This window comes from Halomonas salsilacus, from assembly GCF_051216275.1.
Taxonomy (GTDB): domain Bacteria; phylum Pseudomonadota; class Gammaproteobacteria; order Pseudomonadales; family Halomonadaceae; genus Halomonas.
Map to the genome: position 1 here is coordinate 111,387 of NZ_JBPKAQ010000005.1, position 53,176 is coordinate 164,562.

At 68.2% G+C, this 53,176-nt stretch carries 60 protein-coding genes (2 of these 60 only partly in view); 30 read left to right on the forward strand and 30 right to left on the reverse strand.

What is annotated here, in order from left to right; all coding sequences use genetic code 11:
- Window positions 1-56, forward strand: partial view of a UbiH/UbiF/VisC/COQ6 family ubiquinone biosynthesis hydroxylase gene (locus tag ACR80S_RS09240; protein ID WP_435403059.1) — the 3' portion only. The gene continues 1,246 nt to the left of window position 1, outside the view; only the last 56 of its 1,302 coding nucleotides appear in the window; the start codon falls outside the window, past its left edge; its stop codon occupies window positions 54-56.
- Here ACR80S_RS09240 and ACR80S_RS09245 read toward each other — a convergent pair.
- The 3 genes from ACR80S_RS09245 to gpmI form a co-directional block, all read right to left on the reverse strand.
- A complete protein-coding gene (locus tag ACR80S_RS09245; RefSeq protein WP_435403060.1) occupies window positions 53-1,348 on the reverse strand; it encodes a S41 family peptidase in 1,296 nt (431 codons plus the stop codon). The genes ACR80S_RS09240 and ACR80S_RS09245 overlap by 4 nt on opposite strands.
- 74 nt (window positions 1,349-1,422) lie before the next feature.
- On the reverse strand, window positions 1,423-2,583 hold the full coding sequence (locus tag ACR80S_RS09250) for a murein hydrolase activator EnvC family protein (protein WP_435401027.1): 1,161 nt from the start codon (window positions 2,581-2,583) through the stop codon (window positions 1,423-1,425).
- Between the two features lie 17 nt (window positions 2,584-2,600).
- Window positions 2,601-4,199, reverse strand: coding sequence for a 2,3-bisphosphoglycerate-independent phosphoglycerate mutase (gpmI, locus tag ACR80S_RS09255; RefSeq protein WP_435403061.1), 1,599 nt, complete (start codon window positions 4,197-4,199; stop codon window positions 2,601-2,603).
- A 272-nt stretch (window positions 4,200-4,471) separates the two neighbouring features.
- Between gpmI and ACR80S_RS09260 the strand changes: the two genes are divergently transcribed.
- The 8 genes from ACR80S_RS09260 to ruvX all read left to right on the forward strand — a co-directional run bounded on the left by ACR80S_RS09260 (window position 4,472) and on the right by ruvX (window position 10,064).
- Window positions 4,472-4,894: a rhodanese-like domain-containing protein gene (locus tag ACR80S_RS09260; protein ID WP_435401025.1), complete on the forward strand. Its 423-nt coding sequence runs from the start codon at window positions 4,472-4,474 to the stop codon at window positions 4,892-4,894.
- 46 nt (window positions 4,895-4,940) lie between these two features.
- The gene (gene secB, locus ACR80S_RS09265) at window positions 4,941-5,465 is read left to right on the forward strand and encodes a protein-export chaperone SecB (protein WP_435401024.1); all 525 of its coding nucleotides are present in this window, start codon (window positions 4,941-4,943) and stop codon (window positions 5,463-5,465) included.
- Window positions 5,466-5,507: 42 nt separating this feature from the next.
- Window positions 5,508-6,251, forward strand: coding sequence for a 16S rRNA (uracil(1498)-N(3))-methyltransferase (locus ACR80S_RS09270; RefSeq protein WP_435401023.1), 744 nt, complete (start codon window positions 5,508-5,510; stop codon window positions 6,249-6,251).
- Between the two features lie 30 nt (window positions 6,252-6,281).
- Entirely contained in the window at window positions 6,282-7,010 is a 729-nt protein-coding gene (locus tag ACR80S_RS09275) for a CvfB family protein (RefSeq protein WP_435403062.1), read from the forward strand.
- 70 nt (window positions 7,011-7,080) lie between these two features.
- Entirely contained in the window at window positions 7,081-8,049 is a 969-nt protein-coding gene (gene gshB, locus ACR80S_RS09280) for a glutathione synthase (protein ID WP_435403063.1), read from the forward strand.
- Window positions 8,050-8,067: 18 nt separating this feature from the next.
- The gene (locus ACR80S_RS09285; RefSeq protein WP_435401020.1) at window positions 8,068-8,988 is read left to right on the forward strand and encodes an energy transducer TonB; all 921 of its coding nucleotides are present in this window, start codon (window positions 8,068-8,070) and stop codon (window positions 8,986-8,988) included.
- Between the two features lie 18 nt (window positions 8,989-9,006).
- Complete coding sequence (locus ACR80S_RS09290; RefSeq protein WP_435401019.1) at window positions 9,007-9,570, forward strand: YqgE/AlgH family protein; 564 nt, start codon at window positions 9,007-9,009, stop codon at window positions 9,568-9,570.
- A 50-nt stretch (window positions 9,571-9,620) separates the two neighbouring features.
- Window positions 9,621-10,064: a Holliday junction resolvase RuvX gene (gene ruvX / locus ACR80S_RS09295; RefSeq protein WP_435401018.1), complete on the forward strand. Its 444-nt coding sequence runs from the start codon at window positions 9,621-9,623 to the stop codon at window positions 10,062-10,064.
- A 9-nt stretch (window positions 10,065-10,073) separates the two neighbouring features.
- Here the strand turns inward: ruvX and ACR80S_RS09300 are convergent, their stop codons facing one another.
- The 5 genes from ACR80S_RS09300 to serA form a co-directional block, all read right to left on the reverse strand.
- Window positions 10,074-10,703: a hypothetical protein gene (locus ACR80S_RS09300; protein ID WP_435401017.1), complete on the reverse strand. Its 630-nt coding sequence runs from the start codon at window positions 10,701-10,703 to the stop codon at window positions 10,074-10,076.
- Between the two features lie 66 nt (window positions 10,704-10,769).
- Window positions 10,770-11,798 (reverse strand): aspartate carbamoyltransferase, encoded by a 1,029-nt coding sequence (gene pyrB / locus ACR80S_RS09305; protein WP_435401016.1) that lies wholly within the window; start codon window positions 11,796-11,798, stop codon window positions 10,770-10,772.
- Window positions 11,799-11,876: 78 nt separating this feature from the next.
- A complete protein-coding gene (locus tag ACR80S_RS09310; RefSeq protein WP_435401015.1) occupies window positions 11,877-12,704 on the reverse strand; it encodes an IclR family transcriptional regulator domain-containing protein in 828 nt (275 codons plus the stop codon).
- Between the two features lie 114 nt (window positions 12,705-12,818).
- Window positions 12,819-13,604, reverse strand: coding sequence for an enoyl-CoA hydratase (locus ACR80S_RS09315; protein ID WP_435401014.1), 786 nt, complete (start codon window positions 13,602-13,604; stop codon window positions 12,819-12,821).
- Window positions 13,605-13,788: 184 nt separating this feature from the next.
- Complete coding sequence (gene serA, locus ACR80S_RS09320; protein WP_435401013.1) at window positions 13,789-15,039, reverse strand: phosphoglycerate dehydrogenase; 1,251 nt, start codon at window positions 15,037-15,039, stop codon at window positions 13,789-13,791.
- Window positions 15,040-15,268: 229 nt separating this feature from the next.
- Between serA and ACR80S_RS09325 the strand changes: the two genes are divergently transcribed.
- The 3 genes from ACR80S_RS09325 to dxs are packed head-to-tail and all read left to right on the forward strand — an operon-like array spanning window position 15,269 to window position 18,372.
- Window positions 15,269-15,559 carry an exodeoxyribonuclease VII small subunit gene (locus ACR80S_RS09325; RefSeq protein ID WP_435401012.1) on the forward strand — a complete coding sequence of 97 codons (291 nt, stop codon included), beginning with the start codon at window positions 15,269-15,271 and terminating at the stop codon, window positions 15,557-15,559.
- Window positions 15,549-16,433 (forward strand): (2E,6E)-farnesyl diphosphate synthase, encoded by an 885-nt coding sequence (gene ispA, locus ACR80S_RS09330; protein ID WP_435401011.1) that lies wholly within the window; start codon window positions 15,549-15,551, stop codon window positions 16,431-16,433. Before ACR80S_RS09325 ends, ispA begins: the two co-directional genes overlap by 11 nt.
- A 16-nt stretch (window positions 16,434-16,449) precedes the next feature.
- Window positions 16,450-18,372 (forward strand): 1-deoxy-D-xylulose-5-phosphate synthase, encoded by a 1,923-nt coding sequence (dxs, locus tag ACR80S_RS09335; protein ID WP_435403064.1) that lies wholly within the window; start codon window positions 16,450-16,452, stop codon window positions 18,370-18,372.
- A gap of 81 nt (window positions 18,373-18,453) precedes the next feature.
- Here dxs and trhA read toward each other — a convergent pair whose 3' ends face one another.
- Both trhA and ribA read right to left on the reverse strand, forming a co-directional pair.
- Window positions 18,454-19,125 carry a PAQR family membrane homeostasis protein TrhA gene (gene trhA / locus ACR80S_RS09340; RefSeq protein ID WP_435403065.1) on the reverse strand — a complete coding sequence of 224 codons (672 nt, stop codon included), beginning with the start codon at window positions 19,123-19,125 and terminating at the stop codon, window positions 18,454-18,456.
- A 52-nt stretch (window positions 19,126-19,177) separates the two neighbouring features.
- The gene (gene ribA, locus ACR80S_RS09345) at window positions 19,178-19,813 is read right to left on the reverse strand and encodes a GTP cyclohydrolase II (RefSeq protein WP_435401008.1); all 636 of its coding nucleotides are present in this window, start codon (window positions 19,811-19,813) and stop codon (window positions 19,178-19,180) included.
- 158 nt (window positions 19,814-19,971) lie between these two features.
- Between ribA and hemE the strand changes: the two genes are divergently transcribed.
- From hemE to ACR80S_RS09375, 6 genes are all read left to right on the forward strand, one after another.
- The gene (gene hemE, locus ACR80S_RS09350) at window positions 19,972-21,048 is read left to right on the forward strand and encodes a uroporphyrinogen decarboxylase (RefSeq protein ID WP_435401007.1); all 1,077 of its coding nucleotides are present in this window, start codon (window positions 19,972-19,974) and stop codon (window positions 21,046-21,048) included.
- Complete coding sequence (locus ACR80S_RS09355) at window positions 21,041-21,427, forward strand: VanZ family protein (RefSeq protein WP_435401006.1); 387 nt, start codon at window positions 21,041-21,043, stop codon at window positions 21,425-21,427. The genes hemE and ACR80S_RS09355 overlap by 8 nt, the downstream gene beginning before the upstream one ends.
- Before the next feature lie 270 nt (window positions 21,428-21,697).
- Window positions 21,698-22,723, forward strand: a complete 1,026-nt coding sequence (locus tag ACR80S_RS09360; protein ID WP_435401005.1) for an amino acid ABC transporter substrate-binding protein — start codon at window positions 21,698-21,700, stop codon at window positions 22,721-22,723.
- Window positions 22,724-22,836: 113 nt separating this feature from the next.
- Window positions 22,837-24,027 carry an amino acid ABC transporter permease gene (locus tag ACR80S_RS09365; protein WP_435401004.1) on the forward strand — a complete coding sequence of 397 codons (1,191 nt, stop codon included), beginning with the start codon at window positions 22,837-22,839 and terminating at the stop codon, window positions 24,025-24,027.
- 10 nt (window positions 24,028-24,037) lie between these two features.
- Window positions 24,038-25,138 carry an amino acid ABC transporter permease gene (locus ACR80S_RS09370; RefSeq protein ID WP_435401003.1) on the forward strand — a complete coding sequence of 367 codons (1,101 nt, stop codon included), beginning with the start codon at window positions 24,038-24,040 and terminating at the stop codon, window positions 25,136-25,138.
- A gap of 79 nt (window positions 25,139-25,217) precedes the next feature.
- Complete coding sequence (locus ACR80S_RS09375; protein WP_435401130.1) at window positions 25,218-25,946, forward strand: amino acid ABC transporter ATP-binding protein; 729 nt, start codon at window positions 25,218-25,220, stop codon at window positions 25,944-25,946.
- Window positions 25,947-25,985: 39 nt separating this feature from the next.
- Here ACR80S_RS09375 and ACR80S_RS09380 read toward each other — a convergent pair whose 3' ends face one another.
- Both ACR80S_RS09380 and ACR80S_RS09385 read right to left on the reverse strand, forming a co-directional pair.
- Entirely contained in the window at window positions 25,986-26,447 is a 462-nt protein-coding gene (locus ACR80S_RS09380; RefSeq protein ID WP_435401002.1) for a hypothetical protein, read from the reverse strand.
- A gap of 140 nt (window positions 26,448-26,587) precedes the next feature.
- On the reverse strand, window positions 26,588-27,178 hold the full coding sequence (locus ACR80S_RS09385) for a histidine phosphatase family protein (RefSeq protein WP_435401001.1): 591 nt from the start codon (window positions 27,176-27,178) through the stop codon (window positions 26,588-26,590).
- Window positions 27,179-27,374: 196 nt separating this feature from the next.
- Here ACR80S_RS09385 and ACR80S_RS09390 point away from each other — a divergent pair, with 196 nt between their 5' ends.
- Entirely contained in the window at window positions 27,375-27,803 is a 429-nt protein-coding gene (locus ACR80S_RS09390; protein ID WP_435401000.1) for a host attachment protein, read from the forward strand.
- A gap of 91 nt (window positions 27,804-27,894) precedes the next feature.
- On the opposite strand, the gene ACR80S_RS09395 is transcribed toward ACR80S_RS09390, so the two are convergent.
- On the reverse strand, window positions 27,895-28,821 hold the full coding sequence (locus ACR80S_RS09395; protein WP_435400999.1) for a LysR family transcriptional regulator: 927 nt from the start codon (window positions 28,819-28,821) through the stop codon (window positions 27,895-27,897).
- A 160-nt stretch (window positions 28,822-28,981) separates the two neighbouring features.
- Here ACR80S_RS09395 and ACR80S_RS09400 point away from each other — a divergent pair, with 160 nt between their 5' ends.
- Window positions 28,982-29,758, forward strand: coding sequence for a ferredoxin--NADP reductase (locus ACR80S_RS09400; RefSeq protein ID WP_435400998.1), 777 nt, complete (start codon window positions 28,982-28,984; stop codon window positions 29,756-29,758).
- Window positions 29,759-30,013: 255 nt separating this feature from the next.
- On the opposite strand, the gene glnK is transcribed toward ACR80S_RS09400, so the two are convergent.
- The 3 genes from glnK to ACR80S_RS09415 form a co-directional block, all read right to left on the reverse strand.
- Window positions 30,014-30,352, reverse strand: coding sequence for a P-II family nitrogen regulator (glnK, locus tag ACR80S_RS09405; RefSeq protein WP_416138742.1), 339 nt, complete (start codon window positions 30,350-30,352; stop codon window positions 30,014-30,016).
- Between the two features lie 147 nt (window positions 30,353-30,499).
- Window positions 30,500-31,750 carry an ammonium transporter gene (locus ACR80S_RS09410; protein ID WP_435400997.1) on the reverse strand — a complete coding sequence of 417 codons (1,251 nt, stop codon included), beginning with the start codon at window positions 31,748-31,750 and terminating at the stop codon, window positions 30,500-30,502.
- A gap of 25 nt (window positions 31,751-31,775) precedes the next feature.
- Entirely contained in the window at window positions 31,776-32,114 is a 339-nt protein-coding gene (locus tag ACR80S_RS09415) for a P-II family nitrogen regulator (protein ID WP_106231078.1), read from the reverse strand.
- Window positions 32,115-32,396: 282 nt separating this feature from the next.
- On the opposite strand from ACR80S_RS09415, the gene ACR80S_RS09420 reads away from it, so the two are divergent.
- Together ACR80S_RS09420 and ACR80S_RS09425 are read left to right on the forward strand one after the other, a co-directional pair.
- Entirely contained in the window at window positions 32,397-32,729 is a 333-nt protein-coding gene (locus tag ACR80S_RS09420) for an accessory factor UbiK family protein (protein ID WP_435400996.1), read from the forward strand.
- Window positions 32,730-32,795: 66 nt separating this feature from the next.
- Window positions 32,796-34,298, forward strand: coding sequence for a YifB family Mg chelatase-like AAA ATPase (locus ACR80S_RS09425; RefSeq protein WP_435403066.1), 1,503 nt, complete (start codon window positions 32,796-32,798; stop codon window positions 34,296-34,298).
- 19 nt (window positions 34,299-34,317) lie between these two features.
- On the opposite strand, the gene ACR80S_RS09430 is transcribed toward ACR80S_RS09425, so the two are convergent.
- Both ACR80S_RS09430 and ACR80S_RS09435 read right to left on the reverse strand, forming a co-directional pair.
- Window positions 34,318-34,803: a hypothetical protein gene (locus tag ACR80S_RS09430; RefSeq protein ID WP_435403067.1), complete on the reverse strand. Its 486-nt coding sequence runs from the start codon at window positions 34,801-34,803 to the stop codon at window positions 34,318-34,320.
- Complete coding sequence (locus tag ACR80S_RS09435) at window positions 34,800-35,786, reverse strand: alpha/beta hydrolase (protein WP_435403068.1); 987 nt, start codon at window positions 35,784-35,786, stop codon at window positions 34,800-34,802. Before ACR80S_RS09435 ends, ACR80S_RS09430 begins: the two co-directional genes overlap by 4 nt.
- A 234-nt stretch (window positions 35,787-36,020) precedes the next feature.
- Between ACR80S_RS09435 and ACR80S_RS09440 the strand changes: the two genes are divergently transcribed.
- Entirely contained in the window at window positions 36,021-38,195 is a 2,175-nt protein-coding gene (locus ACR80S_RS09440; protein WP_435403069.1) for a malate synthase G, read from the forward strand.
- 193 nt (window positions 38,196-38,388) lie between these two features.
- Complete coding sequence (locus tag ACR80S_RS09445; RefSeq protein ID WP_435400991.1) at window positions 38,389-38,802, forward strand: PaaI family thioesterase; 414 nt, start codon at window positions 38,389-38,391, stop codon at window positions 38,800-38,802.
- Window positions 38,803-38,808: 6 nt separating this feature from the next.
- Here ACR80S_RS09445 and ACR80S_RS09450 read toward each other — a convergent pair whose 3' ends face one another.
- Window positions 38,809-39,189 (reverse strand): DUF423 domain-containing protein, encoded by a 381-nt coding sequence (locus tag ACR80S_RS09450; RefSeq protein ID WP_435403070.1) that lies wholly within the window; start codon window positions 39,187-39,189, stop codon window positions 38,809-38,811.
- Between the two features lie 162 nt (window positions 39,190-39,351).
- Between ACR80S_RS09450 and thiS the strand changes: the two genes are divergently transcribed.
- The 3 genes from thiS to trmB all read left to right on the forward strand — a co-directional run bounded on the left by thiS (window position 39,352) and on the right by trmB (window position 41,221).
- Window positions 39,352-39,552 carry a sulfur carrier protein ThiS gene (thiS, locus tag ACR80S_RS09455; RefSeq protein WP_435400989.1) on the forward strand — a complete coding sequence of 67 codons (201 nt, stop codon included), beginning with the start codon at window positions 39,352-39,354 and terminating at the stop codon, window positions 39,550-39,552.
- Window positions 39,553-39,599: 47 nt separating this feature from the next.
- On the forward strand, window positions 39,600-40,397 hold the full coding sequence (locus ACR80S_RS09460) for a thiazole synthase (RefSeq protein WP_435400988.1): 798 nt from the start codon (window positions 39,600-39,602) through the stop codon (window positions 40,395-40,397).
- Window positions 40,398-40,477: 80 nt separating this feature from the next.
- Entirely contained in the window at window positions 40,478-41,221 is a 744-nt protein-coding gene (gene trmB, locus ACR80S_RS09465) for a tRNA (guanosine(46)-N7)-methyltransferase TrmB (RefSeq protein ID WP_435400987.1), read from the forward strand.
- 315 nt (window positions 41,222-41,536) lie between these two features.
- Here trmB and ACR80S_RS09470 read toward each other — a convergent pair whose 3' ends face one another.
- Window positions 41,537-42,451 (reverse strand): AEC family transporter, encoded by a 915-nt coding sequence (locus ACR80S_RS09470; protein WP_435400986.1) that lies wholly within the window; start codon window positions 42,449-42,451, stop codon window positions 41,537-41,539.
- An 89-nt stretch (window positions 42,452-42,540) separates the two neighbouring features.
- On the opposite strand from ACR80S_RS09470, the gene ACR80S_RS09475 reads away from it, so the two are divergent.
- The gene (locus tag ACR80S_RS09475; protein WP_435400985.1) at window positions 42,541-43,074 is read left to right on the forward strand and encodes a hypothetical protein; all 534 of its coding nucleotides are present in this window, start codon (window positions 42,541-42,543) and stop codon (window positions 43,072-43,074) included.
- On the forward strand, window positions 43,071-43,664 hold the full coding sequence (locus ACR80S_RS09480; protein ID WP_435400984.1) for an SCO family protein: 594 nt from the start codon (window positions 43,071-43,073) through the stop codon (window positions 43,662-43,664). Before ACR80S_RS09475 ends, ACR80S_RS09480 begins: the two co-directional genes overlap by 4 nt.
- A gap of 52 nt (window positions 43,665-43,716) precedes the next feature.
- Here the strand turns inward: ACR80S_RS09480 and ACR80S_RS09485 are convergent, their stop codons facing one another.
- The 7 genes from ACR80S_RS09485 to ACR80S_RS09515 form a co-directional block, all read right to left on the reverse strand.
- Window positions 43,717-44,781, reverse strand: a complete 1,065-nt coding sequence (locus ACR80S_RS09485; RefSeq protein WP_435403071.1) for a prolyl oligopeptidase family serine peptidase — start codon at window positions 44,779-44,781, stop codon at window positions 43,717-43,719.
- 5 nt (window positions 44,782-44,786) lie between these two features.
- Window positions 44,787-45,473: an FKBP-type peptidyl-prolyl cis-trans isomerase gene (locus ACR80S_RS09490; RefSeq protein ID WP_435403072.1), complete on the reverse strand. Its 687-nt coding sequence runs from the start codon at window positions 45,471-45,473 to the stop codon at window positions 44,787-44,789.
- A gap of 216 nt (window positions 45,474-45,689) precedes the next feature.
- Complete coding sequence (locus ACR80S_RS09495; RefSeq protein WP_435400981.1) at window positions 45,690-46,133, reverse strand: universal stress protein; 444 nt, start codon at window positions 46,131-46,133, stop codon at window positions 45,690-45,692.
- 18 nt (window positions 46,134-46,151) lie between these two features.
- Window positions 46,152-47,435 (reverse strand): TRAP transporter large permease, encoded by a 1,284-nt coding sequence (locus ACR80S_RS09500; RefSeq protein ID WP_435400980.1) that lies wholly within the window; start codon window positions 47,433-47,435, stop codon window positions 46,152-46,154.
- A 21-nt stretch (window positions 47,436-47,456) separates the two neighbouring features.
- The gene (locus ACR80S_RS09505) at window positions 47,457-48,044 is read right to left on the reverse strand and encodes a TRAP transporter small permease (RefSeq protein WP_435400979.1); all 588 of its coding nucleotides are present in this window, start codon (window positions 48,042-48,044) and stop codon (window positions 47,457-47,459) included.
- Window positions 48,045-48,252: 208 nt separating this feature from the next.
- On the reverse strand, window positions 48,253-49,269 hold the full coding sequence (locus ACR80S_RS09510; RefSeq protein WP_435400978.1) for a TRAP transporter substrate-binding protein: 1,017 nt from the start codon (window positions 49,267-49,269) through the stop codon (window positions 48,253-48,255).
- Window positions 49,270-49,359: 90 nt separating this feature from the next.
- Entirely contained in the window at window positions 49,360-49,875 is a 516-nt protein-coding gene (locus tag ACR80S_RS09515; protein WP_435400977.1) for a TIGR02444 family protein, read from the reverse strand.
- A gap of 77 nt (window positions 49,876-49,952) precedes the next feature.
- Here ACR80S_RS09515 and ACR80S_RS09520 point away from each other — a divergent pair, with 77 nt between their 5' ends.
- Window positions 49,953-51,908, forward strand: coding sequence for an ATP-binding cassette domain-containing protein (locus tag ACR80S_RS09520; protein ID WP_435403073.1), 1,956 nt, complete (start codon window positions 49,953-49,955; stop codon window positions 51,906-51,908).
- Here ACR80S_RS09520 and dtd read toward each other — a convergent pair.
- The 3 genes from dtd to ACR80S_RS09535 form a co-directional block, all read right to left on the reverse strand.
- On the reverse strand, window positions 51,905-52,342 hold the full coding sequence (dtd, locus tag ACR80S_RS09525) for a D-aminoacyl-tRNA deacylase (RefSeq protein WP_435400975.1): 438 nt from the start codon (window positions 52,340-52,342) through the stop codon (window positions 51,905-51,907). The genes ACR80S_RS09520 and dtd overlap by 4 nt on opposite strands.
- A 65-nt stretch (window positions 52,343-52,407) precedes the next feature.
- Window positions 52,408-53,016: a chalcone isomerase family protein gene (locus ACR80S_RS09530; RefSeq protein WP_435400974.1), complete on the reverse strand. Its 609-nt coding sequence runs from the start codon at window positions 53,014-53,016 to the stop codon at window positions 52,408-52,410.
- A gap of 75 nt (window positions 53,017-53,091) precedes the next feature.
- Window positions 53,092-53,176: the 3' portion of a universal stress protein gene (locus tag ACR80S_RS09535; protein ID WP_435400973.1), read on the reverse strand. The gene runs 761 nt beyond the window's last position; only the last 85 of its 846 coding nucleotides appear in the window; the start codon falls outside the window, past its right edge; the stop codon is at window positions 53,092-53,094.

Genomic DNA, 53,176 nt, shown 5'->3' on the forward strand with positions numbered 1-53,176 from the left:
TGATCATGCAGCAGGCCATCGGCCATCGGGGGCGACTGCCGGCTTCCTGTCGCTAGCGCCTGCTGAGCACGTTGAGCGCCTTGAGCAGATTGAGCGCCTCGCCGAGCTGATAGTCCTCGCGCAGGCGTTCGCTGAGCTCGGCGCGCTCTCGCGGGGTCTCCCGGGAGCGCAGGTGGCCCTCCAGGTCCGCCTCGCGTACTTCGCGGCCGCTCTCGGTCACCTCCACCCGGCCGCTTACTACCGCCACGTCGGGCTCGATGCCTTGGGCCTGGATGGAGCGGCCGTTGGGAGTGTAGTAGAGCGCCGTGGTCAGCTTGAGCCCCTCGCCGTTGCCCAGCGGCATGATCTGCTGCACTGAGCCCTTGCCGAAGCTCTCGGTGCCCATCACTACCGCGCGGTGCTGATCCTGCAGGGCGCCGGCGACGATCTCCGCCGCCGAGGCGCTGCCGCCGTTGATCAGCACCACCAGCGGCACGCTGGGGGCGGCGGTATCGGGGTTGGCGCTGAACTGCATCTCGGTGTCCGCCAGGCGCCCCTCGGTGTAGACGATCAGTCCATCGTCGAGGAAGGCGTCGGCCACGGCCACGGCGGCCTGCAGCACCCCGCCGGGGTTGTTGCGCAGGTCGAGTACCAGGCCGCTCAGCGGGGCGTCGCGCTCCAGGCGGCGGAGCTGCTCGCCGACCTGGTCGCCGGTGCGGGTCTGGAATTGGCTGATCCGCAGGTAGCCGTAGCCCGGCTCCAGCAGTTCGCTGCGCACGCTCTCGGTACGGATCACCTCGCGGGTGAGGGTGACGGTGCGCGGTGAGCTCTCGCCGCGGCGAAGGATGGTCAGCTCGATACGGGTGCCCGGTTCGCCGCGCATCAGGTTGACCGCCTCCTGCAGCGAGAGGCGCTCGGTGGGCGTGTCGTCGATGCGCAGGATCTGGTCACGGGCCTGCAGCCCGGCGCGGGAGGCCGGAGTGTCATCGATGGGGGTGATCACCGTCAGCTGGCCATCCTCAAGCCCCACCTCGATGCCGACCCCGCCGAACTCGCCCTGGGTCGACTCGCGCAGGCTCTGGAAGGCCTCGCGGTCCAGGAAGGCGGAGTGGGGGTCAAGCTCGCTGAGCATGCCGCGCATGGCGTTGCGCAGCAGGGTGGCGTCGTCCACCTCTTCCACATAGGCGCGCTTGATGCGCTCGAACACCTCGGCGAAGGTCTGGATCTCCTCGATCGGCAGGTCGTCGTTCACAGCGCCGATGCCGGGAAGGGGGAGCGCCAGGAGGGCGACGGGCAGCAGCGAGGCCAGCAGGCGTCGCGGCGAGAGGGCGAGGCCGGCCCTGCCAGGCATGGGAAGCGCTGGGGTCATGCGATCTCCGCTGTTCCGAGACGGTGAAGGCCCAGCATAGCCCGCCGGCCCCGGGCAGGGAAATAGCGTGCCCCTCAGCGCGCCGCGATCCACGCTTGCGGATCGATGGGATCGCCGCCGCGGCGTACCTCGAAGTAGAGCGCCGGGCGCTGGTGGCCGCCGCTGGTGCCCACCGCGCCCAGCACGTCATCCCGGGAGACCGCCTGGCCCACCTGCACGCCGAAGTGCTGCAGATGGGCGTGCAGGGTCATCACCTGGTCGCCGTGGTCGACGATCAGCAGGTTGCCGAAGCCGCGCATCCAGTCGGCGAAGACCACCCGGCCGGCGTGCACGGCCCGGATTGGCGTGCCCTCGGCGGCCTGGATCAGGATGCCGTTGCGGTGCACCCCATCGCCGGCCCGGAAGCGCGAGGCGACGCTGCCCTGCACGGGCCAGGGCAGGTCGCCCCGGGTCTGCTCGATGGCGGTGGAGGGGGGCGGGCGTTCGAGCCTGGCCAGCTCCTCCTGTACCTGGCGCAGCACTCGCTCGGCCTGGGCGCGGTCCTGCTCCAGCTCCTCCAGGCGGGCCTGCTCGCTGGCGTGACGGCCGTCGAGGTCGGCCACCAGCTCGGCGCGTTCGCGCATCTGGCCGGCCAGGTCGCTGGAGCGGGCGGCGAGCTCCGCGGCCAGGGCGTCCAGATGCTCGCCGCGGGCCTCGAGCTCGCGGCGGGTCTCGCTCAGGGCGGTATCGAGCCGGGACAGCTCATCCAGGCGGGCAGTGCGGGCCCGGGCCAGCTGGTTGAGGTAGTGCTGCAGGCGGTCGAGGCGCGCGGGGTCGTCCTGGTTGAGCAGCAGCTTGAGCTGGGGGCTCTGGCCCAGGCGGTAGAGGGCATCGAGCTGGAGGCTCAGGGCCTCGACCTGATCAGCACGCTCCGCCTCCAGCAGGTCGCGGTGCCGCTCCAGGGTGGCGACCTCGTCGCCGAGTTCGCTGCGCTCGCCCTGCAGGACGTCGAGGCGGCGATGGGTCTCGGCCAGGGCCGTCTCCACCCGGCGCAGCCCCTCGCTGGCCACCGCCTGGGCCTCTCGCATGGTGGAGAGGCGTCGCGCGGCGCCCTGGATCTCGCTGCCGATGGCGTCAAGGCGTTCCTGCGCCGCCCGCTCGCTGGGCTGGGCGGCCAGCGGCGCGGTCAGGCAGAGCGCCAGCAGCGCCAGAACGAGCCTGCCTGTCCGACGGCGCAGGCGGCTTGGGCTGGCCATGGGAGGGCCGGCGCTTGTCAGGAGGCCGCGTCGATGTCGATCAGCACCCGGCCGGTCATCTCCTCGGGCACCGACTGGTCCATCAGGGTCAGCAGGGTCGGGGCGATGTCGCACAGGCTGCCGTCGGCCTTCAGTCGCGCCGGGCGCGGACCCACGTAGATCAGCGGCACCTCGAAGGTGGTGTGGGCGGTCTGGGGGTTGCCGGTGTCGGGGTTGACCATCTGCTCGGCGTTGCCGTGGTCGGCGGTGACCAGGCAGGCGCCGCCCACGTTCTCGATCGCCTCCACCACGCGGCCCACGCAGGTATCGACGGCCTCGATGGCCTTCACTGCGGCGTCGAAATCGCCGGTGTGGCCCACCATGTCGCCGTTGGCGTAGTTGCAGACGATGAGGTCGTAGTCGCCGGACTCGATCGCCTCCACCAGGCGGTCGGTGACCTCGACGGCGCTCATCTCCGGCTTCTCGTCGTAGGTCCTGACCTCCTGGGGGGAGGGCACCAGAATCCGGGTCTCGCCCTGATACTCGGCCTCGCGGCCGCCGGAGAAGAAGAAGGTGACGTGGGCGTACTTCTCGGTCTCGGCGATGCGCAGTTGGGTCAGGCCGCGGGTCTCCATCACCTCGCCCAGAGTGTTGGTCAGCGCCGCCGGGGGGAAGGCCGAGGGGGCGGGAATATCGGCGGCATACTGGGTCAGCATCACCAGGCCGTCGCCGGCTAGCGCCGGGCAGGCGCGGCGCGCGAAGCCACCGAAGGCGTCCTCGACGAAGGCGCGGGTCAGCTCCCGGGCGCGGTCGGCGCGGAAGTTCATGAAGATGGCGGCGTCGCCGTCCTCCAGCACCACCGGGGTGCCGGCGGGGCGGAGGCTGGTGGCGCTGACGAACTCGTCGGTCTCGCCCCGCTCGTAGGCGGCGCGCAGGCCCTCCTCGGCGCTCACCGCCTCGAACTCGCCGACCCCCTCGGTGAGCAGGCGGTAGGCCTTCTCGACGCGATCCCAGCGGTTGTCGCGGTCCATGGCGTAGTAGCGGCCGATGATGGAGGCGACGAAACCGTTATCGGCGCCGACCAGCTCGGAGAGCCGCTGGTTGGCGCGCTCGATGGAGGCCAGGGCGCTCTTGGGCGCCATGTCGCGGCCGTCCAGGAAGCCGTGGATGTAGATGCGCCGGGCGCCGCGGCGAGCGGCCAGTTCCGCCATGGCGATGAAATGGTCGTCGTGGCTGTGCACGCCCCCCGGGGAGAGCAGCCCCAGCAGGTGCACCGCGCGGCCCGCCGCCACGGCGGCATCGATGGGCGCGGTCAGGGCGGCGATGGTGTCCAGGTCGCCGTCCTCGACCGCCTTGGTGATGCGGGTGAAGTCCTGATAGACGATGCGCCCGGCGCCGAGGTTCATGTGGCCCACCTCGGAGTTACCCATCTGGCCCTCCGGCAGACCCACGTGGCGCCCGTCGGTGTGGATCAGGGTCGCCGGATGTGACTGCTGCAGGCGATCCATCACCGGGGTGCGGGCGGCCAACACGGCATTGTGGGCGGCGTCGGGATTATGGCCGTAGCCGTCCAGGATGATCAGAGCGACAGGGCGCGGCGTGCCCTGATTTGCGGGCTGGCTTGCGGGGTTCGTCATGGGGCTGTCCTCGAGGCGTTGCTGGCGACACCTTCATGCCCTGGACGGCTCGCGGCGCAGGTACTGCACCGGGGCGCTGCCCGAATGGGCAGGCCGAGGAGGGCAGGGTCGCGGCAGATGGCGGATTGCGGCATGATATCGCATGGCGCCGCCGGGCGTCATCGCCGGCCGCAGCTCGCGGGACGTCGTGTATACTGTGTGGCGTTCATTCGGCGGGCCCGCATGGCCCCGGCCTTCCCCTTCGTGCACCGAGACAAGAGTTATCTGGACCCATGATCGATCAGCTGTTTGAATTCGTGCAGAACCACCCGCTGCTGGTGGGCGCCTTCCTGTTGGTGCTGACCGCCTGGATCCTCTATGAGGTACGCAACAGCAGCGCCAACGGCGTGACCGCGAGCGAGGCGACTCAGCTGATCAACCGCGAGGATGCCGTGGTGGTGGATACCCGCGATGCCGACGCCTTCAAGGCCGGCCATATCGCCGGGGCCCGCAACATCCCCCAGAGCCGCATCGACGAGCGCATGGGCGAGCTCCAGAAGGTCAAGGAGAAGCCGATCATCGTGGTTTGCAAGTCCGGCCAGACGGCGGGGATGACCGTGGCCAAGCTGGCCAAGGGCGGCTACCCTCGCGTGCTCAAGCTCAAGGGCGGCATGATGCAGTGGCAGGCCGACGGCCTGCCGGTCGTGCGCAAGTAACCGCATACATCGATTCATTCGTTCACCGAGTCAAAGGACATTTCCCATGGCGGAAGAGAACAACCAGAGCGCCGCTGCCGGCAACCCGGCGGCCGGCCAGCAGGACAAGCCCCAACTGCAGTTTTCCGTGCAGCGCATCTACGTCAAGGACATCTCCTTCGAGGCGCCCAACTCGCCGGCGGTCTTCCAGCAGCCCTTCAAGCCCAAGGTCGGCCTGGACCTCAACACCTCCAGCCAGCAGGTCGGCGAGGGTCTCTATGAGGTAGTGATCAAGGTCACCGCCCAGGTGACCCACAGCGAGGAGGGCACCACCTCCTTCCTGGCCGAGATCGAGCAGGCCGGCCTGTTCCGCATCGCCGGCATCGAGGGCGCCCAACTGGAGCACACCCTCGGCGCCTTCTGCCCCAACGTGCTGTTCCCCTACGCCCGCGAGTGCGTCGACAACCTGGTCAACCGCGGTGGCTTCCCGCCCCTGATGCTGGCGCCGGTCAACTTCGAGGCGATCTACGCCCAGAAGAAGAAGCGCGAGGCCGAGCAGGCCCAGCAGCAGGGCGCCCAGACCACCCAGTAACGGTTAGCCGCTGGCCCCGTGGTGATGAAAAAGCCCGTGGTAATGACAAAGAAAGCACCGCGCATCCACGTCGCCGCCGACTTCATCGTCGGCGGCGACGTCGTTCTTCCCGAGGGGCCGGCCCGCCACGTGGCGCGGGTGCTGCGCCTGGTCGAGGGCGCCCCGCTGTGCCTGTTCGACGGCAATGGGCTCGAAGCCACGGCCGTGCTGGTGGAGGCTTCCCGCAAGCGGGTGGTGGTGCGCATCGAGTCCCTCGAGCCGGGCGGCGGCGAGTCGCCGCTGGCCGTGCACCTGGGCCAGGCGATCTCCAAGGGGGATCGCATGGACTACGCCATCCAGAAGGCGGTCGAGCTGGGGGTGGCAGCCATCACGCCGCTCTACACCGAGCACGGCGACGTGCGCCTCAGGGGCGAGCGCGAGGCGAAGAAGCTCGCCCACTGGCAGGCGGTTGCGGCCAGCGCCTGCGAGCAGTGCGGCCGCGCCCGGGTGCCGTCGGTGCATCCGCCCGTGGCGCTGGCCGACTGGCTGGCCAAGCGCGACGAGGCGCTGCGCCTGGTGTTGCACCCGGCCACCGAGTCCGAGGCCCGGGCCCTGCTGGCGCGCGAGGCCGCCCCGTCCGGCGTGGCCCTGCTGATCGGCCCGGAGGGAGGGCTCGCCGAGGCCGAGGTGGCGTCCGCTCGTGCCGCCGGCTTCGCGCCGCTCTCACTGGGGCCGCGCATCTTGCGCACCGAGACCGCCCCGGTGGTGGCATTGAGCTTGCTGCAGTACCGCTTCGGCGACCTTTAAGCGTCGGCTACCCTCGAGAGGAACCTCGCCATGTCCGATTCCCGCGACCGCCCTGTGACACGACCCGACCCACGCTCTTCCCCACGTCCTGCGGCCGGCCGAACCTACCGTGCCCCGACGTGTGCGGTGGGCGAGGTGGCCTACCTGGAGGTGGTCACGGTCAACGAGACCGGCGCCTTCCTCGACTGGGGGCATCCCAAGGACCTGCTGCTGCCCTATGGGGAGCAGCGCTTCCGGCCCAGCGTGGGCAAGCGGGTGCTGGTGAGGATCTACGAGGACCAGCAGGGCCGCCCGGTCGCCTCCCAGAAGCTCGACCGCTTCGTTGCCGACGAGGCCGAGGGGCTGTCGGCGGGCGACGAGGTGACGCTGGTGATTGCCGAGCAGACCGACCTCGGCCTCAAGGCAGTGGTCGACCACCGCTGCTGGGGGCTGCTCTACCGCGACGACATCACCCGGCCGCTGCGCCGCGGCCAGCGCCTCACCGGCTACGTGAAGCGCCTGCGCGAGGATGGCCGCCTGGACCTCTCGCTGTTGCCGCCGGGCGCGGCGCGCCTGGACGTGGTGGGCGAGACGGTGCTCAAGGCGCTGCGCGAGAGCGGCGGCTACCTGCCGCTGTGCGACAGGAGCGACGCCGCCGAGATCAAGGCGCGGCTAGGGGTGAGCAAGAACGCCTTCAAGCAGGCCATCGGGCGGCTCTACAAGCAGCGCTTGATCACCCTGGAGGCGACCGGTATCCGGCTGGTGCCCCGCGGGGAGTAGCCTGTTGGTGCGCCTGCCGGCCCTGCGGCATACTGGCCTCATTCACTCCCCTGACCGGAAACAGGACGCCATGAGCGAACACGCGCTGAAGATCGGCGTGGTGATGGATCCCATCGCCGACATCGCCTACAAGAAGGACACCACCTTGGCCATGCTGTGGGTCGCCCAGGATCGCGGCGCCTCGCTGCACTACCTGGAGCAGGAGGACCTCTTCCTGCGCGACGGTCGCGCCTTCGGCCGGCTGCGCGACCTGACCGTGCGCCACGACCCCGCCCACTGGTACGACCTCGGTGAGCCCGAGCCGCGACCCCTGGCCGAGCTCGACGTGATCCTGATGCGCAAGGACCCGCCGGTGGACGCCCACTTCCTCAACGCCGTGCACCTGCTGGGCTTCGCCGAGCGTGAGGGTGTATTGGTAGTCAACCCCACCCGGGCGCTGCTGGAGTGCAACGAGAAGCTCTTCGCCCAGCAGTTTCCCCAGTGTTGCACGCCGACCCTGGTCTCCTGCAGCGAGCCCGAGCTGCGCGCCTTCCATGCCGAGCACCAGGACGTGATCTTCAAACCACTGGACGGAATGGGCGGCAGTGGGATCTTCCACGTGCGCCCCGATGGCCGCAATCTCGGCGCCATCATCGAGACCCTCACCGAACTCGGACGCCGGCAGATCATGGCCCAGCGCTACATCCCCGAGATCACCGAGGGCGATACCCGCATCCTGCTGGTGGACGGCGAGCCGGTGTCCTACGGCCTGGCCCGGGTGCCCATGGCCGGCGAGACGCGCGGCAACCTGGCCGCTGGCGGCACCGGGGTCAGTCGCGAGCTCACCGAACGTGACCAGTGGCTGATCGGCCAGGTGCAGCCGATGATCCGGGACAAGGGGCTGATGTTCGTCGGCCTCGACGTGATCGGCGACTACATCACCGAGATCAATGTCACGAGCCCCACCTGCGTGCGCGAGATCGACGACCAGCGCGGCACCGACATCGCTGGGCTGTTGCTCGACGCCATCGAGCGTCGGCTCGCCGGGCAGCGGGCATAAGGGGCCGGGAGACCGCTCATGAGCGCCTACGTCAGCGACCCGATCCAGTATGCGCCGGTCACCCGGCCCTACCGCCGCTGGCTGGCCTGGTCGCTGGCGCTGCTGCTGCATCTGGCGGTGATCGGGGTGGTGGCCAGCTGGCAGTTTGCCGCGCCCCCCGCCCCGCGCTCCAGCCTCGACGTGGTGCTGGTGACCCGCTCCAACGACGTGCCGGTAACGGCCGATGCCATTGCCGAGGACGACCAGCAGGCCGCCGGCGAACAGCAGGAGGAGGCGCCGGCGGAGTCCCGCGCGGTGCCCATGGAGGAGCTGCCGCCGGTGCAGGAGAGCGCGAGCGACGTGGACCCGGCGACCCCCGCCGAGCCGGAACAGGCACGCCTCGAGCCAGAGGCGCGCCCCGACGAGCAGGCGCCGCCCGCCGCCGACAGCGAACAAGAGCTCAAAACGCCCCCCGAGCCCCGCGAGAGCGCCCCCCAGGCGGCGGACGCCGCCGCCCCGCCCAGCGTCACCACGCCCTCGGCGTCGGGCCGCGACCTGCTGGCCCAGGCCACCCGCAGCATCCGCGAGCAGGGGCTCAGCCCGGAGGCGGCCGGCCCCGCCGGCGAGGGCCCGCAGCTGGCCGCCCAGCGCGCCGCCGAGGCCCGCTACATCGACGACTGGACCCGCCGGGTGGAGGACTACGGCAACCGCGTGCACCCGGCGCCGCGCCACCTCCAGGGGCAACTGCGGATCCGCGTGGTGATCGGCCGTGACGGCGGGCTTCGCCAGGCGGAGGTGGTACAATCCTCGGGACACGCCGAACTCGACCAGGCCGCGCTGGATACCGTGCGCGGGGCCTCACCCTACCGCCCCTTCGATGTGGGCATGGGCGACCTGGACAGTCTCTCCATCACGCGCGTCTGGCGGTTCGGCCAAGGCAATCACTACGGCGCGCGATAGGACCCGCCGGGGAGTCTCATGCAACATTTCGGTTTGAAGGACCACTTCCTGCTGGCGATGCCGCACCTGGAAGACCCCAACTTCGCCGGTAGCCTCAGCTACCTGTGCGACCACGACGAGAAGGGCACCATGGGGGTCATCGTCAACCGACCGCTGGAGCTGACCCTGGAGGCGCTCTTCGAGCAGCTGGAGCTCGGCGGCGAGGAGAGCCCCCACCGCAATGCGCCGGTCTACTACGGCGGACCGGTGCACAAGGATCGCGGCTTCATCCTGCATCGCGGCACCAGCACCCCCTGGGACTCCAGCATCCAGGTCACCGAGGAGCTGGCCCTGACCACCTCCATGGACATGCTCCAGGCGCTGGCCGTCGGCGAGGGCCCCGAGGAGTTCCTGATTTGTCTGGGCTGCGCCGGCTGGGAGGCCGGCCAGCTGGAGCAGGAGATCCTCGACAACGCCTGGCTCACCGTGGAGGGGCGCTCCGATATCCTCTTCGAGGTGGTCCCGGAGCAGCGCCTGGGGGCGGCCGCCGGTATCCTCGGCGTCGACCTCAACCTGATGACCCGCGAGGCGGGGCACTCCTGATGCCTGGGCATGGCTGATGGCGGGGCGCGAGTGATGGCAGGGCAAGACTGATGGCCAGGGCAGGCGAACGGCTGGTGCTGGGCTTCGATTTCGGCACCCGGCGCATCGGCGTGGCGGTGGGCAACGAGCTGCTGGCCAGCGCCCGCGAGCTCGACCCTCTGCCGGCCCGCGATGGCATCCCCGATTGGACCCGGGTGGCACGGCTGGTGGAGGAGTGGCAGCCCGACCTCTTCGTGGTGGGGCTGCCGCTGACCGCCGCCGGCGAGGAGCAGCCGATGAGTATCCGTGCCCGCAAGTTCGGCAAGCGCCTGTTCGGGCGCTTCGGCGTGCCCTGCGAGATGGTCGACGAGCGCGGCTCCACCGGCGAGGCCAAGGTGATCGCCAGGGAACTCGGGCATCGCGGCAACTACCGGGAGGAGAGCGTCGACGGCATCAGCGCGGTGCTGATCGTCGAGCGCTGGTTCGCCTCCCGGGAGGGACTGCCCGGCCGCTGAGCGGTGGCCTCAGGCCGGGTCGGCCCGGTTGAAGTCATCGACCGAGAGGTCGGTGAACTTCTCCAGGAAGTACACCAGGGTGGCCGGGTGGCGGAAGCGCTCCTCGAAGCTCTCTTGCTGTCCATTGCGGCGGCGCGTCACGCTGGCGCGATACTCGCTGCCCGCCTTCACCACCTGCGCGGTGTCCTCCCGGCCCTCCTCGCGCTTCTTCGCCGCGAGGCGCGGCTGCTCCTCCAGCAATGTCTCCAGCCGTCGACCGGCCGCGAGCTCGTCAGGCGTGGCCCAGTGTGCCTGGTCGCGGTCACCGTAGTGGTAGAGAAGCACCGCCATCAGGGCCGCGAAGACGGCGCTGGTCAGCATCCAGGTCAGGGTGATACCGTCCAGAGAGATCGACAGCAGCGCGACCAGCTGCACCACCGCCCCCACGGCGAGCGCCACGGCCAGCGGCCGCCACATCCGTGGCCCCATGAAGCCAAGCCCCAGGAAGTATCCCCACAGCCCCAGCACCCCCAGGCCCCCCACCACCAGGTGCACCATGGCCAGAGCAGTGCCGCCGCCGGCGAGCAGGGCAATCACCCCGATCAGCAGCAGCAGGGTATAGAACACCGCCAGAAGGCGGTAGGCGCGTTGCAGGTTCATGGGTCTCTCCTTCGGGGCTGATATCAAACATCAAGCATAGGCGAAGCGCGCCGAAGCGCATCCCCCTCATGGCGCGCGGTCGTCAACGCCCACGCGCGTTGGCACGAACCAGCGCACCGGTCTCAGGTCCTGCTCGATCAGGCCGTCCACCTCGAGCAGGGAGGCGAAGATCGCCATGCGCACGGGAATGCCGTTGTCGGTCTGGCGGAAGATCGCCAGGCGTGGATCACCGTTGAGGTCCACGTCCAGGTCGTTGGCATCCGGGCGGCTGTCCCGGGGTAGCGGGTGCATGACGAGGGTGTCGCGGCCGCACCGCTGGTCCAGGAAGGTGCGGTCCACGGTGAAGTCCCGCGACAGGCTGAAGCCCTCGCTCATCTCCTCGGTGAAGCGCTCCTTCTGGATGCGGGTGGTGTAGACCACGTCCACGTCGCTGAAGTCGTTGGCCAGGCTGTCACGCTGCTCCACGCGGTGGCCGCGGGAGGTCACCAGGTCGATCAGGTGGCTCGGCATCTCCAGCCCCGGCGGGGCCACCAGAGTGATGCGCAGGGGCTCGTAGAGGGAGAGCAACTTGATCAGCGAGTGCACGGTGCGGCCGAACTTCAGATCGCCGGTCATCAGCACATGGGCGCCTGCAAGCCGTCTGCCCATCCGGGTGAACTCCTTGTCGATGGTGTAGAAGTCGAGCAGCGCCTGGCTGGGGTGCTCGCCGGGGCCATCGCCGCCGTTGATCACCGGCACGTGGGTGGCGGCGGCGAACTCCGCCACCGAGCCCAGCTCGGGATGGCGCATCACGATGGCATCGCAGTAGCCGCTCATCACCCGGCTGGTGTCGTAGAGCGACTCGCCCTTGGCCATGGAGGAGAAGGTGAAGCCGGTGGTGTCGCAGACGCTGCCGCCCAGCCGGCAGAAGGCCGCGTTGAAACTGACCCGGGTGCGGGTGCTGGCCTCGAAGAAGAGGTTTCCGAGCACGGCGCCCTCCAGCACGCGGGTGAACTGGCGGCGCTGGGCGATGGGCTCCATGCGGGAGGCGACCCGCATCAGGTGGTCGACGTGGTCACGGTTCAGGGAATCGACGGAGAGCAGGTGGGAACTCATCGGCGCGGCCTCGGCTGGCGGGAGGGGGGACGGCCGCTAGTGTACTCCGCCGCGGCGCTGGCTTCACGGGGCCGTGCGTCACCAGGGCGCGGGTGCCTTGCCACCCAGCCGGGCGGTGATCTCGACGGCGGTGTCGCGCACCAGCGCGCCCAGCTCCAACAGGCGCTCCTCGGGGATGCGCGCCACCGGGCCCGAGACCGAGATGGCGGCCAGCGGAGTGCTGTGCTCGTCGTGGAGGCAGGCGGCCACGCACTGCAGGCCGATGGCGTGCTCCTCGCGGTCGCAGGCGAAGCCCTGGCGACGGATCTCGGCCAGGCCCGCGCGCAGTGCCTCGGGGGTGTGCAGGGTGTTAACGGTGACGCGGGTCAGCCCCTGTTCGGCGAGGATGCGCTCGAGTTCGTCGTCGGGCAGCCAGGCCATCAGTGCCTTGCCGACGCCGGAGGCGTGCAGCGGCGCTCGCGAGCCCAGCCGGGTGATCATGCGCATCATCTGCGACGACTCGCTCTGGGCCAGGAACACCGCGGTGCCGTCGTCGCGGATGCCGAGGTTGGCGGTCTCGCCGGTCAGGGCGGTGAGGCGGCGCAGGAAGGGGCGGCTGGTGGCCACGAAGTCCCGGGCCTCGAGGAAGCTGTTGCCGATCCGGAAGGTCTTGACGTCGATCTTCCACACCCCGAGCTCGCTGTCCTGGGCGACAAATCCCTGGCCTTGCAGGGCCTGCAGCAGGCGATGGGTGGTAGAGGGGGCGAGGTCGGCCAGTTCGGCCAGTTCCGAGAGCGCCAGACCCCCGGGGCTTGCCGAGAGACGCTCGAGCAGGTTGAGCCCGCGCACCAGCGACTGGCTGTGGCCGCCGCTGGCCTTCCCCGATCCGGCGGGGCGTCCCGCCGTCCTGCGTTTGACCTCGCTCACCCTCGACTCTCCTCGTGTCGTCGCGATGATAAAGCGCTCAGGATACCGTGTCGCCGGGGCCCTGTCTTCTTGCGGAAATGTCTTCCACAGCCGCCAGGCGATGACGCCACCGAATCAGCGATGCCGCCATTCGGGGGCTCGCTTCTCGATAAAGGCGTCGATGCCCTCGCCGGCGTCCTCGGCCATCATGTTGCAGGCCATCACCTCGCCGGCGAAGGCGTAGGCCTCGTCCAGGGGCATCTGCAGCTGGCGCTGGAACATCGCCTTGCCGGTGCGCACCGCCACCGCGCTCTTGGCGCAGATACTGGCGGTGAGCTCGGCCACGGCGTCGTCGAGGGCCTCGTCGTCGGCGACCCGGTTGACCAGCCCCCAGTCGCGGGCGGTCTCGGCGTCGATGAACTCGCCGGTGAGCAGCATCTCCATGGCGTGCTTGCGGGCGATGTTGCGCGACAGCGCCACCGCCGGGGTGGAGCAGAACAGCCCGGCATTGATGCCGGAGACGGCGAAGCGCGCCGAGCGCGCGGCCACGGCCAGGTCGCAGCTGGCCACCAGCTGGCAGCCGGCGGCGGTGGCGATGCCCTGGACCCGGGCGATCACCGGCACCGGCAGCTCGACGATGGCCTGCATCACCCGGCCGCAGCGGGCGAACAGCTCTTGGTAGTAGGCCTTGTGGGGCCTGGCGCGCATCTGCTTTAGGTCGTGGCCGGCGCAGAAGGCGCGCCCCTCGGCGGCGATCACCACGCAGCGCACGCGGTCGTCGTTGGCCAGCCGGCCGAGCTCCTCCTTGAGGGCCACCAGCATCTCCTCGGAGAGGGCGTTGAAGCTCGCTGGGCGGCTGAGGGTCAGGGTGGCCACGCCGCCGCTGTCGCGGCGCAGCAAGGGCGGGGTCGAGTCGCTCATGGGAGTCTCCCTTTTGTTATCACGAGCCGGTTATCACTGGCGTGGCCTGCCGCCAGGCTAGCGCGCTCGACAGGGGGCATGCACTTCGACCATGGATAGCGGGTGCTCTGCATGTATGGCCCACCAACGCAAACCGCCGCGTCGAGTGACGCGGCGGATGGGCAGACGAGAGAACGCGAGAGAGTCAGGCGTCCTGGCCGGCCTGTGAGTAGAGCACCCGCACCTTGAGGGTGTGCTCCACCTGGCGCAGGGCGTCCAGGGCCTGGGAGCCGTAGGCCTTGTCCACGTCGATTACCACGTAGCCGACCTTCTCGTTGGTCTGCAGGTACTGGCCGGCGATGTTGATACCGTTCTCGGAGAGCACCCGGTTGATCTCGGAGAGCACGCCCGGCACGTTGTCGTGGATGTGCAGCAGGCGGTGCTTGTCCGGGTGGGCCGGCAGCGCCACCTCGGGGAAGTTGACCGAGGTGACAGTGGTGCCGTTGTCGGAGTAGGTGACCAGCTTCTCGGAGACCTCGATGCCGATGTTCTCCTGGGCCTCCAAGGTGGAGCCGCCGACGTGAGGGGTGAGGATCACGTTGTGCAGGCCGCGCAGCGGGCTCTCGAACTCCTCGTTGTTGCCCTTGGGCTCCACCGGGAAGACGTCCACCGCGGCGCCATTGAGCTTGCCGGCCTGGATCGCCTCGGCCAGGGCCTCGATCACCACCACGGTGCCGCGGGAGGCGTTCATCAGGATGGCCCCCTGCTTCATGCGGGCGATCTGTTCGGCGCCGACCATCCACTTGGTGGAGGGCAGTTCCGGCACGTGCAGGCTGACCACGTCGGCGCGGCCCAGCAGCTCATTCAGGCTGGCCACCTGGCGGGCGTTGCCCATGCCCAGCTTGGCCACCACGTCGTAGAAGATGACGTCGAAGCCCAGCGACTCGGCCAGCACCGAGAGCTGCGAGCCGATGCTACCATAGCCGACGATACCCAGGGTCTTGCCGCGGGCCTCGTGGGAGTTCTTCGCCGACTTCTGCCAGCCGCCGCGGTGGGCCAGGGTGTTCTTTTCGGGGATGCCGCGCAGCAGCATGATCGCCTCGGCCAGCACCAGCTCGGCCACCGAACGGGTGTTGGAGTAGGGCGCATTGAAGACCGGTATGCCGCGTACCAGAGCCGCATTGAGGTCGACCTGGTTGGTGCCGATGCAGAAGCAACCCACGGCCACCAGCTTCTCGGCGGCGGCGAAAACGCGCTCGGTGAGCTGGGTGCGCGAACGAATGCCGATGAAGTGCACGTCGCGGATCTTCTCGATCAGCGCCGCCTCGTCCAGCGAGGTGGGCAGGTGCTCGATGTTCGAGTATCCGGCGTTGCGCAGATTGTCCACCGCGCTCTGGTGGACCCCCTCGAGTAGCAGGACCTTGATCTTGCTCTTGTCCAGGGACGTCTTGGCCATGGTCGAATCAACCCCTTCCGGCGCGAGCCGCATACAGTGTCAGGTGTGGTAAAGAGGCGATATCTTAGCACAGGCCGGCTATGAGCCAGGATGAAAATGCTGCGCTGCCATGCTGAACGCCATGCAAGTCAAGGCCCTCGGGCCGCGGGGCAGACGACCCCCGGGGGGGAGTGTGTATACTGTCTCCTTTCGAGATGCCGGATCAGGCGCAAGCGGGGCGAGGAGAGCGATGGCGGAGCGCAGGAAGCGGCCCGATGGCCAACAGGGCGACGAGGCGGAAGCGGTCGACTTCGCGGCTACCGTCGAGCGCCTGGAGCGGCTCGTCGAGCGGCTGGAGTCCGGTGAACTCTCGTTGGAGTCCTCCCTGGCCGCCTTCGAGGAGGGCGTACGCCTGACCCGCGACGCCCAGCGCCGCCTCGATGAGGCCGAGCTCAGGGTGCGTACCTTGACCGAGGGTGCCAAGGGCGGCATGGCCCTGGCGCCCTTCGCGTCGCCCGTGGAGGACGAGAGTGAACCCTGAGACCCTGGCGGCCGGCCTGGCCGCAGATCGCGCCCGGGTGGATGCCAGGCTACAGGCGCTGTTCGGCGGGCGTGGTGCCGCGGTGCCGCGCCTGGATGCCGCCATGCGCCACGGCGTGCTGGTAGGCGGCAAGCGGCTTCGGCCGGTGCTGGTCTACGCCGCCGGGCGCGCCTTGGGGGCCGAGGACGCCGCCCTCGACGCCCCGGCCATGGCCATCGAGCTGATACACGCCTATTCTCTGGTCCACGATGACCTGCCGGCCATGGACGACGACGACCTGCGCCGCGGCCAGCCCACGGTGCACAAGGCCTTCGACGAGGCCACGGCGATCCTGGCCGGCGACGCCCTGCAGGCGCTGGCCTTCGAGGTGCTGGCGCGCGCCAGCCACCCGCGCCTGCCGGCGATGATCCATACGCTGGCCCAGGCCGCCGGTCGCGACGGCATGGTGGCCGGCCAGGCGCTGGACCTGGCCGCCGTGGGAGGCCACCCTGACGCCGAGGCCATGGCCACCATGCACGGCCACAAGACCGGTGCGCTGATTCGCGCCGCGGTGCATCTGGGCGGGCTGGTCGCCGCGGCCGAAGGTAATCCACGCCTGGCCGCCCTGGATGACTACGCCCGGGCTATCGGCCTGGCCTTCCAGATCCACGACGATGTGCTTGACGTGACCGGCGACACCGCCACCCTGGGCAAGGCTTCCGGGGCGGATGCCGCCCGCGACAAGCCCACCTATCCGAGCCTGCTGGGCCTGGAGGGTGCTCGCGCCCGTGCCGCCGAGCTGGTGGAGGCGGCCGTAGTGGCTCTCGCCCCGCTGGGCGAAGACGCCGCTCCCTTGAAGGCCCTGGCTCGCTACATGATCGAGCGCGACCACTGACACGATAGATGACCCCATGAAGCTGTTCGACGAGATTCCCGCCGAGCGTCCGGCCACGCCGCTGCTCGACACCCTGGACACCCCGGCTGCGCTGCGCGCCATGTCCACCGCGCAGCTGGCGCAGGTGGCCGATGAGCTGCGTGCCTACCTGCTCTACAGCGTGGGGGTCTCAGGGGGGCACTTCGGGGCCGGCCTCGGCGTCGTGGAGCTCACCGTGGCGCTCCATCAGGCGCTGGAGACCCCCCATGACCGGCTGGTGTGGGACGTGGGTCACCAGGCCTACCCCCACAAGATCCTCACCGGGCGCCGCGAGGCGATGACAAACATCCGGCACTACGGCGGCCTGGCGGCCTTCCCGCGGCGCGCCGAGTCGGAGTACGACACCTTCGGCGTGGGCCACTCCAGTACCTCGATCTCGGCGGCGCTGGGCATGGCGCTGGCCTCCCGTGCCAGGGGCGAGTCGCGGCGTACCTGCGCGGTGATCGGCGATGGCGCCCTCACCGCGGGCATGGCCTTCGAGGCCTTGGCCCACGCCGGCCACGTGGACGCCAACCTGCTGGTGGTACTCAACGACAACGAGATGTCGATCTCCGAGAACGTCGGCGGCATCGCCAGCTACCTGGCGCGGATCCTGGTCAGCACGCCCTACATCACCATGCGCGAGGGCGGCAAGAAGGTGCTCTCCCACCTGCCCGGGGCGCTGGAGCTGGCGCGGCGCACCGAGGAGCACATGAAGGGCATGGTTAGCCCGGCCACGCTCTTCGAGGAGATGGGCTTCAACTACATCGGCCCCATCGACGGCCACGACCTGCCGCTGCTGGTGCAGACACTGCGCAACATGCGCGACCTGGAGGGTCCCCAGTTCCTCCATGTCAAGACCTGCAAGGGGCGCGGTTTCCTGCCCGCCGAGGCGGACCCCATCGGCTATCACGCCATCACCAAGCTGGAGAAGCGCGAGCCTGAGACGCACGGCGACACGCCACCGCCCTTCAAGCCGGCCGCGCCGGTCAAGACACCCAAGTACTGCAACGTCTTCGGCGACTGGCTGTGTGACATGGCCGCCGCCGACGAGCGGCTGATGGGCATCACCCCGGCCATGCGTGAGGGCTCCGATCTGATCCGCTTCTCCCGGGAGTACCCCGAGCGCTACTTCGACGTGGCTATCGCCGAGCAGCACGCGGTGACCCTGGCCGCCGGCATGGCCTGCGAGGGCATGAAGCCGGTGGTGGCGATCTACTCCACCTTCCTGCAGCGCGGCTACGACCAGCTGATCCACGACGTGGCGGTGCAGGCGCTTGATGTCACCTTCGCCATCGACCGCGCCGGCCTGGTAGGCGAGGACGGCCCCACCCACCACGGCAGCCTGGACCTCTCCTACCTGCGCTGCGTGCCCGGCCTGGTAGTGCTGGCGCCCGCCGACGAAGCGGAGTGTCGCGCCATGCTCAGCACCGCCTATCACCATCCGGGCCCCGCCGCGGTGCGCTACCCGCGCGGCGCAGGCCCCGGCGTGACGATCCCCGCGCACCTGGCGCCCATGCCGATCGGCCGGGCCGAGAGGCGCCGCGAGAGCGGCGCCGAGGCGGGGCATCGCGTCGCCCTGCTGGCCTTCGGCAGCCTCAATACCCCGGCCGTCGAGGTGGCCGAGCGTCTCGACGCCTGCCACCTCAACATGCGCTCGGTGAAGCCGCTGGATCGCGAGACAATCCTCGAAGCGGCTGCCCGTCACGACCTGTTGGTGACCCTGGAGGAGAACGTGGTGGCCGGCGGTGTCGGCAGCGCGGTCAACGAGCTGCTGATGGCCGAAGGCGTGTCGGTGTCAGTGCTTAACCTGGGCCTGCCCGACGCCTTCGTGGAACATGGCAAGCCCGCCGAGCTGCTGGCCAACTGCGGCCTGGACGCCGAGGGCATCGAGGCGGCGATCCGCGCCCGGCTGGGCTGAGCGCCGCCGCTTCCCGAGACACGCGTAATCACCCCGCCCCGTCTCCTCGACAAGAGGGGCGGGGCGGTCGCGTATCCGGGGTCAGGCGCCGAAGGGCAGCACGGCGGTATAGACCGCGAAGTAGTGGAAGGCGCTGCCGCCCAGCACGAACAGGTGCCAGATGACGTGGTTGAAAGGAATCGCGCGAATGGCGTAGAAGATCACGCCCAGGGTATAGGTGAGGCCGCCGGCGACCAGCAGGAGCAGGCCGGCGGACGGCAGACGCTCGGTCATCTCGCCGCCGGCGAAGAGGATCAGCCAGCCCATCAGCAGGTAGATGCCGACACGCAGTGCCGCGAAGCGGTGGGGCCAGAGTAGCTTGCAGGCGATGCCCCCAAGCGCCAGGGTCCAGACCACGGCGAACAGTGTCCAGCCGGTGGGGCCTCGCAGGTTGACCAGCAGGAAGGGTGTGTAGGTGCCGGCGATCAGCAGGTAGATGGCGCAGTGGTCCAGCAGTTGGAACAGCCGCTTGAGGCGTGGGTGGCGGACGCCGTGGTAGAGCGTCGAGGCGGTGTAGAGCAGCACCAGGCTGGTGCCGTAGAGGCCGATGCCGGCGAGCTTCAAGGGGTCGACATGGGTGGCCAGGCTGGCCAGCACCAGCAGCACGGCGGCCCCGGCCAGGCTCAGTACCGCGCCGATCCCGTGACTGATGCTGTGCAGCCACTCCTCGGCGACGCTGAAGGGGGTGTCCGGTTCGCAGGATGGGCGTTTCATCGGGTCTCCTCCCTGGTCAGGGGTGGCCCCGGGCGCGGCAAGGGAGCCATCCTCAGGGCTTGCGTTCGATGTCCACGTCGCTGGCCTGGGTGAAGTCGCCCAGCGCCATCATGTGGCCGAGCTTGCCGGCCTTGGTGGAGAGGTAGTGCTCGTTGTGGGGGTTCAGGCCGGTGGTCAGCGGGACCCGCTCCACGACGCGCACGCCGGCGTTGGTCAGGGCCTCGACCTTGCGCGGGTTGTTGGTCATCAGTCTAAGCGATGCCACGCCGAGGTGCTCGAGCATCGGCACGCAGAGGTCGTAGCGGCGCAGGTCGGCGCCGAAGCCGAGCTGCTCGTTGGCCTCCACGGTGTCGGCGCCCAGGTCCTGGAGGTGGTAGGCGCGGATCTTGTTGAGCAGGCCGATGCCGCGTCCCTCCTGGCGCAGGTAGAGCAGCGCCCCGCGGCCTTCGTCGGCGATGCGCTTGAGCGCCTCCTGGAGCTGGTAGCCGCAGTCGCAGCGCATGGAGAACAGCGCGTCGCCGGTCAGGCACTCGGAGTGGACCCGTCCCAGCACCGGCTCGCCGTCTGTCAGGTCGCCCAGGGTCAGGGCGATATGATCCTTGCCGGTGGCCTCATCCTCGAAGCCATGCATGGTGAAGGTGGCCCAGGGGGTGGGCAGCCGGGAGGCGGCGATGAATCGGATCGTCACGGGGTACCTCGGTGTCAGGCCCTTCTTTATCCACGGCAGGGCGGTGCCGGCGGGTGGGGCTCCATTCTAGCAGGAAGCCGCGCCGGGCTCACGACCGCAGCCCCGTGCGCGCCAATCGGGTACAATATGGTCCACATTTCCCGTGGATGACCGCCTGCATGGAACTCAAGAATGATCGCTTTCTGCGCGCTTTGGCGCGTCAGCCTGTGGATCGCACTCCGGTGTGGATGATGCGCCAGGCCGGCCGCTACCTGCCGGAGTATCGCGCCACGCGGGCCGAGGCCGGCAACTTCATGGATCTCTGCCGCAATCAGGACCTGGCCTGCGAGGTGACCCTGCAGCCCCTCGAGCGCTATCCCCTGGACGCGGCGATCCTCTTCTCGGATATCCTCACCATCCCCGACGCCATGGGGCTGGGGCTCTATTTCGAGACCGGCGAGGGACCCAAGTTCCGCAAGCCGGTGCGCATCGCCGAGGACGTGGCGGCGCTGGCGGTGCCCGATGCCGAGCGCGATCTCGACTACGTGATGCGCGCGGTCTCCACCATCCGCCGCGAGCTGAACGGCAGGGTGCCACTGATCGGCTTCTCTGGCAGCCCCTGGACCCTGGCCACCTACATGGTGGAGGGCAGCTCCAGCAAGGACTTCCGCCACGTCAAGACCATGCTCTACGACACGCCCAGCGTGATGCATGACCTGCTCGACACCCTGGCCACGGCGGTCACCGAGTACCTCAATGCCCAGATCCGCGCCGGTGCCCAGGCCGTGCAGATCTTCGACACCTGGGGCGGCGCCCTCTCCACCCCGGCCTACCTGGAGTTCTCGCTGCGCTACATGGAGCAGATCGTCGCCGGCCTGATCCGCGAGCATGACGGCAAGCGCGTACCGGTGATCCTGTTCACCAAGAACGGCGGCCAGTGGCTCGAGGACATCGCCCTGGCGGGCTCCGACGCCGTGGGCCTCGACTGGTCCACGGAGCTCTCCGACGCCCGCGCCCGGGTCGGCCACAAGGTGGCCCTGCAGGGCAACCTGGACCCCAACGTGCTGTTCGCCCGTCCCGCAGCGATCCGTGCCGAGGTGGCGCGCATCCTCGACAGCTACGGCCAGGGTCCCGGCCACGTGTTTAACCTGGGCCACGGCATCAGCCAGTTCACCAACCCGGACCGGGTCACCGCCTTCATGGAGGCCCTGCACGAGCTGAGCCCCGCCTACCACCGCCAGATCCAGCATGGCTGAGGGGGCCAGGGTCGAATGGCTCCAGCGCCTGCATGACCGGCGCCGCCTGTGGGCGGTGCTGGCCGTGGGGGGGGCGCTGGCCATCGCCCTGGGCAGCCTGACGCCGGGGAGTCAGATGCCCTCCCACCTGCCCTGGGACAAGGCCAACCACTTTGTCGGCTATGCCGGCCTCGCCGGGCTGATCGGCCTTTCCGGGGTCCGCCTGCCCCGCACCTTCCGGATGGCCGTGCTCTTCGGCATCGCCATCGAAGTTGCCCAGATCCCGGTGCCGGGCCGCAGCGGCGGCGACGGGTGGGACATCCTCGCCAACTCACTGGGCGCCGGCTTCGCGGTGCTGCTTCTTCACCTGTTGCGTCGAGGGCCGCTGCGACGCCCCTGAGCGATCTCCCGTTACCTCCTGGCACCCCGCCACCGATTCCGGTGGCGGGGTGCTTGCCGTCAGACTGGCCGAATCGCTGAGTGCGCCGCGGGTGTGCCGAGCGCCTTTCCAGACGCGCCCACCCGGTGCAGTGGCGGACTTGCCAAGCGTTGAAAGTTGACCTTCTGCGGCAGATTCCTGAGTTGGAACGTTCCTTGCTAATGTCTCATGACATGCTGCGGCATGACGCGATACCAACAAGACTCACAATCCACGCGAGGGACGATCCCCATGCTGAACAACAACAAGCTGCTCCTGCTGGCCTCCGCCGGCGCCCTGGCCTTCACGACTTCCTCCGTCGCCCAGGCGGCCACCCTGGAGGAGACCCGCGACCGCGGCGCTGTGCAGTGCGGGGTCAGCGACGGACTGCCGGGCTTCTCGGCCCCGGACGATGAGGGCGAGTGGCGGGGCCTGGACGTCGACGTCTGCCGCGCCGTGGCGGCCGCGGTGTTCGGCGATGCGGAGGCGGTGCGCTACGTGTCGCTCAACGCCGTGGAGCGATTCACTGCGCTTCAGTCCGGCGAGGCGGACGTGCTCTCCCGCAATACCACCTGGACGACTACACGCGATACCACCCTGGGCCTCAACTTCACCGGCGTGACCTTCTACGACGGCATCGGCTTCATGATCCATCGCGAGATGGGCATCGGAAGCGCCCTGGAGCTCGACGGCGCGGCGATCTGCATCCAGTCCGGCACCACCACCGAGCTCAATGTGGCCGACTACTTCCGCGCCAACAGCATGGCGTTCGACCCCATCGTCTTCGATACGTCCGAGCAGACCGTGGGCGGCTACGAGGCCGGCCGCTGCGACGTGCTGACCTCCGATACCTCCCAGCTGGCGGCGCTGCGCATCCAGCTCGCCGAGCCGGACGCGTCCATGATCCTGCCGGAGATCATCTCCAAGGAGCCGCTGGGGCCGGTGGTGCGCCAGGGAGACGATCAGTGGTTCAACATCGTCAAGTGGTCGCTGTTCGCCATGCTCAACGCCGAGGAGATGGGCATCACCAGCGAGAACGTCGATGAGATGCTCGCGTCGGAAGATCCGGACATCGCGCGCCTGCTGGGCCAGGATGGCAACTACGGCGAGGGCATGGGCCTCGCCGCCGACTGGGCCTACCACATCATCAAGCAGGTGGGTAACTACGGCGAGAGCTACGAGCGCAACGTCGGCATGGACTCCCCCCTGGAGATCCCGCGCGGCATCAACGCCCTGTGGACCGAGGGTGGGCTCCACTACGCTCCGCCGATCCGCTGAGTGGCCTGCCCCGGCGCCGACCGGCGCCGGGGAACCGAACCAACTGCCGTCCCGGGGATCCCGGGGCGGCCGCCCTGCATGCTGCTTGACGGATCCAGGCGGAGACCCTCCCCATGCCCACAAGACCCCAGGCCCGTTCGACGGGTCCCAGGCCGCCCTTCTGGCGTGATCGCGCTAAGCGGGCGCTGATCTTCCAGCTGCTGCTGGTGGCCGCCGTGGTCGCGTTCCTGATCTTCATCATCGGCAATACCCAGGCGAACCTCGCCCAGCGGGGGATCACCACCGGCTTCGGCTTTCTCAACAACACCGCGGGCTTCGGCATCGTCCAGAGCCTGGTCGATTACTCCTCGCAGAGCACCTACGGCCGCACCTTCCTGGTGGGTCTGCTCAATACCCTGCTGGTCTCGGCCCTCGGCGTGCTGGCGGCGACGATCATCGGCTTCACCGTCGGCATCGCCCGGCTGTCGCCCAACTGGCTGATTGCCCGTCTGGCGAATATCTATATCGAGACCTTCCGCAACATTCCGCTGCTGCTGCAGATCTTCTTCTGGTACTTCGCGGTGCTGCGAACCCTGCCAAGCCCCCGGGACAGCATCTCCCTGGGCGAGGCGGTGTTCATCAACGTGCGCGGCCTCTTCCTGCCGGAGCCGCTCTTCGAGTCCGGCTTCGGCCTGATCCCGCTGGCACTGGCTGTCGCCGTGGCAGCCAGCATCGCCCTGGTGGTCTGGAACCGGCGCCGCCACGCGGCCACCGGCCGGCGCCTGCCGGTGGGCTGGCTCTCTCTGGCGTTGATCGCTGGGCTGCCGCTGGCGGTGCTTCTGGGTACCGGGGTCCCGGTGACCTGGGACGTGCCGGAGCTGCGCGGCTTCAACTTCAGCGGCGGCATCACGGTGATCCCTGAGTTCCTGGCCCTCTGGCTGGCGCTCTCCATCTACACGGCCTCGTTCATCGCCGAGATCGTGCGGTCGGGTATCCAGGCGATCCCCCATGGCCAGACCGAGGCGGCCCAGTCGCTCAGCCTGCCCCAGGGGCTGGTGCTGCGGCTGGTGGTGATTCCCCAGGCCCTGCGGGTGATCATCCCGCCGCTCACCAGCCAGTACCTCAACCTGATCAAGAACTCTTCGCTTGCCACCGCCATCGGTTATCCGGACCTGGTCTCGGTCTTCGCCGGCACCACCCTCAACCAGACGGGACAGGCCATCGAGGTGATCGCCATGACCATGGCGGTCTATCTCACCATCAGCCTGCTGGTGTCGACGTTCATGAACTGGTTCAACGCCCGCGTGGCGCTGGTCGAACGCTAGGAGAGGCGCCATGACGATTCGCGAGAAGATGATCGAGGAGCGCCCGGCACCGGGCCTTCGCATCGGCCCGCTGGCCTGGCTGCGAGCCAACCTGTTCAGCGGCCCGGTGAATACCGTGTTTACCCTGCTGGGCCTCTTTCTGCTCTACGTGCTGCTGACGCCAACGATCCAGTGGGCCTTCATCAATGCCGACTGGATCGGCACCACCCGCGACGACTGCTCCCGAGAGGGCGCCTGCTGGGTGTTCGTCAACGCCCGCCTGACCCAGTTCATCTACGGGCTCTATCCCCGCGACGAGCTGTGGCGGGTCAATCTCGTCTTCGCCGGCTTCGCGGTGCTGATCGCCTGGCTGGCGATCCCGCGGCTGCCCTTCAAGCGCTGGGTCGCCATCGCCACGCTGCTGGTCTTCCCGGTGGTCGCCTACGTGCTGCTCTACGGTGGTTACTTCGGCCTGAGGCTGGTGGAGACCCACCGCTGGGGCGGGCTGATGCTGACCCTGATCCTGGCGGTGGTGGGGATGGTGGCGGCATTGCCCATCGGCATTCTGCTGGCGCTAGGTCGCCGTTCCGAGATGCCCATCGTCAAGAGCTTTTGCGTGGTCTTCATCGAGTTCTGGCGCGGCGTGCCGCTGATCACCATCCTCTTCATGGCCTCGGTGATGCTGCCGCTGTTCCTGCCCACCGGGGTCAGCGTCGACCGCCTGGTGCGGGCACTGATCGGCATCACCCTGTTCCAGAGCGCCTACATGGCGGAGGTGATCCGCGGCGGCCTGCAGGCAATTCCCCGGGGGCAGGAGGAGGCCGCGGCGGCGCTGGGGATGGGCTATTGGCAGCGCATGGGGCTGATCGTGCTGCCCCAGGCGCTGAAGATGATGATCCCGGGCATCGTCAACACCTTCATCTCGCTGTTCAAGGACACCACCCTGGTGATGATCATCGGGCTCTTCGACCTGCTGGGCATCGTCCAGGCGGCGCTGTCGGATTCCCGCTGGCTGGGCTTCGCCCTGGAGGGCTACGTGTTCGCCGCGTTCATGTTCTGGATCTTCTGTTTCAGCATGTCGCGGTACAGCCAGTATCTGGAGCGAAAACTGAATACCGGCCACAAGAAGTAGCGACCGGCGCCACCCGAATCGAGGAATGACGACAATGAGTGACCAGGCAACCCAGTCCCAGGCCGGCGCCGAGACCCCCATGGTCGAGATGCGCGGCGTCAACAAGTGGTTCGGCGACTTCCACGTGCTGCGCGACATCGACCTCACGGTCAAGCGCGGCGAGCGCATCGTCATCTGCGGCCCCTCGGGGTCAGGCAAGTCGACGCTGATTCGCTGCATCAACCACCTGGAGGAGCACCAGCAGGGCGAGATCGTGGTGGGCGGCGTGCCGCTGACCCAGGACGTGAAGCGCATCGAGCAGATCCGCCGCAGCGTCGGCATGGTCTTCCAACACTTCAACCTCTTCCCCCACCTGACGGTGCTGGAGAACTGCTGCCTCTCGCCAATGTGGGTGCAGAAGAGGCCTCGCCGCGAGGCCGAGGCCCAGGCGATGCAGTACCTGGAGCGGGTGCAGATCGCCGAGCAGGCGCTGAAATACCCGGGTCAGCTCTCCGGCGGCCAGCAGCAGCGGGTCGCCATCGCCCGTTCGCTGTGCATGCACCCTGAGGTGATGCTCTTCGACGAGCCCACCTCGGCGCTGGACCCGGAGATGATCAAGGAGGTGCTCGACGTAATGGTCGAACTGGCCAGGGAGGGGATGACCATGCTCTGCGTGACCCACGAGATGGGTTTCGCCAAGACGGTGGCCGACCGGGTGATCTTCATGGACCAGGGCCAGATCATCGAGGAGAACGCCCCGGAGCCCTTCTTCAATGATCCCCAGTCCGAGCGGACCCAACTGTTCCTCAGCCAGATCCTCGGCCACTGAGGCGACGCGCCCGGGCTAGCGCCCGGGCTAGCGCCCGGGCTAGCGCTCGGGCTCCCGCGGCATGCCCTCGCCGAGATCCAGCGAGGGTTCGCGGGCGCGCAGCCGCTCGGCGGGCCGGCGCACCCGGGCCGTGCCGACCGTGCTGTCGTCGGTGTCCATCGCCCGGGCGTCGCTGGTCCAGGCGGCATTGGAATCATGCACCGCGGGGCGGCGTTCCCAGGAGCGGGTGATCACCGGCCCGGCGCCCCGGCTGCCGGCCAGGTGGTGGGGCAGCAGCAACAGCTCGGCCACCAGCCGCAGGGCCACCGCGGCCAGCAGCCACAGGCCGCCGCCCAGGGCCAGCGCTGGCCAGGCCTCGCCCCAGCCCTGCGGAGCGAGCCAGGGAGTCTTGGGGGCCAGCCACAGGGCGGCACCGGCCGCGAGGCCGAGCTGCAATAGCAGGTGACAGAAGAGCAGGGTGCCGCGGGACAGCGGGCGGCGGGGAAACAGGAACTGTTGCATCGGGGTCCTCCCGGAGGCACATCGTGGCGATGAGGCGAGCCGGCATCCCTGCCGGTCCAGATCGGATGCTACCCCAGATGGAGCTCGGCTGCAGCCTTGGTGGCCATCGACCCTAGCGTTACGAGTGGATCACGAGAACGTCATGAAAGCATCGTGATGCTGGCCGGGGAAAGCGGTTCGCGGTCGCGATGGGCGCTCAGCGGGCGTCCCTCCAGGGCGGTGAGCAGGATCTGCAGCGGATCGCCGTGGCTCACCAGCAGGATGGTTTCCCCCCCGGTCTCGGCTTCCAGGGCCGCGATCACGGCAAGCATTCGCTCCGCCACGCTGGTGACTCTCTCCACGCCGAAGGCCTGATGTCCGGGATCGTCGGCGTCCAGGGCCCAGATGTCAGGATAGCGGTCATCCGAGAGGCCTTCGAGGTCGCCGAAACTACGCTCTCGAAGCCCGGCATGGGGAGCAAGAAAGAGGCCGAAGTGCCGGCCGACCCACTCGGCCGTCTCGGTCGTGCGGCGGAAATCTGAGTGCAGCAGGCGATCCGGCAGCGGCCAGTGCCAATCGGCCAGCAGGCCTTCCAGTTGGGCATGGCCCCGTGGCGAGAGCCCGAAGCCGCCGATGCCCCGCTCCGGGCAGCTGATGATCAGGCCGCTGGCGTTGGCCTCGCTGTGCCCGTGGCGCATCAGCAGGTAGCGGTTACGGCGGGGTTGCCGAGCGAAGAGGGGAGAGTTCGACATGCGGTGACCTGTTCGAGGGATAACGCCGGATGCTACCCCAGATCAGGCGCCGGTGCAGTTCCTCCTGCCGAGCATGCCAGGCAGGTTGACCGGGCCCGGGTCGCTTGCCAATGTGGAGGTAGTAGTTGTTGAGTGAGACGTGCGGCCGGGACCCGTGGCCCCGGTACTGGAAGACCTGCATCTAGTAGGAGTGGCTATGACGACCTATATCGTGGTGGCAGACGCAGCACGGGCGCGGATCTTCACCCGCGACGCGCTCAATCTGGTCGAGCAGGACAGCCTGGTGCATGCGGCCAGCCGGCTGCATGAGGGCGACCTGGTGACCGACCGCGGCGCCGACGTGCATGAGTCGACCTCGAACTCGGCGCGTTCCTCCGGCGGCGAGAGTACCGCTCGTACCCATGAGGAGACCATCTTTGCCAAGGAGGTGGCCGAGCGCCTCTACCGCGCCCGGGTTGACAACAGTATGGCGAAGCTGATCCTGGTGGCGCCTCCGCGCTTCCTGGGTCAGCTGCGGGAGAAGCTCGACGGCCCAACGACCAAGCTTGTCATCCACTCCCTGGCCAAGGACCTCTCCAAGTCCAGCCTCCAGGACATCCAGGAGGCGGTCAGCGATATGCGCTGAGACCGCGCCTTAGTTCCGGCTTCCCCGCGGGCCCGGCAGAGATGCCGGGCCCGCTACCGTTGCTGCCTCGGGTGGCCCGTCACCCGGCGGCTCAGGGCACCGGGGGCAGGGCAATCTGGTCGCTGCGGGTGATGCCCTCGGTCATCTGTCGGCACAGCTTGAGGAACTCGCGCATGCCGGTGGCCAGGTACTTGTGGCGGTGCCAGATGAAGGCGAACTGGCGGCTCAGGTCGAGCTCGGGGGTGGGGATCGGCACCAGGCTGCCGCGCCGGAAGGCGTCGCGCAGCGCCAGCTTCGAGACGCAGCCGATCCCCAGGCCCGATTCCACGGCGCGCTTGATGCCCTCGGTGTGCTCCAGCTCCAGCAGCACGTTGAAGCGGCCGCGGCGATGGCGGGCCGCCTGCTCCAGGGTCAGGCGGGTGCCCGAGCCCTGCTCGCGCATGATCCAGGCCTCGCGCAGCAGCCGCTCCAGCTCCACCGGGCCGCCCCCCGCCAGGGGATGGCCCGGCGAACAGAATACCGCCAGTTCGTCCTCCACCCAGGGCTGGGTGATGACGTCCTCCGCCTCGCAGTGGCCCTCGATGAGCCCCAGGTCCAGTTCATGATGGCGCACGCCCTCGATGATGGCGCGGGTGTTGCGCACCGCCAGGCGCACCCGGCTGCCGGGGAAGCGCTGCATGAAATCGCCGATCAGAAGGGTGGCCAGGTAGTTGCCGATGGTCAGGGTGGCGCCCACGTCCAGGGTGCCGATGCCCTGGCGGCCGCGCAGCAGCCCCTCCACCTCCTCGGCGCGGTCGAGCAGGGCCACCGCCTTGGGCAGCAGCTGGAAGCCCAGGGCGTTGAGCTTCAGGCGTTTGCCGATGCGATCCAGCAGCTGGCAGTCGAACTGGCGCTCCAACTCGGCCAGGGCCGTGCTGGCCGCGGACTGGGAGAGCGACAGGACCCGGGCCGCCCGTGAGACGCTCTCGTGCTGGGCCACGGCGACGAAGACCTCCAGTTGCCGCAGGGTGAAACGCATGACGCAAGGCTCCGATGACTCATATCAAGGCGATAGATAAGTGTTATCCATACAATCCATTTAACAGATAACGCGCCTTCCCTTAGAATTCAATGTAAATATTATCAAGTCATCTATTCTTTTTTGGACTATAGCCCTTTCGGGAATACAAGGAGTCGTCATGAGCAAGTTTGCCCTGGAAGAGGTGCTCAGCGTTCACCACTGGAACGACACCCTGTTCAGCTTCCGCACCACTCGCGAGCGCAGCCTGCGTTTCAAGAACGGCCAGTTCGTGATGATCGGCCTGGAGGTGGGCGGCAAGCCGCTGATGCGTGCCTACTCCATTGCCAGTCCCAACTACGAGGATCATCTCGAGTTCTTCAGCATCAAGGTGCCGGATGGCCCGCTCACCTCGCGGCTTCAGCACCTCAAGGTGGGCGACCAGATCATGGTCAGCCGCAAGCCCACCGGCACCCTGGTCACCGACGACCTGCTGCCGGGTCGCAACCTCTATTTCCTCTCCACCGGGACAGGACTCGCACCCTTCATGAGCCTGATCCAGGACCCGGAGGTCTTCGAGCGCTTCGAGAAGGTGGTGCTGGTGCACGGCGTGCGCAGCGTCAGCGAGCTGGCCTACGCCGACTTCATCCAGAAGGAACTGCCGGCCCACGAGTACCTGGGCGACGAGATCAAGGAAAAGCTGACCTACTACCCCACGGTGACCCGCGAGGCCTTCCCCACCATGGGGCGCCTCACCGACCATATCCGCAGCGGCAAGCTGTTCGAGGACACAGGCCTGCCGCCCCTGGATCCCAAGCAGGATCGCGCCATGATCTGCGGCAGCCCGGCCATGCTCGACGAGACCAGCGCGGTGCTCGACGACCTGGGCTTCAAGATCTCCCCGCGCATGGGCGAGCCCGGCGACTACGTCATCGAGCGAGCGTTCGTGGAGAAGTAACCCGGCTTCGCCCCTAGCGATAAGTCATAGGCTTTCAGCTGTAAGAAAGAGACCCCCAACGGGCTTGCCGGATGGGGGTCTCTGTATCTGCCAAAATCAACAAGCTAATTGTTCAAGACTCAAACGGCGTATTTCCCCGTTTCACCTGTCCGGATGCGGAGGTTCGGTTTCCCGATGACCTGCTCGAGAGGCGTCACGAAGATCTTGCCGTCGCCGATCTTGCTGAATGTACAAGCGCCACGCTGATGATGAGGCTCAGACGGCGTCCTTACCCGTTTCGCCTGTCCGGATGCGGATGACCTGCTCCAACGGCGTCACGAAGATCTTGCCGTCGCCGATCTTGCCGGTGTTGGCCACGCTAGTGATGGCATCGATCACCTTCTCGGCCATGTCGTCGTCAATGGCCACCTCCAGCTTCACCTTGGGCAGGAAGTCCACCACGTATTCGGCGCCGCGATAGAGCTCGGTATGGCCCTTCTGCCGGCCGAACCCCTTCACCTCGGTCACGGTGATGCCCTGGACACCGATCTCCGAGAGGGACTCCCTAACGTCGTCGAGCTTGAAGGGCTTGATGATGGCGGTCACCAGTTTCATGGTCGGACTCCTCGTCTGTTCGGTACGGTGGCCGAGCCACCCGCATGCGCCTGATTGCTCTCTAGCATACACCGCGTTGGCCGGGATGAAAAAAGGCCCCCGAAGGGGCCAGGAGGAGCATGCCAGCTCACTCGGTGGGTGCCGCCATCATTTCTTGGCGACGCTGAACTCGGGGTAGGCCTCCATGCCGCACTCGGCCAGGTCGACGCCCTCGTATTCCTCTTCCTCGCTGACGCGGATGCCCATCACCGCCTTGAGGATGACCCATACGATCAGGCTGGCGATGAAGACCCAGGCGAAGATGCCGGCGATGCCGAGCAGCTGGGCGCCGAAGGTGGCGTCGCCATTGGTCAGCGGCACGGCCAGCAGGCCCCAGATGCCGACCACACCGTGCACTGCGATGGCGCCCACCGGGTCGTCGATCTTCAGCTTGTCCAGGCTCACGATGGCAACCACCACGATGACGCCACCCACGGCACCGATCAGGGCGGCGCTCAGCGCGGAGGGGGCCAGCGGTTCGGCGGTAATGGCCACCAGGCCGGCCAGGGCGCCGTTGAGGGTCATGGTCAGGTCGGCCTTGCGGAACCACAGTTTGGCCAGGATCAGCGCGGCAATCACGCCACCGGCGGCCGCGGCATTGGTGTTGACCAGCACCTGGGCGACGTTGTTGGCGGAGCCGATGTCGGAGACCTTGAGCTCCGAGCCGCCGTTGAAGCCGAACCAGCCCATCCACAGGATCAGCGTGCCCAGCGTGGCCAGCGGTAGGTTGGCGCCGGGAATGGCGTAGATGCTGCCGTCCTTGCCGTACTTGCCCTTGCGAGGGCCGAGGATCAGCACCCCGGCCAGGGCCGCGGCGGCGCCTGCCATGTGCACAATGCCGGAGCCGGCGAAGTCGGAGAAGCCGGCGGCGTCGAGCCAGCCGCCGCCCCAGGTCCAGAAACCGGAGACCGGGTAGATGACGGCGGTCATCACCACGGCGAAGGCCAGGAAGGCCCACAGCTTCATGCGCTCGGCCACGGCCCCGGAGACGATGGACATGGCGGTGGCCACGAACACCACCTGGAAGAAGTAGTCGGCGCGCATGGAGTAGTAGGGGGCGTCATCGCCGCCGGACAGAACCGCATCGGCGCTGTTCTCGGCGCCCAGCAGGAAGCCCAGGTTGGGCAGGATGCCACCCTCGGGGCTGGAGTACATGATGTAGTAGCCCATCAGCAGGTACATGGTGCAGGCGATGGCGAACAGGGCCACGTTCTTGATGAGGATCTCGGCGGTATTCTTGGAGCGTACCAGGCCGGCCTCGAGCATCGAGAAGCCGGCGGCCATCCACATCACCAGAATGCCGCAGATCAGGAAGTAAAAAGTATCGAGCGCGTAGCTCAGCTCTGTCAGTTCACTCATGGCTCTCTCTCCAGGCTGTGGGCAATCAAACGGCGTCGGCGCCGCGTTCACCGGTGCGGATGCGGATGACGTCCTCCAGCGGCGTCACGAAGACCTTGCCGTCGCCGATCTTGCCGCTGTTGGCGGCGCTGCAGATGGCATCCAGCACGGTCTCCAGGCGGCTGTCGTCCACGGCCACCTCGACCTTGACCTTGGGCAGGAAGTCCACCACGTACTCGGCGCCGCGGTAGAGTTCGGTATGGCCCTTCTGGCGGCCGAAGCCCTTGACCTCGGTGACGGTGATGCCCTGGACGCCGTTGTCGGCCAGCGCCTCGCGGACGTCGTCCAGCTTGAATGGCTTGATGATGGCGGTGATGAGTTTCATCCCATGTCTCCACGGTTGGCTTGGATGTCGGCTGCCGGTGCAGGCTTGTCCTGTCCAAGCGCAAAGCGTGCCAGTTGTCAGGAAAAACACGATGCATCAATCGATTGGGACAGCTTTGCGGGGAGCGTGAGCCAGGTGGAAGAGCATTCGCCAACGGCGATGCACTCTGGTGGTGCCTGGTAGTGGTGCAGATGCGCCATGGCGGGGCGAAAGCCGGGCATGCGTTCCGATCGGGGCATGCGTATCCTGTAGAGAACCCTTGATACGAGCAGGAGAGAGAGCATGGTGAGCCATGACCGCATCAGCCGATTGGCCCAACAGATCGGCGACCGCCTTCAGGGCGCCTCCCAGGCGCCGGAGGAGGTGCAGAAGGGCATCCAGCAGGTGGTGAAGGGCGCCTTCGATCGCCTGGAGCTGGTCTCCCGGGAGGACTTCGACATCCTGATGGATGTCCTGCAGCGCACCCGCGCCCGGGTGGAGGCCCTGGAGCAGCAGGTGGCGGCGCTGGAGACGCTGATCGAGGAGCGCACCGCCGAGGTGCCGGCTGCAACAGCAGCCACCCCCGAGGCCGAGCACCCTGAGGGGGCCGCCGACGGGGGCGAGGCCGGCCGCTGAGCCTGGCGGGCAGGGCGGCGATCCCTGAGCTAGCCTGAGGGCAAGATTCCAGGCGAGGGAACGCCCATGACGCTGGCGATTGTCCACACCCGTGCGGGCCTCGGCCTCGAGGCCCCCGAGGTGCAGGTGGAGGTTCATCTGGCCAACGGCCTGCCGGGGATGACCCTGGTCGGTCTGCCCGAGACGGCGGTGAAGGAGAGCCGAGAGCGGGTGCGCAGCGCCCTGGTCAATGCCGGCTTCGACTACCCCCTGCGTCGCATCACCCTCAACCTGGCGCCCGCCGACCTGCCCAAGGAGGGCGGACGCTTCGACCTGCCCATCGCCCTGGGGCTGCTGTTGGCGTCGGGGCAGCTCCCTCCTGATGCGCTGCAGGACACCGAGAGCGTCGGCGAGCTGGCCCTGGACGGCGGCCTGCGCCCGATCGTGGGTATGTTGCCCCTGGCCATGGCCACTCGGCGTGCCCGGCGCCGTCTGATCGTGCCCCGGGGCAACGCCGATGAGGCGGCGCTGGCCGGCGATCTCGAGGTGCTGCCCGCGGACCACCTGCTCGAGGTGGTCGCCCACCTGCTGGGGCAGACGCCCATCCCGCCCCACCGCCTGTCGCGCCCGCCACAGGCGGTGACATCGCTTCCCGACCTCGCCGAGGTGCGCGGCCAGTACCAGGCGCGCCGCGCCCTGGAGGTGGCCGCCGCCGGGTCACACAACCTGCTGTTCGCCGGGCCACCGGGCACGGGCAAGACCATGCTGGCCAGCCGCCTGCCGGGCATCCTGCCGCCCCTCACCGACGACGAGGCCCTGCAGGTGGCGGCGGTGCGTTCGGTCAGCGGGTTGCCGCTGGCCGCCGAGTGGGGGCGGCGGCCCTTTCGGGCGCCGCACCATACTGCCAGTGCCGTGGCCCTGGTGGGCGGCGGCTCGAAGCCCCGCCCCGGGGAGATCTCCCTGGCCCATAACGGAGTGCTGTTCCTCGACGAGCTGCCGGAGTTCTCGCGCCACGTGCTGGAGGTCATGCGCGAGCCCATGGAGTCTGGCCAGATCCATATCGCTCGGGCCAGCCATCAGCGCCGCTTTCCGGCACGCTTCATGCTGGTGGCAGCCATGAATCCCTGCCCCTGCGGCCACCTGGGCGACCCCCGCCAGGCCTGCCACTGCACCGCGGCCCAGATCCAGCGCTACCAGGCACGGCTCTCCGGACCGCTGCTCGATCGCATCGACCTGCAGGTGGAGGTGCCGGCGCTGCCGCCGGAGCAGCTCACCGCGGCTACCACGGGAGAGTCCTCGGCGGTCGTGCGCCGGCGGGTGGTGGGGGCCCGTGAGCGGCAGCTGGCGCGGGGGGCGCTCAACGCGCACCTGGCGGGGCGGGAACTGGAGGCGGCCTGTGATCTCGCCAGCGCCGACCGGGCCTGGTTGGCGCAGGTACTGGAGCGGCTCCGGCTATCGGCGCGGGCCTACCACCGCGTGCTGCGGGTGGCCCTGACCCTGGCCGATCTGGCAGGCGAACCGAAGCCGGCCCGGGAGCAGCTGATCGAGGCGATCGGCTATCGCCAGCTCGATCGATTGCTCAAGGGGTGAAGGGAGGCAGCGGGGAGTGCTACAGGGCCGAGGCGTCCAGGGCGCCCTGCAGGCTCTCCTCCCACATCACCGATTCGCCGTCCGGGCGGCGCAGCACCAGGGTCAGCCGATAGGGCAGCAGCTCCCGGTCCGAGAGCCGCAGGCGAGGGCCATCGGCCATCAGGCGGCTCTCCAGGCGCCATTGATTGGCGCCGCCCCCGGTGCCCATGCTCTCGGTCCAGTCCAGCACTTGGGGGCCATCGTTCACCGCCAGCAGGGCCCGTGTCAGGCTCTCGCGGAAGCGCTCCTGGCCGATGCCGAGTTCGCCGTTCACCTCCGGGGCGGCCAGCAGCAGCACCTGGTCGGCGGGTGGTTGTGGTAGGGCGGGGGCCCCCATCACGCGGCTGGCGGCGCGCTCGCCCAGGTTGAGCAGCGCCTGGCGCAGGGTCTCGGGACGGTCGGGGGCGGCGGCACAGCCGACCAGCAGCAGCGGCAGGGCCAGCAGGAGGAGGTGGCGAGCATTCATGGGGGGTCGGTCTCCTGACGAGGGGCGGTGGGCTCCAGGGAGTCGATGAAGCAATCCAGGGCCTCGAAGAGCAACTGGCGAATCGGTTCCGCCTCGTTGACCAGGTGGTGGCGCGCCTCGGGGTGGCGGTGGATCTCGGCATTGGGGAACTTGCGCGCGAGCACGGCCAGGTTCCACTCCCAGTCCACCGTCAGGTCCTGTTCGCCCTGCAGGATCAGGGTCTTCACCGGATTGGGGGGCAGGGCGAGCAGCCGGGGCATCCAGCGGCGCATGGCGCTGACCCAGCCGATGGCGACGCGGTCGGCCTGCAGCGGGTCGCCATCGCGCAGGAAGTCGGCGAAGTCGGCATCGGTGGAGTTGGCGCGGAACTTGCGCGGGATGGAACGTACGAAGGGGCCTACCAGCAGGTGCAGCCAGCTGGACTGGTTCCAGCCCCAGGGGCGTACCAGGGGGGCCAGCAGGGCCAGGCCGGCCCACTGGCCGTCATCACCGCGGGTCAGCGCATCGGTGGCCAGTATCGCCGCTCCGGTGCTCTGGCCCACGCCGATCCAGGGGCGCGGGGCCAGGCCCGCCTCCTCCAGATGGTGCTGCAGGGCACACAGGCAACCGCCATAGTCATCAAAGTCGTCGATGGAGGCGCGAGCCCCGCTGGAAAGACCGTGGCCGGGCAGATCCCACAGCACCACCCGCCAGTTGCGGTCGAGCAGGTGCTCCAGCAGGTGGCGGTAGAGCCCCAGGTGGTCGAAGTAGCCGTGCACCACAAACGCGGTTCCGACCGGCTCGGCAGGGCTCCATACCTGGGTCCAGAGGCGGAAGTCTCCTGCGTCCACATAGCCCACGTGCAGCCCTACATGCTCGGCGAGCAGAGGCGCCAGGCCGTAGTGGCCCAGGTAGCGTTCCAGGTGGTCGTCGCCGAGTTCCGGCGCGGCCGGTGTGACCAGCCGGACGGGACCCAGCGCCTGAAGTGGGGTGAAGTCGCTCATCGTATCCTCCGCGGCGCCCGGCCATGCTAGCCCCAAGCGTGGGCCGACACCATGGAAAGCGGGCGCCTCGTCCGCCCCTGACTTATCTTTTGGTCTAGCTGCGTTCGATCCCGGCGCTTTGCGTGTTTACATGTGGAAGTATTTTCCACAAAATTGGAGTTACGCAGTCACTCCACCCCTATCCCGGCAGCCTGGCATGCGACCCGCCGACTGCCAAGCATGAGGAGATCCACAATGACCCAACGTGTCACTCACCATCGCCTTCAGGTGGCCGCCGAACTGGACCGCTTCATCAGCGAGCAGGCGCTTCCGGGCACCGGCGTTGATGCCGAGGCGTTCTGGGCCGGCGTCGATGCCCTCTTCCATGATCTGACCCCGAGGAACCACGAACTGCTCGCCGAGCGTGATCGCCTGCAGGAGCAGCTTGACACCTGGCACCGGGAAAACCCCGGCCCGGTGGGCGACATGGCCGCCTATCGCGGCTTCCTCAAGGAAATCGGCTACCTGGCCGATGCGCCCGCCAAGATCGCGGTGACCACCGCCAACGTCGATCGCGAGATCGCCGTCCAGGCCGGCCCGCAGTTGGTGGTGCCGGTGAATAACGCCCGCTACGCGTTGAACGCCGCCAACGCGCGCTGGGGCAGCCTCTACGATGCCCTCTACGGCACCGATGCTATCTCCGAGGAGGGCGGTGCCGAGAAGGGCGCGAGCTTCAACCCCAAGCGCGGCGAGAAGGTTATCGCCTATGCCCGCGGCATGCTGGATCGCGCCGCCCCGCTGGCCACCGGCTCCCACCGCGACGCCGTCAAGTATGCCCTGCGTGACGGCCACCTGGTGGTGACCCTGGAGGGCGGCCGCGAGACCGGCCTCAAGGATCCCGGCAAGTTGGTGGCCTATACCGGCGAGGCGGCCAGCCCCGACTCGTTGCTGCTGGTCAATCACGGCTTGCACCTGGAGATCCAGATCGACCCGAGCCATCCGATCGGCAAGACCGACCCGGCCGGCGTCAAGGATGTCGTGGTCGAGGCGGCGCTGACCACCATCATGGACTGCGAGGACTCCGTGGCCGCGGTGGACGCCGAGGACAAGGTGGGCGTCTACGGCAACTGGCTGGGCCTGATGAAGGGCGACCTGGAAGAGCAGGTGGAGAAGGGTGACAAGACCATCACCCGTCGCCTGCACGCCGACCGCGAGTTCACCACCCCGGATGGTGGCTCGCTGACCCTGCCGGGCCGCTCGCTGATGTTCGTACGTAACGTTGGCCACCTGATGACCACCCCGGCGGTGCTCGACGCCGAGGGCAACGAGCTGCCCGAGGGCATCCTCGACGCCATCCTCACCGGGCTGATCGCCCTGCACGATCTCAGCAAGGGCGAGGGGGAGCCGCGCAACTCCCGCGAAGGCTCCATGTACATCGTCAAGCCCAAGATGCATGGCCCGAAGGAAGTGGCCTTCTCCAGCGAACTCTTCGGCCGCGTCGAGAACCTGCTGGGCATGGCACGCGACACCCTCAAGATGGGCATCATGGACGAGGAGCGTCGCACCACGGTGAACCTCAAGGCGTGCATCGGTGAGGCCGCCTCGCGAGTGGTGTTCATCAACACCGGCTTCCTCGACCGCACCGGCGACGAGATGCACACCGCCATGGAGGCGGGCCCGATGATCCGCAAGGGCGACATGAAGGGCGCCGCCTGGATCCAGGCCTACGAGAAGAACAACGTCCAGGTCGGCCTGGCCTGCGGCCTGCGTGGCCGCGCCCAGATCGGCAAGGGGATGTGGGCCATGCCCGACCTGATGGCCGCCATGCTGGAGCAGAAGATCGGCCACCCCAAGGCCGGCGCCAACACCGCCTGGGTGCCGTCGCCCACCGCCGCCACCCTGCACGCCCTGCACTACCATCAGGTGGATGTCACCGTTATCCAGCGCGAGTTGGAGGCCCAGGGCGAGCCGGACTACCTGGATGACCTGCTCTGCGTGCCGGTGGCCGAGGAGGCAAACTGGTCCGAGGAGGAGCTCCAGCAGGAGCTCGATAACAACTGCCAGGGCATCCTCGGCTACGTGGTGCGCTGGGTCGAGCACGGTGTGGGCTGCTCCAAGGTGCCGGACATCCACGACGTGGGCCTGATGGAGGATCGCGCCACCTTGCGGATCTCCAGCCAGCACATCGCCAATTGGCTGCACCATGGCGTGGTGGATGCTGAGCGCGTGCAGGAGACCCTGGCGCGCATGGCCAAGGTGGTCGACCAGCAGAACGCGGACGACCCCACCTACACGCCGATGAGCGCGAACTACGAGGGCTCCAGCGCCTTCCAGGCCGCCAGAGACCTGATCTTCAAGGGCCGCGTGCAGCCCTCCGGCTACACCGAGCCGCTGCTGCACCACTGGCGCGCCGTGCACAAGGCCAAGTAAGCCCCCTTCCTCGGCCCAGGTGCCGGGTAACGAGCGCCCTCGCGGTCATCCCGCGGGGGCGCTGTCGTTGGGACGCTGCCATGGGGGACTGCCATGGGGGCGTTGAGGTGCCCGACGTTCGGGCACTGTCGTGGCCGGCGTCGGTCGGCTATGGTGGGTCCAGTTTTTATCAGCCGCAGCAGGGAGGCCCGCCATGACCGTGATGACCGCCGCTACCATCGAGGACTTCCTCGATGAGGTCTTTCCCCAGCGTATCGGGACCATCGAGGCCGTCGATGACATGCGCGCGACCATGAGCCTGGCCATCGACGACGAGCATCTGCGTCCCGGTGCCAGCGTCTCCGGTCCCACCCTGATGGGCCTGGCCGATGTCTGCCTCTACGTGGCAATCCTCGCCCAGATCGGTCCCGAGCCCATGGCGGTCACCAGCGACCTGCACTGCCGCTTCCTGCGCCGCCCGCGGGGCGACCGCGATATCATCGCCACGGCGCGCATCCTCAAGCTGGGCCGGCGCCTGGCGGTGGGGGAGGTGCAGCTCTTCTCCGCGGGCGACGAGGCGCCGGTGGCGCTGGTCACCGCCACCTACGCCCTGCCCGACCGCGACTGAGCGGAGTCAGGCCCGCGGCGCCCACAGCACTGCACCGGCCAGCGCCAGCCAGCCGGTGATCATCAGCACCCCGCCTAGCGGGGTGATCATTCCCAGCCCGCCCAGGCCGGTCAGCGCCATGGCGTAGAGCGAGCCCGAGAAGAGCAGCATGCCCGCCGCCCACAGGCCCATGGCCAGCCGCTGTCCCGCCAGGGGCGCCGCGGCGCGCCAGGCCAGCACGGACAGCAGCGCCAAGGTGTGCCAGGCCTGGTAGCGCACTCCGGTCTCGAAGGCCGCCGCCAGGCGCGGGGCCAACTGCCCCTCCAGGGCGTGGGCGCCGAAGGCCCCGGCCATCACCACCACGGCCCCCGACAGCGCCGCACCCAGCCACCAGTCTCGGTCCTGCATCCTGTTTTCCTCATGTCGCATCATGGCCGCCACCGTACCCCGCCCGGGCGGACTCGGCTACAATGGTGGACCGCGATTTTTACCCGCCGGGCGACTATGCGGCGGGCCCGGCAACGAACGCCACGTCGGCAACGACATCAACGAGAGCGCAGAGAGAACGCCATGCAGATCCAGCTCAATGGCGAGGCGCGGCCCCTGGCGCCCGACCTCACGGTGGCCGCGCTGGTCGAGTCCCTGGGACTCGCCGGCCGCCGCATCGCCGTGGAGGTGAACGAAGAGATCGTGCCCCGTAGCGCGCATGCCGCGACCCGCCTGGTTGAGGGCGATCGGGTCGAGGTGGTCCACGCCATCGGCGGCGGTTGAGCGCCACCCGCGCCCCCTAGCGAAGACAATCATAGAAGGCAGACTCGATGACAGACTTCTTTCAGGACCAGCCGCTGCGCATCGCCGGGCGCGAGTTCGCCTCCCGCCTGCTGGTCGGGACTGGCAAGTACAAGGATTTCGACGAGACCGGCGAGGCGATCGCCGCCTCCGGCGCCGATGTGGTCACCTTCGCCGTGCGCCGCACCCACCTGGGGCAGGACGCCGGCGAGCCCAACCTGCTCGACGTGGTGTCGCCGGAGCGTTACACCCTGCTGCCCAACACCGCCGGCTGCTACACGGCGAAGGATGCGGTGCGCACCTGCAAGCTGGCCCGCGAGCTGCTCGACGGCCACCGCCTGGTGAAGCTCGAGGTGCTGGGTGACGACTCGACCCTCTACCCCAACGTGGTGGAGACCCTGGCCGCCGCCGAGGTCCTGATCAAGGATGGCTTCGACGTCATGGTCTACACCAGCGACGATCCCATCGTCGCCCGCGAGTTGGAGCGCCTGGGCTGCTGCGCCATCATGCCGCTGGGCTCGCTGATCGGCTCCGGCCACGGCATCCAGAACCCCTACAACATCCGCTTGATCATCGAGCAGGCCAGCGTGCCGGTCCTGGTGGATGCCGGGATCGGCACCGCTTCCGACGCCGCCATGGCCATGGAGCTGGGCTGCGACGGCGTGCTGATGAACACCGCCATCGCCCACGCCCGCCAGCCGGTGCTGATGGCCAGCGCCATGAAGAAGGCCGTCGAGGCGGGCCGCGAGGCCTTCCTGGCCGGGCGCATGCCCCGCCGCCAGAGTGCCGACCCCTCCTCGCCCTTTGCTGGCCGCATCAACGGCTGAATCGCGGTTCATCGATAGCCCGTAACGCCAGCCCGCCACCAGCCCGACACCTGAGCCCCGAATGAGAGCCGTGATCCTCCATGAGTGACCCATCCCGCGACGATACCGCCACCACCGGGCCGGAAGGCCCCGACGCCCCGCTTCACCGCCGCGGCATCAAGAGCTATGTGCTGCGCGCCGGACGCATGACCCAGGCTCAGACCCGCGGCCTCGAGGAGGTCTGGCCGCGGCTGGGCCTGACCCTGGCCGATGGCCGCCAGGATCTGGACGCCCTGTTCGGCTGCGCCGCGCCGCGGGTGGTGGAGATCGGCTTCGGCATGGGCGCCTCGCTGATCGAGCAGGCCGAAACCCACCTCGACACCGACTTCATCGGCATCGAGGTGCACGCCCCGGGCGTGGGCAAGCTACTCGACGAGGCCGACAAGCGCAGGCTGACCAATCTGCGCATCTATCGGGAGGACGCCCTGCGGGTGCTCGAGGAGTGCCTGCCCGAGGCCAGCCTCGATACCCTGCAGCTGTTCTTCCCCGACCCCTGGCCAAAGAAGAAGCACCACAAGCGGCGCATCGTGCAGCCCGCATTCGTCGAGCTGGTGCGCACCCGGCTCAGGGTCGGTGGTACCTTCCACCTGGCCACCGACTGGGAAGCCTACGCCGTGTGGATGGCCGAGGTGATGGACGCCGCCCCGGGCTATGCCAACACTGCCACGCTGGAGACCGCCCCCTACGTGCCGCGGCCGGCGTTTCGCCCGCTCACCAAGTTCGAGGCCCGCGGCGAGAAGCTGGGCCACGGCGTCTGGGACCTGATCTATCGCCGCGTCGAGTGACCCTTTTCGCGCCTCGCTCCCTCGAAGCCCCCGTCCATGCCGGGGCTTCGTTTTTTGTAGGGTGGGGCGGCGGCAAGACCCTGGGGGTTGTAAAGAGCAGCAATGAGGAGGGAGCCTCCAAACCAAAAAAAGCCGCCCTGGAGAGGACGGCAGCAAGACCGTGACTAGCAATGAGCAGGGAGAAACCATGGCAGGCGACTGGCGGGGCCTGCCCTGGCAGTGGCGGCTCATCAACGCCACTGGAGACAAGGTAATCATTCTCATTTGCGGCGTCAATAATAATGCGAACAGTTATTATTTATTGGCAGTTCATCCTCAGCTCGCCAGACGCAGCCAGAGGGGCAGGGTGGCCATGGCCAGCAGGGTCTGGGCGGTGATCAGTGCCGCCATCATCTCGGCGTTGCCGCCCAGTTGGCGGGCGAGGATATAGGCCGAGGTGGCGGTGGGCAGGGCGGCGAACAGCAGCGCCACGTCGCGGCTCACCGGGTCCAGGCCCAGCGCCAGGGCGAGCAGCAGCACCAGCGCCGGCATCAGCCCCAGTTTGATGACGTTGGTGGCCCAGACGCCGCGATCCAGGCGCAGCAGTGCCTCGGGGCGCAGCGCCACGCCCACAGCAACAAGGCCCAGCGGCAGGGCGGCGCGGCCGAGCAGCTCCACCGTGGCCGCGCTCCATCCGGGCAGGCCGATGCTGCTCACGTTCAGGCCGATGCCGATCAGGCAGCCGAGGATCAGCGGGTTGCGCGCGAGGGCGGCCAGGCTCTTGCCGAGGCTGCCGGCACCGAGGGTCCCCGCGGCAATGAAGCTGGCCACGCACATCACGTTGACCACCGGCACCATCAGCGCCACCGCCACGGCGGCCACGGTGGCGCCCGGGGCACCGTGCAGGGCGGCGGCCCCGGCGACGCCCACATAGGTGTTGAAGCGCAGGGCGCCCTGGAAGGCCGAGGTGAAGGCCGGCGGGTCGAGGCCCAGCCAGCCGCGCAGGACCCACAGCAGGGCGCCGAACAGGCCCATGGCGCCGAGCAGGGCTACGGCCACGCGAGCCACCGGGACCTGACTGACGTCGGCGGTGGCCAGGGTCGATACCAGCATGGCGGGAAACAGCAGGAAGTAGATCAGTCGCTCCAGCTGGGGCCAGAAGTCGCCGCCTGGCTGGCGCAGCCGACCCAGCACGGCACCCAGCAGGATTAGCAGGAACAGGGGACCCAGCGCATTCGCCACTCCCGTCATCGTGATCTCCTTGGTCGGGTTGCCCTGCGACATCCTTGCGCAGTCTGCCACAGGCAAATGCTGATAAGCTTATCTCAATCTTTTCTCCCGTGAGCGCTTCCCTCGTCACCATGCCGACCCCTGCCTCCAACGACCCGGCCATCTCGCGGCCTCCGCTGCTGCGGTTGCTGGTTCTCTTCACCCTGGGGACCGTGGCCGTGGCACTCTGGTACCTGACCAGCTACAGTCTTCGCGTCAGCGATGACGTGCGGTGGTTTCCCGAGGAGACCGGCTGCGAATTGAGCCTGGGCGCCTGCCGGGCGGCGCTGGGCGAGGAGGGCAGCCTGACGCTGGACTTGGGCGCCGGCGGCGAGATCCGTGCCCTGGAGATCCTGCCGATGACGGTGGCCCTGGAGGGCGTCGAGGCGGAGTCGGTGGCGGTGGACTTCATCGGCCGCGACATGGACATGGGGCTACATCGCTATCCGCTGGCCCAGCAGGTCGATGGCGTCTTCCGCGGGGAGGGGCAGGTGCCGTTCTGCACCGAGACCAAGATGCCCTGGCGTGCCAGGGTGATTGTCACCAGCGGCGAACGCCGCCTGGGCAGTGGATTCAACTTCGAGGTGGAGAGAAGCCGACTATGAAACGACAGGGACTCTGGGCGGGGTTCGTGCTGATCGTGCTGGTGCTGGGCGTGGGTGGCTACGGCTGGTTCCAGCAGCAGCTCGGAACCAACGGCGGCGGCAATGGCCTGACCGGCGGCCCCATCGAGCTCTCCTCGACCCGGGGCGACTTCTCGCTGGCCGACCTCGAGGAGGATCAGCTGGCGGTGGTCTTCTTCGGATACACCTACTGTCCCGACGTCTGCCCTATGAGCCTGGCGGTGGTGCGTCGGGCGCTGGCCGATCTGGACGACGCCGACCGAGAGCGGGTGGTACCGCTGATGATCTCGGTGGACCCCGAGCGCGACACCCTGGAGCGCCTGGCGGAGTACACCGGCTTCTTCGGCGACGCCTTCATCGGTGCGACTGGCAGTGAGGCCGAGCTCGAGGAGCTCGCCGAGCGCTACGGGGTGATCTGGCGGCGGGTCGAGACCCCGGAGTCGGCCATGGCCTACACCATCGACCACAGCTCGTCGCTCTATCTGGTGGATCGCGAGGGCACCATCCTGCGGCGGGTGCTCTACTCGCCGGCGCCCCATGCGCTGCTCTCCGCCCTCGGCGAGACGCTCTGACAGGGAGCCCCTTCGAGGCTTTTGCCCCTGCCTTGCTCGCCTGTCGGTCGCCTCAGCGCGGGGCCGATGCCTCCTGCAGGCGATCCATCATGGCCATCAGCGCGCGTACCTGGGTACCTTCCCGGGTATCGTGGAGCGGGTTGAGCTGCCAGGTACTCTCGGCAAATCCCCACCAGTCCCAGCACCCCTGGGGATTGGCCAGGCTGGTCTCGGCCTGGGGATAGAGTACGACTCGCTCGTGGGCGGCCGCCCACTCGTTCAGGCCGTTGTGGCGCACGAAGGTCTCGCCGATCTGCTCGGCACCCATGCCGCAGCCGTGCAGCGCCACTGTCAGGGGGCATCCGCCCTCATCGCACCCCTCGGGCACGAACAGATAGCCCGCCGAGTCGAGGCCCTTGACGGCGAAGTCTCCCTGATCGAAAGGCAGCAGGTTACCGGTGAGCGTATCCGTCTCGGCGGCCTCGTTCGCGACTGGCGGCGCGTCGTGGAGCCAGGCCATGGCCTCGCTGGCAAGGTCCCGGTCGCAGCCCAGCAGGTAGGTGCCACCGCCGTGCTGGCAGTCGCCCAGCTCCGTGGTCGGGGGCGGGGACGAACGGCGGCCGATGGGCCAGCCGTGGCCGACGCCGGCGCTCTGCACGAAGCGCAGCTGCGTCTCGGGTACCGCTAGCCAGCCGGCCAGCTGCTCGGCCAGCGCCGCGCCCACGGCCGGGGCGACGGTCTCGTCCTCATCGCCGTGCCAGACGAAGGCGCGCAGTTCGGCCAAGGCCTCGGCGCTGCCCACGCGCTCCAGCTCGCGGTACTCGGCCAGGCGCTGCTCCAGCTCATCGAGGGGGGGCGGGCCGAGCCGGGTGTTCATGCACTGGCTCAGGGCTCGGCGCAGGGTGCCCTGGGCGCAGGACCAGGGGCCGGCACCGAGCACGGCGAGACCCTGGAAACGCTCGGGCCAGGCCACCGCCAACTGGGTGGCCATGTAGCCGCCGGAGGAGACACCGATCACGCTGGCGTCGGCCTCTTCCAGCCCCAGCCGGGGCAGGTCGGGAAGGCGGTCGGCGGCAGCCGGGAGGGCGACGAAAGCCGCCAGCACAAGGCCGGCGGCGGGAAGGGAGGGTGAGGTCATGGGGCTCAGTCGTCGATCACGTCGAGCAGCTCGACGTGGAAGATCAGGGTCTCATGGGGGCCGATGGGACCCTGGCCCTGGGCGCCGTAGGCCAGCTCGGCGGGGATCACGATCTCCCAGCTGTCGCCCACGCTCATCAGCTGCAGGGCTTCCTGCCAGCCATCGATCACCTGGTCGACCCGAAAGCTCACCGGCTCGCCGCGCTCCAGGGAACTGTCGAAGACGGTGCCATCGATCAGGGTGCCCTCGTAGTGCACCTCGACGCTATCGTCGGGGCCCGGGGAGGCGCCGTCGCCGGACTCCAGCACGCGGTACTGTAGGCCGGATTCGGTGACCTCGACGCCCTCCGCCTCGGCGTTGGTAGCCAGGAAGGCCTCGCCCTCGGCGCGGTTGTTCTCGGCCCGCTGCTCGGCCTCGGCCTGGCGAGCGGTCATCGCCTCCTCCTGGAAGCGCATCAGCGTCTCGGCCATATCGTCGTCGCTCATCGCCAGGTCGCCGCCGGCAAAGACGTCCTGGATCGCCTGGGTAAAGGCGTCCACGTCCAGGTCGTGCACATCCTGCTGGATGCTCTGACCCAGGGTCACACCCAGGCTGTAGCCCAGGCGGCCCTCGTCGGTCTCCGGCGCGGCCAGCGCCAGGGGGGCGACGCCGAGCAGGGCGGTCAGGGAAGCGGTGGTCAGCAGTCTCTTCATGAACGGGCCTTATGGTCAGGCGCGTAGCGCCATGTGGTAAGTGGTTCGGCGCGTAACGCCATGGCGTAAGAGGTCAGGCGCGCAGCGCCGTGACACGAATGAGTTCCGCGCGAACGAGTCTCGGTGAATGCAGGTCATGGGACTCCGCGGAGGCGGGCCGGTTCCGCACGGCGGCGAGGCAGAACCGGCCCGACCGTGGGCATCCTACCATTCGGGTCAGACGACCAGGGTGGGGCAATGGGCGGAGCCGGCCACGCGCTGTGCGACGCTGCCCAGCAGCAGGCTCTTGTCGCCGTTGGTCCCCTGGGAGCCGATCACGATCAGGTCACACTCCCGTTTCCGAGCGAAGCGCACGATGATGCGAGACGGGCGCCCGCCCTTGACAAAGGCACGCAGCTTGTCGGCCGGCACGCCCATCTCGATCGCCTCGTTCTTGGCATGCACGGCGATCTCGGTAGCGTACTCCTTGAGGGCGTCGTCGGGGATCTCCAGCTTGTCCGGGCGCACCATGGAGAGCGAGGCCTCCAGCAGGCTGTGGTGCTTGAAGACACACAGCAGGTAGAGCTCGGCGCCGGTCAGCAACTGCAGCCCCACGCCTTTCTCGAGGGCCTTCAGCGCCCCCTTGGATCCATCCACCGGGACCAGTATCCGATTGAACATCGTCAGTGACTCCTTGGATCAGCGGAACGCCAAGTCGCGCAGGAAGAGCGCGATCTGCGGGAACATGATGATCAGCGCCGCGGCCAGAATCAGCATGAAGACGAAGGGCGGAGTGCCGCGTATCACCTCCCAGTAGGGGCGCTTGAAGATGGCGATGGCAGTGAAGATGTCACACCCGAAGGGTGGCGTCGCCGAGCCTATCGCCACCTGCAGGGTGATCAGCACGCCGACATGCACCGGGTCGAGTCCCGAGGCGGCGATGGCCGGGGCGAAGATCGGCGTCAGTACCAGGATCACCACGATGGGGTCGACGAACATGCAGGCCACGAAGAAGGCGATGGAGATGGCGATAAGCACGCCTACCGGCCCGGCCTCGTTGACCCCGACTGCTTCGAGTATCGCCTGCGGGATCTGGGCGAAGGAGATGATCCAGGAGAAGCCGTTGCCTACCGCCACCAGGATGAATACCACGGCGGTGATCAGGCCGGTGGACTTGGCGATGGCATAGATGTGGTGCAGCTTCAGCGAACGGAACACCACGAACTCGAGGAGCACCGCATAGAGCACACAGGCGGCCGCGGCCTCGGTGGGGCTGAAGATGCCCCCGTAGATGCCGCCAACGATCAGTACCGGGAAGCCCATCGGCCAGAGGGCACCCTTGACCGAGAGGGCGCGTTCCTTCCAGGTCGCCCTGGGCTCGGTAGGCACCTTGTTGATGCTGGCATACAGGATGCAGTAGGCAGAGAACATGACCAGGATCAGCAGCCCCGGGCCGATGCCGGCGATGAACAGCTCACCGATGGAAGTCCCCGAGATGACGCCGTAGATGATCATGCCGATGCTGGGCGGGATCAGGAAGGCGATGTCGCTGGAGTTGATGATCAGCGCCAGGGTGAAGGGGTCCTTGTAGCCCGCCTTGAGCATGCGCGGGCGCAGCGGGGAGCCCACCGCCACCACGGTGGCCTGGGTGGAGCCGGAAACGGCGCCGAACAGGGTGCAGGAGGCGGCGGTGGAGACCGCCAGGCCGCCCTTGATGTGGCCGACGAAGCTCATGACCATGTTGATTAGTCGGTTGGCCGACTGGCCGCGGGTCATGATGTCGGCGGCCAGGATGAACATCGGCACGGCGATCAGCGCCGTGGGACGGATGCCGCCCATCATCTGCTGGATGAGGGTTTCCATCTGGCCGAGGCCGCCGAAGCTCATGTAGAACCCGACGAAGGCCGCCGTGGCCAGGGGGATCATCATCGGAAACCCGAGCAGCAGGAGCACGATCATGATGGAGACGATAATGGTTGTCATGGGGGTGTGCCTCGCTCGGAATCAGACTTCCGTTTCCGTGTCCTTGTAGCCGTCCACCACGTGGGTCGAGAGGTAGACGTCACGAGAGGTCAGGTTCTTGATGGCGGTCAGCAGGTACTGGATGCCGGTGATGCCAAAGCCTATCGGGACCCATACGTACATGATCCAGATCGGAATGCTCAGCGAGGGCAGCACGCGCCCACGGCTATAGAGGGTGGAGATGTAGCCGATCGAGTAGTAGCAGAGCACGAACATCACCAGGGCGGTGAACAGGCTGATGATGATCATCATCCAGCGTCGCCCGCCGGTGGGCACGGCATCGTAGATGGCCGACATGCGGATGTGGCGACCGTGACGCGCCGCATAGCCGATGCCGGCGAAGGTGATCATCACGATCAGGATGCGATTGACCTCCTCGGAGAAGTGCAGGCTCTCGCCGAGGATGAAGCGGCTCAGTACGTTGGCGATGGTATTGATGGCCATGAGGATGACCCCCATCGCCAGGATGACCGCCTCGGCCCGGCTGATCCAGGTGTCGATTGGCCCCAGCGGGCCGGGCAGCGTCGAGCGGTAATTCTTCTCGGCAATGTCGTCTTCGTTCATTTCCATGTCGGCGGGCTCCTGTTCATTCCCCACGCATGATTTTCACTGTCGTTCCTCGAGAGTACGCCGTCAGGCTTCGTCATGCCGTCGAGGCTTCAACGCTGAGTGGCCGGCTTACACCTTCGCAGAGGGGCCCCGTGACGGTGAAGGCAAAGGGGGCAGCCTCACGGCTACCCCCTCTTGCTTGCTGCGATGACGGTGATTCCTCGGAGGATCAGTCGCCCTTCACGGCGTCGAGGTCGGCGTGGAACTGCTCGAGCAGCTCCCGGCCACGCTCGCCGGTCATGTTGATGAACTCCTCCTCGACCTCCGGGGCCCGGGCGCGGAAGGCCTCGATCTGCTCCTCGGTGAGGCGGGTCACGGTGACCTCGTCGGAGGCCTCCTGAATCTTGGCCAGGGAGTCGTCGGCCAGGCCGGAGATGTGATCGATGATCAGCTCGTAGGCGTGCTCGCTGGCATCACGCACCAGCTGCTGATCCTCCTCGGAGAGACCGTCGAAGAAGTCCTGATTGGCCATCATGGCGGTGGTGAACCAGCCGTGACCGGTATAGACCAGGTTCGGGGAGACCTCGTAGAGGCCGCCGGACTCGATCCAGAAGATCGGGTTCTCCTGGCCCTGGAGAATGCCGGTCTGCAGGCCGCCGTAGACCTCGCCCCAGGGCAGAGGGGTCGGGCTGGCGCCGAAGGCGCGGTAGGTGGCGGAAAGCAGCGGGTTGGTCATGATGCGGATGTTCTTGCCGCGCAGCTCCTCCGGGGTGGTGAAGGGCTCATCCAGGGTGACGATCATCTCGCCTTCCGGATACATCTTGAGCAGCTCCAGGCCCTGTTCGGCGTAGAGCTCCGGGAACATCTCGTTGATGGCCACACTGGTGTTGAAGAACTCGATGACTTGCTCTTCATCGGTGGGCAGCAGGTAGGGAACGAAGAAGATCTGCGCCTCGGGGATCAGCGCGCCGGTGAAGCCGGGTGACTGGTTGACGAACTGCAGGATACCGGCCTGGGCCTGCTCCATGATGTCGTCGGACTCGCCCAGCTCCCCGAAGCGATAAATCTGGAGGGTGTTGTCGGAGTTCTCCTCGATGTACTCCTTGAACGCCACGGCGAAGACGTCCTGAACATCGCCCTCGAACTCCTCATGGGCATAGCGCCAGTTGGCAGAGTGGGCCGCCGCGGACATCCCGAAAAGCAGGGCGCCGACGGTGGCCGTGGTCATCAGCTTGGTTGCCTTCATTCTTGTAGTCCCCTTACCGGTTGGGTGGTCACGTTCTTGCGAAAATGACAGGCACGACGCGGACATGGCGTCCGCACATGTTATTTCAGGCTAGCGTGGCCCCGGGGGAGGGTCAAGCGAGGCAATCAGCGTATGGAGCGTTGAAAGGTGGGTTTTTTTCTGCAACCCGAGGGCGGTGGCCAGCCCTTTTTCGGGGGATGTCCCGGTGGTCGGAAGCAGACTCTGTCCACCCCTTAAGGCCAGTCGCTCGAGCCGACCGAGGGTCTCCCGTTCGGCCTGGAGCTCGGCCTGTTTCAGGGTCTCGCGCAGCGCGGCGACCCCGCGGTGGGTCGCGGCCTCGGGCTTGAGCCGGCGGCGAAGATGGCGCAGCGGAACGGTCACCTCCTGTTGCCAGCGAAGGGTTTTCGCCAGCCCCGCCTCGGCCGTCGGGCCGGGCGCGGCGCCGTGGTGGAGCAGCCAGCAGCGCCACAGCAGTTCGCAGACATCCACCTCGGCCTCGTCCTGCAGGGTCAGGCAGGCCGATTCGACCCCGGGCTGGCCATAGAGCGCCAGGGCAAACGCCCAAAGGGGCTCAAGGGAGAGACGGGCCCGCAGGATGGCCGTCATTTCGGTAGAATCATCGTTCGTTTCCTCGGCCGTCGCCGGCATGGTGGCGGCTTCCCTGTACTGCCCGTGGAGCCCGCATGATCGCACTGCGCCAAGTTTTCCTGCAACGCGGCACCCAGGCCCTGCTGGAAGGGGCCGACCTGACCCTGCACGCCGGCCACAAGGCAGGCATCGTCGGCCCCAACGGCGCCGGGAAGTCGAGCCTGTTCAAGCTGCTGCTCGGCGAGCTGGCCCCGGATCGCGGCGAGGTCGAGATGAGCGGCGGTCAGCGCATCGCCCACATGGCCCAGGAGGTGGAGGCGCTGGATAGGGCCATCGTCGACTATGTGCTCGACGGCGACCGCGAGCTGCGAGAGACAGAGGCGGCCCTGGCGGCCGCGCGGGAATCCGATCACGCCCACCGCGAGGCGGAACTCCACGGCGCCATTGAGGCCCTGGACGGTTACAGCGCGCCGGCTCGGGCGGCTCAGCTGCTGGTGGGGCTGGGTTTCGCCCAGGCGGATCTGGTGCGCCCGCTGTCGGACTTCTCCGGCGGCTGGCGCATGCGGGTCAACCTGGCGCGCACCCTGTTCATGCCCTCCGATGTGCTGCTGCTCGACGAGCCCACCAACCACCTGGACCTGGACGCCCTGCTGTGGCTTGAACAGTGGCTGATGCGCTACCCCGGCACCCTGCTGCTGATCTCCCACGACCGAGATTTTCTCGACGCGGTTTGCGACCACATCGTTCACTTCGACCGCCAGACGCTTGTGCTCTATCGCGGCAACTACTCCACCTTCGAGCGTACCCGGGCCGAGAAGCTGGCCCTGCAGCAGGCCGAGGCGATCAAGCAGCAGGCGCGTCGCGAGGAGATCGAGCGCTTCGTGGCGCGCTTCCGCTACCAGGCCAACAAGGCACGCCAGGCCCAGAGCCGCCTGAAGATGCTGGAGCGCATGGGCGACATCGCCATGGCCCACGCCGACTCTCCGTTCCATTTCACCATTCCCGCGGCGGACAAGACCTCCCACCCGCTGCTGGTGCTGGACGAGGCGCGCCTCGGCTACTGCGAGAAAGCGGGAAGCGAGCCGGGGGGTGAAATCGTCCAGCTCGATGACGTGAAGCTGACCCTGCTGCCCGGCCAGCGCATCGGCCTGCTGGGGCCCAACGGTGCCGGCAAGTCGACGCTGATCAAGTCGCTCACCGGCGAGCTGGCCCTGCTGGCCGGCAAGCGGGTGCCCGGCGAGCACCTGGCTATCGGCTACTTCGCCCAGCACCAGCTCGAAGGGCTGGATCTCGCCTCGACGCCCTTCATGCACGTGCAGCGGCTCTCGCCCACGGCTGCGGACCTGGACATCCGCAAGTTTCTGGGTGGCTTCGGCTTCCAGGGCGACGACGCCTTCGGCGAGGTGGGGCGCTTCTCGGGGGGGGAGAAGGCGCGGCTGGCGCTGGCCCTGGTGGCTTGGCAGAAGCCCAACCTGCTACTCCTCGACGAGCCCACCAACCACCTGGACCTGGAGATGCGCGAGGCGCTCACCGAGGCGCTGGCGGCCTTCGAGGGAACGGTGATCATCGTCTCCCACGACCGCCATCTGCTGCGCGCCACCGTGGACGAGTTCTGGCGGGTGGCCGATCATCGCGTCGAGCCCTTCGATGGTGACCTGGAGGACTATAGGGCCTGGCTCAAGGCGCGGCTCGAGGGTGAGCGTCGCGAGGCTCGAGCCGAGAAGGGCGAGCGTCAGGCGGAGAGCGCCGCGCCCAGGGAGGATCGCAAGGCCACACGCCGTGCCGCCGCCGAACTGCGCGAGAAGCTGCGCCCGCTGAAAAAGAGTCGCGACCGCGCGGAACAGGCCATGGAAAAGGTTCAGGCACAACTGGTCGAGGTGGAGGAAGCCCTGGGCGATGCCGAACTCTACACCGACGCCGCCCGCAAGGAGGAGCTGACCGCCACCCTGGCTCGCCAGGGCGAGCTCAAGTCACGCCTGGATGATCTCGAGGCCGAGTGGCTGGCCGCCGAGGAGGAACTGGAAGCCATGGAGGCCGAGCTCAGCGGCTAGCTCTCCAGCAGAAAGGTCACCGGGCCATCGTTGACCAGCGAGACCTCCATGTTGGCGGCGAACTCGCCGCTCTCCACCCGGGGCCAGGCCGCCTCAGCGCGCTCGAGCAGGTAGTGGAACAGCCGGTGGCCCTCGTCGGGCGGGGCGGCGCTGGAGAAACTGGGTCGCAGCCCCTTGCGAGTATCCGCTGCCAGGGTGAACTGGGAGACCAGCAGCAGGCCGCCTTCGACCTGCTGCAGGTCGAGATTCATCTTGTCGTCGGCGTCGCCGAACACCCGGTAGTGCAGCAGCTTGTGCAGCAGCCGGTCGGCGGCGGCCTCGTCGTCCCCCTTCTCCACCCCCACCAGCGCCAGTAGGCCATTGCCGATGGCGCCCACGGTGTGGCCCTCCACGGCCACGCTGGCCCGGGTGACCCGCTGAATCAGTGCCTTCATGCCTGCCCTCCCCGATGATCCCGATGTGCTGCCTGACTGGAAGAGGAAAGCGTAGCACGCTGTGCTCAGCGGCGGCCCAGCAGGGCGTCGCGGAAATCGTCCCGCAGCGGCTGGTCGCCGAGCCAGATGCCGAAGAGCGCGATGGCCAGTGCCGTATCGTCGCCGCGATAGAGCCGCTCGCCGTTGAGGGCCAGCAGCAGCGCCTCGCCGTCCCATGTCAGGGCATAGCGATCGCCAGGCACGACGCTACGATAGGCGCGGTTGAAGGCGTTAAGGCCGGGCAGCAGGTCGCGATAGGCCGCCTCGCCCAGGCGCTCGCGCACGCTGTCGCGGGTGGCGGCGGCAAAGTCATCCGCCGCGATAGCGTGGAAGTACTCGAGCTCCAACCGCCGAGGCACGGCCGACAGCGGAGCCGGTTCATGCGCCTCCGGGGCCTGATAATAGGCCCCGGCATAGGCGGTCCAAATCATGTAGCGGAACAGGCCGTGGCCGATCAGGCGGTAGGCCTGGCCCTCCTCCTCCAACGCGGTGGCGAACTGCACGCCCCTGACCTCCACCGTCTGGGCGGCGTCGGCACGCATCGGCAGGCAGGCCAGCAGCAGGGCGAGCAGCAGGAGGGCTGTCAGGGGAACAGGGATGCCGTGAGGCACGGCACGATGGGCAGGGCAATGCATGGGGAACCTCCGGCGATGAAACGGCAGTCATGTACAGACCTTACCATTGCGTAGAGGTTCTGTATCGAATAACGCCTACCAGGCGCGACAGAGCATGATGTCGCAGTGGGGCTCGGCCAGCAGCTGCTCGATGATAGGGCTCTGGCGGCCCAGCTGGCCG

Bases quoted from the DNA above. Each gene is read 5' to 3' on its own strand.
- ACR80S_RS09480 (WP_435400984.1), top strand. From the start codon at position 43,071: ATGAAACGACAGGGACTCTGGGCGGGGTTCGTGCTGATCGTGCTGGTG.
- ACR80S_RS09285 (WP_435401020.1), top strand. From the start codon at position 8,068: ATGAGCGCCTACGTCAGCGACCCGATCCAGTATGCGCCGGTCACCCGG.
- ACR80S_RS09485 (WP_435403071.1), bottom strand. From the start codon at position 44,781: ATGACCTCACCCTCCCTTCCCGCCGCCGGCCTTGTGCTGGCGGCTTTC.
- ACR80S_RS09450 (WP_435403070.1), bottom strand. From the start codon at position 39,189: ATGCAGGACCGAGACTGGTGGCTGGGTGCGGCGCTGTCGGGGGCCGTG.
- ACR80S_RS09425 (WP_435403066.1), top strand. From the start codon at position 32,796: ATGACGCTGGCGATTGTCCACACCCGTGCGGGCCTCGGCCTCGAGGCC.
- secB (WP_435401024.1), top strand. From the start codon at position 4,941: ATGGCGGAAGAGAACAACCAGAGCGCCGCTGCCGGCAACCCGGCGGCC.
- ACR80S_RS09315 (WP_435401014.1), bottom strand. From the start codon at position 13,604: ATGAGCGACTCGACCCCGCCCTTGCTGCGCCGCGACAGCGGCGGCGTG.
- ACR80S_RS09420 (WP_435400996.1), top strand. From the start codon at position 32,397: ATGGTGAGCCATGACCGCATCAGCCGATTGGCCCAACAGATCGGCGAC.
- serA (WP_435401013.1), bottom strand. From the start codon at position 15,039: ATGGCCAAGACGTCCCTGGACAAGAGCAAGATCAAGGTCCTGCTACTC.
- ACR80S_RS09385 (WP_435401001.1), bottom strand. From the start codon at position 27,178: ATGTCGAACTCTCCCCTCTTCGCTCGGCAACCCCGCCGTAACCGCTAC.
- ruvX (WP_435401018.1), top strand. From the start codon at position 9,621: ATGGCCAGGGCAGGCGAACGGCTGGTGCTGGGCTTCGATTTCGGCACC.
- ACR80S_RS09360 (WP_435401005.1), top strand. From the start codon at position 21,698: ATGCTGAACAACAACAAGCTGCTCCTGCTGGCCTCCGCCGGCGCCCTG.
- ACR80S_RS09395 (WP_435400999.1), bottom strand. From the start codon at position 28,821: ATGCGTTTCACCCTGCGGCAACTGGAGGTCTTCGTCGCCGTGGCCCAG.
- glnK (WP_416138742.1), bottom strand. From the start codon at position 30,352: ATGAAACTGGTGACCGCCATCATCAAGCCCTTCAAGCTCGACGACGTT.
- ACR80S_RS09355 (WP_435401006.1), top strand. From the start codon at position 21,041: ATGGCTGAGGGGGCCAGGGTCGAATGGCTCCAGCGCCTGCATGACCGG.
- ACR80S_RS09325 (WP_435401012.1), top strand. From the start codon at position 15,269: ATGGCGGAGCGCAGGAAGCGGCCCGATGGCCAACAGGGCGACGAGGCG.
- ACR80S_RS09490 (WP_435403072.1), bottom strand. From the start codon at position 45,473: ATGAAGAGACTGCTGACCACCGCTTCCCTGACCGCCCTGCTCGGCGTC.
- ACR80S_RS09245 (WP_435403060.1), bottom strand. From the start codon at position 1,348: ATGACCCCAGCGCTTCCCATGCCTGGCAGGGCCGGCCTCGCCCTCTCG.
- ACR80S_RS09500 (WP_435400980.1), bottom strand. From the start codon at position 47,435: ATGACAACCATTATCGTCTCCATCATGATCGTGCTCCTGCTGCTCGGG.
- ACR80S_RS09400 (WP_435400998.1), top strand. From the start codon at position 28,982: ATGAGCAAGTTTGCCCTGGAAGAGGTGCTCAGCGTTCACCACTGGAAC.
- ACR80S_RS09445 (WP_435400991.1), top strand. From the start codon at position 38,389: ATGACCGTGATGACCGCCGCTACCATCGAGGACTTCCTCGATGAGGTC.
- ACR80S_RS09260 (WP_435401025.1), top strand. From the start codon at position 4,472: ATGATCGATCAGCTGTTTGAATTCGTGCAGAACCACCCGCTGCTGGTG.
- ACR80S_RS09390 (WP_435401000.1), top strand. From the start codon at position 27,375: ATGACGACCTATATCGTGGTGGCAGACGCAGCACGGGCGCGGATCTTC.
- ACR80S_RS09410 (WP_435400997.1), bottom strand. From the start codon at position 31,750: ATGAGTGAACTGACAGAGCTGAGCTACGCGCTCGATACTTTTTACTTC.
- ACR80S_RS09430 (WP_435403067.1), bottom strand. From the start codon at position 34,803: ATGAATGCTCGCCACCTCCTCCTGCTGGCCCTGCCGCTGCTGCTGGTC.
- ACR80S_RS09365 (WP_435401004.1), top strand. From the start codon at position 22,837: ATGCCCACAAGACCCCAGGCCCGTTCGACGGGTCCCAGGCCGCCCTTC.
- ACR80S_RS09380 (WP_435401002.1), bottom strand. From the start codon at position 26,447: ATGCAACAGTTCCTGTTTCCCCGCCGCCCGCTGTCCCGCGGCACCCTG.
- gshB (WP_435403063.1), top strand. From the start codon at position 7,081: ATGAGCGAACACGCGCTGAAGATCGGCGTGGTGATGGATCCCATCGCC.
- ACR80S_RS09275 (WP_435403062.1), top strand. From the start codon at position 6,282: ATGTCCGATTCCCGCGACCGCCCTGTGACACGACCCGACCCACGCTCT.
- ACR80S_RS09290 (WP_435401019.1), top strand. From the start codon at position 9,007: ATGCAACATTTCGGTTTGAAGGACCACTTCCTGCTGGCGATGCCGCAC.
- ACR80S_RS09300 (WP_435401017.1), bottom strand. From the start codon at position 10,703: ATGAACCTGCAACGCGCCTACCGCCTTCTGGCGGTGTTCTATACCCTG.
- trhA (WP_435403065.1), bottom strand. From the start codon at position 19,125: ATGAAACGCCCATCCTGCGAACCGGACACCCCCTTCAGCGTCGCCGAG.
- dxs (WP_435403064.1), top strand. From the start codon at position 16,450: ATGAAGCTGTTCGACGAGATTCCCGCCGAGCGTCCGGCCACGCCGCTG.
- dtd (WP_435400975.1), bottom strand. From the start codon at position 52,342: ATGAAGGCACTGATTCAGCGGGTCACCCGGGCCAGCGTGGCCGTGGAG.
- ACR80S_RS09460 (WP_435400988.1), top strand. From the start codon at position 39,600: ATGACAGACTTCTTTCAGGACCAGCCGCTGCGCATCGCCGGGCGCGAG.
- ACR80S_RS09530 (WP_435400974.1), bottom strand. From the start codon at position 53,016: ATGCATTGCCCTGCCCATCGTGCCGTGCCTCACGGCATCCCTGTTCCC.
- ACR80S_RS09470 (WP_435400986.1), bottom strand. From the start codon at position 42,451: ATGACGGGAGTGGCGAATGCGCTGGGTCCCCTGTTCCTGCTAATCCTG.
- ACR80S_RS09375 (WP_435401130.1), top strand. From the start codon at position 25,218: ATGGTCGAGATGCGCGGCGTCAACAAGTGGTTCGGCGACTTCCACGTG.
- thiS (WP_435400989.1), top strand. From the start codon at position 39,352: ATGCAGATCCAGCTCAATGGCGAGGCGCGGCCCCTGGCGCCCGACCTC.
- ACR80S_RS09270 (WP_435401023.1), top strand. From the start codon at position 5,508: ATGACAAAGAAAGCACCGCGCATCCACGTCGCCGCCGACTTCATCGTC.
- ACR80S_RS09415 (WP_106231078.1), bottom strand. From the start codon at position 32,114: ATGAAACTCATCACCGCCATCATCAAGCCATTCAAGCTGGACGACGTC.
- ACR80S_RS09495 (WP_435400981.1), bottom strand. From the start codon at position 46,133: ATGTTCAATCGGATACTGGTCCCGGTGGATGGATCCAAGGGGGCGCTG.
- trmB (WP_435400987.1), top strand. From the start codon at position 40,478: ATGAGTGACCCATCCCGCGACGATACCGCCACCACCGGGCCGGAAGGC.
- ACR80S_RS09520 (WP_435403073.1), top strand. From the start codon at position 49,953: ATGATCGCACTGCGCCAAGTTTTCCTGCAACGCGGCACCCAGGCCCTG.
- ACR80S_RS09515 (WP_435400977.1), bottom strand. From the start codon at position 49,875: ATGACGGCCATCCTGCGGGCCCGTCTCTCCCTTGAGCCCCTTTGGGCG.
- gpmI (WP_435403061.1), bottom strand. From the start codon at position 4,199: ATGACGAACCCCGCAAGCCAGCCCGCAAATCAGGGCACGCCGCGCCCT.
- ACR80S_RS09505 (WP_435400979.1), bottom strand. From the start codon at position 48,044: ATGGAAATGAACGAAGACGACATTGCCGAGAAGAATTACCGCTCGACG.
- ACR80S_RS09510 (WP_435400978.1), bottom strand. From the start codon at position 49,269: ATGAAGGCAACCAAGCTGATGACCACGGCCACCGTCGGCGCCCTGCTT.
- pyrB (WP_435401016.1), bottom strand. From the start codon at position 11,798: ATGAGTTCCCACCTGCTCTCCGTCGATTCCCTGAACCGTGACCACGTC.
- ACR80S_RS09435 (WP_435403068.1), bottom strand. From the start codon at position 35,786: ATGAGCGACTTCACCCCACTTCAGGCGCTGGGTCCCGTCCGGCTGGTC.
- hemE (WP_435401007.1), top strand. From the start codon at position 19,972: ATGGAACTCAAGAATGATCGCTTTCTGCGCGCTTTGGCGCGTCAGCCT.
- ACR80S_RS09370 (WP_435401003.1), top strand. From the start codon at position 24,038: ATGACGATTCGCGAGAAGATGATCGAGGAGCGCCCGGCACCGGGCCTT.
- ACR80S_RS09250 (WP_435401027.1), bottom strand. From the start codon at position 2,583: ATGGCCAGCCCAAGCCGCCTGCGCCGTCGGACAGGCAGGCTCGTTCTG.
- ACR80S_RS09440 (WP_435403069.1), top strand. From the start codon at position 36,021: ATGACCCAACGTGTCACTCACCATCGCCTTCAGGTGGCCGCCGAACTG.